At 47.6% G+C, this 41,399-nt stretch carries 39 protein-coding genes, 1 tRNA gene and 1 pseudogene (1 of these 41 cut by a window edge); 17 read left to right on the top strand and 24 right to left on the bottom strand.

What is annotated here, in order from left to right:
- Nucleotides 1–177, bottom strand: a pseudogene (locus ACLH1U_RS19960) (carbohydrate porin); the annotation flags it as partial.
- A gap of 330 nt (nt 178–507) precedes the next feature.
- The gene (xylA, locus tag ACLH1U_RS19955; protein ID WP_032454715.1) at nt 508–1,827 is read right to left on the bottom strand and encodes a xylose isomerase; all 1,320 of its coding nucleotides are present in this window, start codon (nt 1,825–1,827) and stop codon (nt 508–510) included.
- Nucleotides 1,828–2,253: 426 nt separating this feature from the next.
- Here xylA and ACLH1U_RS19950 point away from each other — a divergent pair, with 426 nt between their 5' ends.
- Nucleotides 2,254–3,693, top strand: a complete 1,440-nt coding sequence (locus ACLH1U_RS19950; protein WP_072199169.1) for an MFS transporter — start codon at nt 2,254–2,256, stop codon at nt 3,691–3,693.
- A gap of 58 nt (nt 3,694–3,751) precedes the next feature.
- Nucleotides 3,752–5,431, top strand: a complete 1,680-nt coding sequence (locus ACLH1U_RS19945) for a glycoside hydrolase family 43 protein (protein WP_237902279.1) — start codon at nt 3,752–3,754, stop codon at nt 5,429–5,431.
- Nucleotides 5,432–5,513: 82 nt separating this feature from the next.
- On the opposite strand, the gene ACLH1U_RS19940 is transcribed toward ACLH1U_RS19945, so the two are convergent.
- Complete coding sequence (locus ACLH1U_RS19940) at nt 5,514–6,152, bottom strand: HNH endonuclease (RefSeq protein ID WP_087847733.1); 639 nt, start codon at nt 6,150–6,152, stop codon at nt 5,514–5,516.
- A gap of 179 nt (nt 6,153–6,331) precedes the next feature.
- Between ACLH1U_RS19940 and ACLH1U_RS19935 the strand changes: the two genes are divergently transcribed.
- Nucleotides 6,332–7,201 (top strand): phosphorothioated DNA-binding restriction endonuclease, encoded by an 870-nt coding sequence (locus ACLH1U_RS19935; RefSeq protein ID WP_411299419.1) that lies wholly within the window; start codon nt 6,332–6,334, stop codon nt 7,199–7,201.
- A 317-nt stretch (nt 7,202–7,518) separates the two neighbouring features.
- Here ACLH1U_RS19935 and ACLH1U_RS19930 read toward each other — a convergent pair whose 3' ends face one another.
- From ACLH1U_RS19930 to ACLH1U_RS19875, 12 genes are all read right to left on the bottom strand, one after another.
- Entirely contained in the window at nt 7,519–8,526 is a 1,008-nt protein-coding gene (locus tag ACLH1U_RS19930; RefSeq protein ID WP_001757896.1) for a restriction endonuclease, read from the bottom strand.
- 263 nt (nt 8,527–8,789) lie between these two features.
- Complete coding sequence (locus ACLH1U_RS19925) at nt 8,790–9,131, bottom strand: TA system toxin CbtA family protein (RefSeq protein WP_411299418.1); 342 nt, start codon at nt 9,129–9,131, stop codon at nt 8,790–8,792.
- A 59-nt stretch (nt 9,132–9,190) separates the two neighbouring features.
- On the bottom strand, nt 9,191–9,421 hold the full coding sequence (locus tag ACLH1U_RS19920) for a hypothetical protein (RefSeq protein WP_069324141.1): 231 nt from the start codon (nt 9,419–9,421) through the stop codon (nt 9,191–9,193).
- 5 nt (nt 9,422–9,426) lie between these two features.
- Entirely contained in the window at nt 9,427–9,795 is a 369-nt protein-coding gene (locus ACLH1U_RS19915) for a type IV toxin-antitoxin system YeeU family antitoxin (RefSeq protein WP_069324142.1), read from the bottom strand.
- A 23-nt stretch (nt 9,796–9,818) separates the two neighbouring features.
- Entirely contained in the window at nt 9,819–10,040 is a 222-nt protein-coding gene (locus ACLH1U_RS19910; protein ID WP_332594124.1) for a DUF987 domain-containing protein, read from the bottom strand.
- Nucleotides 10,041–10,054: 14 nt separating this feature from the next.
- On the bottom strand, nt 10,055–10,540 hold the full coding sequence (gene radC, locus ACLH1U_RS19905) for a RadC family protein (RefSeq protein ID WP_069324144.1): 486 nt from the start codon (nt 10,538–10,540) through the stop codon (nt 10,055–10,057).
- Nucleotides 10,541–10,595: 55 nt separating this feature from the next.
- The gene (locus tag ACLH1U_RS19900) at nt 10,596–11,066 is read right to left on the bottom strand and encodes an antirestriction protein (RefSeq protein WP_183516802.1); all 471 of its coding nucleotides are present in this window, start codon (nt 11,064–11,066) and stop codon (nt 10,596–10,598) included.
- Between the two features lie 81 nt (nt 11,067–11,147).
- Nucleotides 11,148–11,969 carry a DUF932 domain-containing protein gene (locus tag ACLH1U_RS19895; protein WP_069324145.1) on the bottom strand — a complete coding sequence of 274 codons (822 nt, stop codon included), beginning with the start codon at nt 11,967–11,969 and terminating at the stop codon, nt 11,148–11,150.
- A gap of 111 nt (nt 11,970–12,080) precedes the next feature.
- Nucleotides 12,081–12,314, bottom strand: a complete 234-nt coding sequence (locus tag ACLH1U_RS19890) for a DUF905 domain-containing protein (RefSeq protein WP_332594122.1) — start codon at nt 12,312–12,314, stop codon at nt 12,081–12,083.
- 132 nt (nt 12,315–12,446) lie between these two features.
- Nucleotides 12,447–12,911 carry a hypothetical protein gene (locus tag ACLH1U_RS19885; protein WP_411299417.1) on the bottom strand — a complete coding sequence of 155 codons (465 nt, stop codon included), beginning with the start codon at nt 12,909–12,911 and terminating at the stop codon, nt 12,447–12,449.
- 64 nt (nt 12,912–12,975) lie between these two features.
- Entirely contained in the window at nt 12,976–13,380 is a 405-nt protein-coding gene (locus ACLH1U_RS19880; RefSeq protein WP_069324148.1) for a hypothetical protein, read from the bottom strand.
- Nucleotides 13,381–13,578: 198 nt separating this feature from the next.
- On the bottom strand, nt 13,579–14,466 hold the full coding sequence (locus ACLH1U_RS19875) for a GTPase family protein (RefSeq protein ID WP_069324149.1): 888 nt from the start codon (nt 14,464–14,466) through the stop codon (nt 13,579–13,581).
- Nucleotides 14,467–14,681: 215 nt separating this feature from the next.
- Between ACLH1U_RS19875 and ACLH1U_RS19870 the strand changes: the two genes are divergently transcribed.
- Complete coding sequence (locus ACLH1U_RS19870; protein WP_227628895.1) at nt 14,682–15,500, top strand: HAD family hydrolase; 819 nt, start codon at nt 14,682–14,684, stop codon at nt 15,498–15,500.
- On the opposite strand, the gene ACLH1U_RS19865 is transcribed toward ACLH1U_RS19870, so the two are convergent.
- From ACLH1U_RS19865 to ACLH1U_RS19850, 4 genes are all read right to left on the bottom strand, one after another.
- Complete coding sequence (locus ACLH1U_RS19865; RefSeq protein WP_332594118.1) at nt 15,462–16,292, bottom strand: dCTP deaminase domain-containing protein; 831 nt, start codon at nt 16,290–16,292, stop codon at nt 15,462–15,464. The two genes, ACLH1U_RS19870 and ACLH1U_RS19865, sit on opposite strands and share 39 nt — an antisense overlap.
- A gap of 288 nt (nt 16,293–16,580) precedes the next feature.
- A complete protein-coding gene (locus ACLH1U_RS19860) occupies nt 16,581–17,912 on the bottom strand; it encodes a hypothetical protein (RefSeq protein WP_283945483.1) in 1,332 nt (443 codons plus the stop codon).
- A gap of 229 nt (nt 17,913–18,141) precedes the next feature.
- Nucleotides 18,142–18,861, bottom strand: a complete 720-nt coding sequence (locus ACLH1U_RS19855) for an HNH endonuclease signature motif containing protein (RefSeq protein ID WP_183516805.1) — start codon at nt 18,859–18,861, stop codon at nt 18,142–18,144.
- Nucleotides 18,862–18,972: 111 nt separating this feature from the next.
- Complete coding sequence (locus ACLH1U_RS19850) at nt 18,973–20,181, bottom strand: hypothetical protein (protein WP_159191541.1); 1,209 nt, start codon at nt 20,179–20,181, stop codon at nt 18,973–18,975.
- A gap of 643 nt (nt 20,182–20,824) precedes the next feature.
- Between ACLH1U_RS19850 and ACLH1U_RS19845 the strand changes: the two genes are divergently transcribed.
- The 11 genes from ACLH1U_RS19845 to ACLH1U_RS19795 all read left to right on the top strand — a co-directional run bounded on the left by ACLH1U_RS19845 (nt 20,825) and on the right by ACLH1U_RS19795 (nt 35,419).
- Nucleotides 20,825–21,412, top strand: coding sequence for an inovirus-type Gp2 protein (locus ACLH1U_RS19845; protein ID WP_069324155.1), 588 nt, complete (start codon nt 20,825–20,827; stop codon nt 21,410–21,412).
- Between the two features lie 84 nt (nt 21,413–21,496).
- Complete coding sequence (locus ACLH1U_RS19840; protein WP_069324156.1) at nt 21,497–21,703, top strand: helix-turn-helix transcriptional regulator; 207 nt, start codon at nt 21,497–21,499, stop codon at nt 21,701–21,703.
- Nucleotides 21,704–21,821: 118 nt separating this feature from the next.
- Nucleotides 21,822–22,208 carry a putative zinc ribbon protein gene (locus tag ACLH1U_RS19835; RefSeq protein ID WP_069324157.1) on the top strand — a complete coding sequence of 129 codons (387 nt, stop codon included), beginning with the start codon at nt 21,822–21,824 and terminating at the stop codon, nt 22,206–22,208.
- A 51-nt stretch (nt 22,209–22,259) separates the two neighbouring features.
- Nucleotides 22,260–22,694, top strand: a complete 435-nt coding sequence (locus tag ACLH1U_RS19830; protein WP_069324158.1) for a putative zinc ribbon protein — start codon at nt 22,260–22,262, stop codon at nt 22,692–22,694.
- Nucleotides 22,695–23,202: 508 nt separating this feature from the next.
- The gene (locus ACLH1U_RS19825) at nt 23,203–24,141 is read left to right on the top strand and encodes a glycosyltransferase (RefSeq protein WP_333939334.1); all 939 of its coding nucleotides are present in this window, start codon (nt 23,203–23,205) and stop codon (nt 24,139–24,141) included.
- A gap of 199 nt (nt 24,142–24,340) precedes the next feature.
- Nucleotides 24,341–26,806 (top strand): type I restriction-modification system subunit M, encoded by a 2,466-nt coding sequence (locus ACLH1U_RS19820; protein ID WP_411299416.1) that lies wholly within the window; start codon nt 24,341–24,343, stop codon nt 26,804–26,806.
- Nucleotides 26,803–28,161 carry a restriction endonuclease subunit S gene (locus ACLH1U_RS19815; RefSeq protein WP_411299415.1) on the top strand — a complete coding sequence of 453 codons (1,359 nt, stop codon included), beginning with the start codon at nt 26,803–26,805 and terminating at the stop codon, nt 28,159–28,161. Before ACLH1U_RS19820 ends, ACLH1U_RS19815 begins: the two co-directional genes overlap by 4 nt.
- Nucleotides 28,158–29,591: a DUF262 domain-containing protein gene (locus ACLH1U_RS19810; RefSeq protein WP_411299414.1), complete on the top strand. Its 1,434-nt coding sequence runs from the start codon at nt 28,158–28,160 to the stop codon at nt 29,589–29,591. Before ACLH1U_RS19815 ends, ACLH1U_RS19810 begins: the two co-directional genes overlap by 4 nt.
- A complete protein-coding gene (locus ACLH1U_RS19805) occupies nt 29,584–31,614 on the top strand; it encodes a DUF262 domain-containing protein (RefSeq protein WP_411299413.1) in 2,031 nt (676 codons plus the stop codon). The genes ACLH1U_RS19810 and ACLH1U_RS19805 overlap by 8 nt, the downstream gene beginning before the upstream one ends.
- A complete protein-coding gene (locus tag ACLH1U_RS19800; RefSeq protein WP_159191534.1) occupies nt 31,611–34,706 on the top strand; it encodes a type I restriction endonuclease subunit R in 3,096 nt (1,031 codons plus the stop codon). Before ACLH1U_RS19805 ends, ACLH1U_RS19800 begins: the two co-directional genes overlap by 4 nt.
- Nucleotides 34,706–35,419, top strand: coding sequence for a M48 family metallopeptidase (locus ACLH1U_RS19795; protein ID WP_411299412.1), 714 nt, complete (start codon nt 34,706–34,708; stop codon nt 35,417–35,419). Before ACLH1U_RS19800 ends, ACLH1U_RS19795 begins: the two co-directional genes overlap by 1 nt.
- A gap of 62 nt (nt 35,420–35,481) precedes the next feature.
- Here ACLH1U_RS19795 and ACLH1U_RS19790 read toward each other — a convergent pair whose 3' ends face one another.
- The 5 genes from ACLH1U_RS19790 to ACLH1U_RS19770 form a co-directional block, all read right to left on the bottom strand.
- Nucleotides 35,482–36,963, bottom strand: a complete 1,482-nt coding sequence (locus tag ACLH1U_RS19790; RefSeq protein ID WP_069324785.1) for a type I restriction-modification system subunit M — start codon at nt 36,961–36,963, stop codon at nt 35,482–35,484.
- 2 nt (nt 36,964–36,965) lie between these two features.
- A complete protein-coding gene (locus tag ACLH1U_RS19785; RefSeq protein WP_069324784.1) occupies nt 36,966–37,556 on the bottom strand; it encodes a restriction endonuclease subunit S in 591 nt (196 codons plus the stop codon).
- Nucleotides 37,557–37,589: 33 nt separating this feature from the next.
- Nucleotides 37,590–37,763: a hypothetical protein gene (locus tag ACLH1U_RS19780; protein WP_158698693.1), complete on the bottom strand. Its 174-nt coding sequence runs from the start codon at nt 37,761–37,763 to the stop codon at nt 37,590–37,592.
- A gap of 232 nt (nt 37,764–37,995) precedes the next feature.
- The gene (locus tag ACLH1U_RS19775; RefSeq protein ID WP_183516809.1) at nt 37,996–39,246 is read right to left on the bottom strand and encodes a tyrosine-type recombinase/integrase; all 1,251 of its coding nucleotides are present in this window, start codon (nt 39,244–39,246) and stop codon (nt 37,996–37,998) included.
- Nucleotides 39,247–39,444: 198 nt separating this feature from the next.
- Nucleotides 39,445–39,529, bottom strand: a tRNA-Leu gene (locus tag ACLH1U_RS19770).
- 591 nt (nt 39,530–40,120) lie between these two features.
- Between ACLH1U_RS19770 and ACLH1U_RS19765 the strand changes: the two genes are divergently transcribed.
- Nucleotides 40,121–40,795 (top strand): carbonic anhydrase, encoded by a 675-nt coding sequence (locus tag ACLH1U_RS19765; protein ID WP_117132984.1) that lies wholly within the window; start codon nt 40,121–40,123, stop codon nt 40,793–40,795.
- Nucleotides 40,792–41,399 carry the 5' portion of a SulP family inorganic anion transporter gene (locus ACLH1U_RS19760; protein WP_411299411.1) on the top strand. Its footprint extends 862 nt past the window's final position, so the window shows 608 of its 1,470 coding nt (coding positions 1–608); the start codon lies at nt 40,792–40,794; the stop codon falls past the right edge of the window. The genes ACLH1U_RS19765 and ACLH1U_RS19760 overlap by 4 nt, the downstream gene beginning before the upstream one ends.

Below are 41,399 nucleotides of genomic sequence, written 5' to 3'. Positions count from 1 at the left end.
CTTTTTGTCGGCCGCGGCGTCAATTTTCGCCTGGCGGTCGGCCAGCGCTTTATCAACGGCTTTGGCGACGATGGCGTCGATCTGTTCCTGAGTAAATTCTTGCGCCATTACAGAGGTAAGCGGAAAAAACGCGGCGATAACCGCCATGGTTAATGGAAGTTTTTTTATCATTGTCATGAGTTTCTCAATATAGGTTAATTTTATTCAGACAATAACCAGCCTATTCTGAGCTGACAGAATATGTCGCTATCATCAGAACAAGTTATTTTTTATTTTGTACGGTCACAGAGGTATTACACAATTATCGCTACTCGCCCTCCCTCACTGATATTAAACAGGTGGCACAATGGCAGAACCATCCGCGCGGCGGATTGTTCCTCTATAGACAGTCAAACAGATAGCCTTTCGGCACAGACAGCATAAATACAACACGAACAAATAAACGCTATTTCCCGGCAGCGGGCACACGGCGGAATACATGCCCCCGCAGGGGCATGTCAGCAAAAATTAACCAAAGATATAGGTATTGACGAGATTTTCGAGTAATTCCTGACGCCCGCTCTGATGCTGCGGATTCAGATTATGCTGCTCAGCGTACCGGGCAATATTATCCAGCGACATACGGCCGGCCATAATTTGCTGCCCCAGCTCGCCCTGCCAGCCGGCATAGCGTTTTGCCAGACCCCGATCGAGCTTGCCATCCTCAATCATCCGCGCGGCCAGCTTGAGGGACAGCGCCATCACGTCCATGGCGCCAATATGGCCATAGAACATGTCGTATTTGTCGGTGCTCTGCCGGCGAACTTTGGCGTCAAAGTTCAGGCCGCCGGTGGTGAATCCCCCGGCTTTGAGGATCTCGTACATCACCAGGGTATTTTCTTCCACGCTGTTCGGGAACTGATCGGTATCCCAGCCGAGCTGCGCATCGCCGCGGTTGGCATCAACGGAGCCGAAGATCCCCAGCGCGATGGCGCTGGCGATTTCATGGTGGAAAGAGTGCCCCGCCAGGGTGGCGTGGTTGGCTTCAATGTTCACCTTGATCTCATTTTCCAGACCAAACTGCTTCAGGAAGCCATACACCGTCGCGACATCGTAATCGTACTGATGCTTGGTGGGCTCCTGCGGTTTCGGCTCGATAAGCAGCGTGCCGCCAAAGCCAATCTTATGCTTGTGCTCCACCACCATCTGCAGGAAGCGGCCAATCTGCTCGCGCTCCTGACGCAGGTCGGTATTCAGCAGGGACTCGTAACCTTCGCGGCCACCCCACAGAACATAGTTTTCGCCGCCGAGCTGGTGGGTGGCGTTCATGGCGGTCACCACCTGCGTGGCCGCCCAGGCAAACACCTCCGGATCGGGGTTGGTCGCCGCCCCGGCGCCGTAGCGCGGGTGGGTAAAGCAGTTGGCGGTGCCCCACAGCAGTTTCACGCCGGTTTGCTGCTGTTTCTCCGCCAGCACCTCGGTCATCACGGCAAAATTATGCAAATACTCTTTCAGCGACGCGCCTTCTGGCGAGACGTCGACATCGTGGAAGCAGTAATACGGCACGTTGAGCTTGTAGAAAAATTCAAACGCCACGTCCGCTTTGCGTTTGGCCATTTCCAGCGCATCGCCCGCGGCCTGCCAGGGACGCTCAAACGAGCCGGCGCCAAACATATCCGCGCCATTCCAGCAGAAGTTATGCCAATAACAGGCGGCAAAACGCAGATGATCTGCCATACGTTTTCCCAGCACGATTTCATCCGGATTATAGTGGCGAAACGCCAGAGGATTATCGGTTTTAGGTCCGGCAAAAAGAACGCGTTCGAGCTGGTCAAAATAAGTTTGCATGATGAACTCCGAAATTGAGGAAGCCGAAAATTAACAACTGTGACACATCGTGTATTCTCATCGTCGGTTGCTCAATTACGTTATTTCACTCGGCGATTGAGAAAATGCTCAAATGTGAGCCATCTCGCAAATAAAACTATTTTAAATATCTCGCTTCGCGCGCGTATAGAGTACACTTCCTGGGGAATTCAGGTGGACATAGCGAATTAAAATGCCGGTTTTGTCACATTGCCTGTCTGCCAAAAAATTAGCGGCGGATGGCGGCTCAACGCAGGTGATACAGGCCTTTGCTTCGAGGATCACAGAAGTAAAAAAACATAATTACTTAATTTAAAAACGTAATAGATTCTTCCATGTCAACTGTGTCAGAAAGTGTTTCACCTACACAAAACAAACCGGAGTCTGCTTAGAATGAGTAAAAACATAATGCACAGTCGGCATGATGAATATCATAAATTAACCCGCGGAGAACGAATTGGTTATGGCATGGGCGACTTTGCGCAAAACCTGGTTTTCGGCACAATTGGGGGTTTTCTGGCTTTGCATATGCTGACGGTAAATACCATCAGCACGGCAACGGCAGGCTTTATTTTTCTTTTTGTCCGCATAATTAACGTGTTTTGGGATCCGATGGTCGGCACCTACGTGGATAAACGAACCTCGAAAGCAGGGAAATATCGTCCGTGGCTGTTACGAGCCGGCGTGCCGCTGGTGATCCTGTCGGCATTACTGTTCGCGCCCATCCCCGGAGTGAAAGGTTCGGTGGCTTTCGCCTTTATTATTTATCTGGCGCTGGACCTGGTTTATTCCTTAGTCAATATTCCCTATGGCTCGCTGAATGCGTCGCTGACCCGCGACCCGGAATCGATCGATAAGCTCACCAGTACCCGCATGATGCTGGCCAACAGCGCCAACCTGCTGGTCTATACCCTGTTCCCGATGTTTGTGCAGATGGCGGCGCCGAAAGATCGCAGCCTGAAAGACACCGGCTTTTTTGGCCTTGAGCTGAATCTGGGGAATTATGCCGATCCGTCGGCAAATTACGCCTGGTTTGGCGTGTACGCCATCTATATGATCATCGGCGCGGTGGCTCTGTTTATCTGTTATAAATTCACCAAAGAACGCGTTGTCGCGACCGCCGAGCAGACCGCCAACGTCAAAACCACCGACCTTTTCCACGAGCTCCGACATAACCGCCCGCTGGTTATTCTGGGCATGTTCTTTATGCTGGCCTTTACCTTCATGTTCTTCATGAACACCGTTAACGGCTTCTTCAACCAGTACGTCGTCGGCCACTCCGAATGGATGGGCGCGGTGGGTCTCGTCGCGTCTATTCCCGGCATCGCCTTCCCGATTTTCTGGCCGAAACTGAAAAAAATCTTTGGTAAAAAAGGGTTCTTCCATCTGTTCCTCGCCATGTTCATCGTCGGCGAACTGCTGACCTACGTCTGGTCCCGCGAAGGGATGCACGACGCGCTGTGGCTGGCCTACATCGCCACCTTTATTAAACAGTGGGGCTTAACCTCCGCCACCGGCTTTATGTGGGCGCTGGTACCGGAAGTCATCGCGTACGGCGAATTAAAATCTGGCAAACGCAATGCCGCCATTATCAATGCCATTATGGGACTCTTCTTCAAGATCGGCTTCACCATCGGCGGCGCGATCCCGCTGTGGCTGCTGGCGGTGTATGGCTTTAATGAAAGCGGCGCCGTGCAGAGCGCCAGCGCCATCGACGGGATCATTATGACCGCGGTGTGGATCCCGATCGCGCTGGCCGCTATTTCGATGGTGATTATCCAGGTTTATCCGATCTCCGATAAACATGTTACCGACATCAACCGTCAGCTGGATGAGATCCGCGTGTAGTTAAAAAAATTATAAATCAGACCGATTCGTCACTTTCCATTTTAAAAGGTGTAATGAAATGTCACTTATTCAAAACCCGATATTACGCGGCTTTAATGCCGACCCCAGTATTATTCGCGTCGAGGATACGTACTATATTGCCAACTCGACGTTTGAGTGGTTCCCGGGCGTGCGTTTACATGAGTCGAAAGACCTGAAAAACTGGAACCTGCTGCCTTCGCCGCTCTCCACCACCACCCTGCTGGACATGAAGGGCAACCCCTCCTCCGGCGGCATTTGGGCGCCGGCGCTCTCCTGGGCCGACGGGCAATTCTGGTTGGTGTATACCGATGTGAAGGTCACCGAAGGCGCCTTCAAAGACATGACCAACTACCTGACCACCGCGAAGGATATTCGGGGGCCGTGGAGCGACCCGATCAAGCTGAACGGCGTCGGGTTTGACGCCTCGCTGTTCCATGACGACGATGGCCGGAAATATATCGTCCAGCAAACCTGGGATCACCGGGAGTACCATCACCCCTTCGATGGCATTACCTTAACGGAGCTGGATACCAACACGCTGAAGTTAATGCCGGAAACCGCGCGCACCATCTACCGCGGCACCGCCGTGGCGCTGGTCGAGGGGCCGCACCTCTATAAACTGAACGGTTATTACTATCTGTTTGCCGCCCAGGGCGGCACCGTATTTACCCACCAGGAGGTGGTGGCGCGGTCGACAACCCTCGAGGCCGACAGCTTTGAAACCGAGCCGGGCGACGTGTTCTTAACCAACGTCGACACCCCGGACAGCTACATCCAGAAACAGGGCCATGGCGCGCTGGTCTCCACCCCGGAAGGCGAATGGTATTACGCCTCGCTCTGCGCCCGGCCGTGGAATCGCCCGGGAGAATCCATCTACGACCCGCGCGGCTGGTCAACCCTCGGCCGGGAAACCGCGATCCAGAAAGTGTACTGGGATGACGAGGGCTGGCCGCGTATTGAAGGCGGTCACGGCGGGAAAACCTTCGTCGAAGGGCCGAAAGACGCCATCTTCACCGAAAGCGCCAGCGATAACAGCCAGCAGGATGACTTTACGTCGCCAGCCCTCGACCCGAACTGGAATACCCTGCGGGTGCCGTTTACGGCCAAAATGGGCACCACCGGCGACGGCAAATTAACCTTAATCGGCCAGGGTTCGTTAGCCAATACCCATGACCTGTCGCTGATTGCCCGCCGCTGGCAGGCCTTCTATTTTGACGCCGCGGTGAAGGTGAAATTCGAGCCCTTCAGCTATCAGCAGATGGCCGGGTTAACGAATTACTATAACGACCGCCACTGGAGCTTCGTCTTCCTGACCTGGAATGAAATTAACGGCAAGGTCATCGAAGTCGGCGAAAATAACCGCGGGAAATACACGTCGTACCTGAAAGATAACGCCATCAAGGTGCCGGACGGCGTGGAATACGTCTGGTTCAGGACCAAAGTCCGCAAGCAGACCTACAGCTATGAATACAGCTTCGATGGCGTGACGTTCACCGAGATCCCGGTCCAGCTGGATGCCGCGGTGCTGTCCGATGACTATGTGTTGCAGAGCTACGGCGGGTTCTTTACCGGGGCGTTCGTCGGCCTGGCGGCGGTAGACTACGCCGGGTACGGCACCCAGGCTGAGTTTTATCAGTTCGAGTATCAGGAGCTGGGCGATAAGTTAGCTGCCGATGGCAGCTACAGCTGGGAGGCTGGCGAGACGCGGGATAAGTAAAAGAGAGCGGGCCCACGCTACCGGTAAGGTAGCGTGGGGTTTGTGGTGTGTTTGATGTAATTAATGCGAGTGCTGTCGGATGTCAGTCTGCGGGGCGCAGCCGGGCCTTCAGCTCTTCGGGAGTAAACGGCGGATCTCGCCGGTGCAGCATCGCATGGCAATTAGGACATACCGGGATCAGATCGGTTTCAGGGTTCAGACGGTAGTCCTGCTTTATCCCGGCCAGCGGAATGAGATGGTGGATATGGATAAAACCCTGGCCGATTTCGCCATAGCGGCTGGCCATATCCAGACCGCATACCTGACACCGGCAGCCGTGTAGGCGAAGCGCCGCCTGACGAGCCTGACGGTCGCGCTCATAGCGATTGACCACCACCTGCATCGCCGCCCCTTCCACGAACTCCATGGTCGTCTGCCCCTCATCGGGGAAAAGCGCAGCCTCGTCATCGCCAGCGCCCTGCGACGCGATCGTAAATCCTTGCTCCAGTAACAGGCGCACGCATTTGGATTTAATCCCCCCGCTGAAATCCGCCGGGGTAAATTCCGTTCCCGTGGCAAGCGTGGCCGCTAACCCGACGATGGCTTTTGAAGGATACCGACGCCCCTCAAACTCGATCTCATACAGACGCGCGCTTTTAAACTGATGCGCAACGCCTGCATCGTAAGCGCGAATGGCAGCGATGATGCATTCCCTGGATAAATGGTCCGGTAGTTTTTTCATAAGACATAGCTATCTGATGGCGCGAAGCTTGAGTATAAATAGAAAGCTATGGGCTTTTCGAACAAATAACTGGCAGTGATAATTAAATCGCGATCCACGTAGAATCGCCGCATCTGGTAGGTTGATCGGCAAGGATTTTGCGAGCATCATCGCATTTATTTAGCTGCCAATGTAACGCTATGCCCTCCAGCACGACCCTGCAACACGCGATCGAGAACATCACCATCTGGCGCAAAGGCGAACAGCGTGCGCCGCATAAGCCACTATTGCTGCTGTACGTCCTCTCACAGTACCAGCGCGGCCATGCGCGGATGTTCGATTACGCCTCGGAGATACGCGATGAGCTGCATAGCCTGCTGGAACGCTTTGGCCCGCAGCGCCGCCAGTACCGGCCGGACATGCCCTTCTGGCGCCTGAAAGGCGACGGCTTCTGGGAGCTGCACAACAGCGAACAGTGTTCATCCCAGGGCAGCCGACAGCCGCCCGCCAAAGAGCTGGAGCTCTGTCACGTCGCCGGCGGCTTCGATGAGCCGCATTTTGCGCTACTCAACAGAAATAAGAAGCTGATCAATACCCTCGCCCATCAGATCCTCGAGGCGCATTTCCCGGAGAGTATTCAGGAAGAACTGGCTGAAGAGATGGGGTTTGATCTGCAGCAGATCCGTAAAGAGCGCGACCCGCATTTTCGCCAGCAGGTGCTGCGCGCCTATAACTTTGAGTGCGCGATCTGCGGCTTCAATATGCGCCATGATAATACCTCTGTCGCCCTGGAAGCGGCCCATATCAAATGGAAGCAGCACGGCGGCCCCTGCGAAATCCCTAACGGCCTGGCGCTCTGCGCGATTCACCATAAGGCTTTTGATAAAGGATCCATTGGTCTGGATGAGGATATGCGCATCCAGGTTTCGCCGGCGGTGAACGGCGGGGGCATCGTTGGCAGGCTGTTCTGGGATTTTGATGGTAAGCCGATTACCTTGCCGCAGGGGAAAGAATGTTATCCGCAGGAAGGGTTTGTGGCGTGGCACCGGCGGGAGGTGTTCAGGGGATGAGGGGTGTGGTGAGTGGGAGATTAATGGGAAGCGTGGGGTTTAGGGATTTTGAATGTGTTTCGGAGAGGATTTCGTGGTTGATCAATGATTGGTCGTGGCTAGATTAAAGGACTTATTTATTGGTTGTTTTGATATTGATGCGAAGGCCGGACTCGAATTATACACCTAATAGACTGATATCAATGTTGTTTATAAACAGGAGTAAATAGTTATACCCGCACTTGTACCCACAAGTGAAAATCCGTACAAAAAATAGACATTTCGAGTGGGTATAAAGCCATATCAGTAGAACACCGATATGGCTATCAAAGCAAGATTCAGGCAGGTAGGAAAGTTTTCTTCAGAGGAACCAAAAGTTTGGTTTCGATATCGACTTGCTCGTAGTTCTCAATAAGAGCACGGACGAGATCATCAAGCGTCCAGAGCGTCAGTGGTATCGTCGAACGGTCGGCTTCATATCGAGCATCTTTCGTAAAACCCCCTGTACTGACATAAAGCCCGCGATCGTCTTTATGGCGACCGCCGATAAAGCTGCGTATCTGTTGGCTTCCCATCTGTTCCCTGCGGTGCTTTACTTCAACGATGATACGCGGATTTTCAAAACCGAACCCATCAGGTGAAGCAATGATGTCTTTACCCCGATCAGCTCCCGCAGGTGAGACCTGCGTTTTATAGCCCATACTGCGTAAAACTCCGGCAACAAGATTTTGCATCTCATCCCAGTCAAGAGAGTTGATACGATCTTTGATACCCTCAAACGCCAGCATTTCCATATCGCGAAGCGGATCAGAAACAACCTCATCTTCATCCATCGCAACTGGATTCTGAGTAATCACATCTATAGTGGGTTTCTTATCCTGTAAAAGCTCTTCGAGCGCATATTCTGGAAGCTGGAAAACCGTCAGCGTAGACCCCAGTGTGTTCTTGGTAGCTACAGACAGTCGATCGCGATCAATTTCTTGAGTATTCCATTTAACCTGTCGAGCGATTCCCATCCCCTCTTCCACCCATTCAGGATGATATTGGAAATCTGAAGTAACTTTGCCTAGCAAATAAGTACGGTTGGCTGGCGAATAGGTAATAACCCAATCACCCTTTTGGATTTCGTTCACAAAACGCCAGACCTGCGATGCACCAGAACGCGCAGTTCCCAGCTTTGTTAATGGATCTGCCTCTTGGTATAAGGCGAGTAACTGAGCTCGAGACAGGCCGGGTTTGACTAATGGAGCCAGCTGAGACCAACCGATGCCTACAATTTGCTTATCGCGAAAATCGTCATAGAGCTTGCCGCCGTCACCGCGGATCATCCACATTCTGTTGCCCATACCAGTCCCTTCATGAGGAAAAGAAATTAAGCTGGATCATAAGCTTGTTCGCCGCATGCGTCAAAACCATCAACAACGATGGCCCAGCATTCTCGGATTGTACTTGCGATAATGTGCCCAGTTAAAATTACAGCTTCAATTTGCATGATATTTCGTCCATATAAGTAAAAGCACCAACCAGCATCGGCAGGTGCTTTTTGGAATGAGTCAATTAAATAAGTAAGGAAAGCTGCAGTGTGAATCAGGAAGGCTATTCCCAATGTTCACCGTGCCGCGCTAATACGATTTCTTTTCAATAAACCTGTTGCCTGTCGCGCCCGCAGAATATCGACTGCCCGCAGATATGGGGACTGTTCTTGCCAGTCGAATCCCCTACGATCAATACGAACCAGCCCGTACTTTTCCACCAGAAAATTAACGGCATCGGCCAAAGATATACCGGCATCGATATGTTCCTGAATTACCGTTTCATCACTGAATGGCGTGTCGTTCAGCGCCAGGCCGTAGTGCTGTTCCAACAGACGAGTAAGCAGCATCTGCCAGACTGCCACAGGCGACGGGCAGGACTGCGCCTCCCGTTCTCGGGATACAGGTAAAATTCTCATCGTTAGTTCTCTATGAATAAAAGAAAGGAATTAATGGCGGACGGATTTAACGCGGTACGTTACTGCCGTATGACATCCAGCGCGGTTTTTAGGGAGTCCCAGTTTATACCCTGATCCGCATCGTGGTGTCGGGCGGCATGGCGTAATGCAGCCCTGGCTTCTTCATCTGTGGCGGACGCATCCACATTGCGTACATCGTCCTCGTACCAGACCGAACACAGGACGAAGTCGTCGTGTTGATGCTGTTGCAGCAGTTCAATGACTTCGCTGACTTTACAGGCGTGTGGCATGGCTATTAGTCTCCGGGTTGTGCTTCAGGTGGGGTCGGGTAAATCGCTATATAGATGTACCCGTGCGAACCGAGAGGGTCGGCTTCACAGGTCAACCCTTTTGCGAAAAGCATAACTCTGTGCGAGTGGCGAGGATTAAGTTCACCGGTGGAGAGCATCAGCTCAAGTTGTTTCATCAGTACCGGAAATGCTTGGTCAAGATGACGTAAATCCGCCTCGCGGAACTGACCGGTGATGCTGGCGCGGTCGGCCAGGTAATGCAGGTAGTTGCCCTCCTGGACCAGTCGTGCGCCAAAACAGGGCGTGATATTGCACTGAAGACCCCACCACGGTTCGGCAATATCATGGTTTACTGGTGGAGTGTTATTCGACAATTGAAGTGCTCCTTAATCATGAGTTAATTCAGGGTAACGCTGCGCAGGACAACATAGGGGCCGTTACGGTCCTGGCGGCATTCAGCAAAGACGGCCAGCACACCTCTGATATCTGGTACTTCACGCCCGGCGTAGTGGCAGATGCTGCCGCTCCATTTGTACTTTCCGGTACAGAATCGAAACAACCGGGACTGAGGATGCTGGCGGTAAATCGTCATCGCCTGGCGTTTGCTGATAATCTTCATTGCACTGTTTTTCCTTAAAGCCAGCCACGTTCGGCAAACGAGATGACATCCATCCCGCCAACTACCAGATGGTCCAGTAACCGGATATCAACGAGTTCAAGTGCATTTTTGAGGCGTTCAGTCATCTGCCGGTCAGCATGGCTGGGTTCCGCAAGCCCTGACGGGTGATTATGTGCAAGTACGGCCGCCGCCGCATTGTGCTTCAGGCCCGCCTTAACGATTTCACGCGGATGCACTGTGATAGTGTTGATGGTGCCCAGAAACAGCGTGTCGTAAGCAATAAGCCGGTGCTGGTTGTCGAGCCACAGCACGGAGAATTCCTCACGTTGCTCCTGCGTCAGTTGCAGACGAAGCCAGTCGCGTACCGAACTGCTGGTGGTGAAGGCCGCACCGGGTTCGTGTAACTGGCGTTCCAGAATGTTCAGCGCCCGCCGGATGGTACGCTGCGCATACGGCGTCATGGCGGGGCGCGGGTGAGGATGTACTGAGAGGGGGAACATATCGGGTTGTAATGGTGCGGGTAATGTTGTCGTGTCCTGCATGGCCTGAAAGCTCCTAATCGATGATGTGCATGATGGCGTTACATTCAGCATGGCTGAGCGCGTAATCCCGCAGACGATAGTAATGTTCCGTCATGGCATCGGACTCAGTGCGACAGGCATGGTGGCTGTAAGTAATCAGACAGACCGCAATCCCGGCAGCTTCGGCGCTCATGGCCGCACTGTTGCCATTCATGTCGTTAAACAGTGACCATGTTTCATCGCCTTCAGATTCCGGTGCCATAAATGCGCCACCGTTGCTCAGCGTGTAAAAGTTCCAGACGCCGCCGCTGTAGTCCGCACAGAGGCGGTCCATCCAGGCGAAGATGTGCGGCTCCAGGGTTATCCACTGCGGTATGCTGCCGAAGTGCTGCGGCCAGAAGCCGATGCGGTTCTCGTCGGTTACCTGTGTTTTGGCAATCTGATGTGGAGCCGCAACAGGAACGGTTTCTGCGGGAGTGAACAGTGGCAGAGTGTTGTCAGTCATTTGTGTTTTTCCTCAGGCATGAATACGTTGAATGGGAATAAATCCCCGGAGATGGATTTTGGTGATGGGAGCCGGGGAGGGTTATTTACTGAGCAGGTTCATCATGTTCTCGGCCATCACCCAGAGCGCCCGGTTGAGTCTGACATCACTGTCTATCCCGTTAATGGCGCGAGTGTGACTGCGCTTGCCCTTCGCAGTGCGTCCGGGCAGACCGCCTTTCAGCAGGTTCTCCTGAAGCCTCTGGTATGTCGTCCACAGGTCATCCTTGCGGTCTTCATAGCGTCGAGGTGTCAGTATCTGCGTTGCGGTGACCGGCTGATACTCTTCGCCATAACGGTACGTCAGCGCAGCATTTGCCAGCGCCTCCTGTGCTGGTGGCGGTAACAAAAGCGATTCCATCGCATCGCGCTTGTCTTCCACCCGGTCAAAGACGCTGAGCACGTCGTAGGCTCCTTCAATGACCTTGCTAACGACATCGCCCCGGTGCGGAACTCTGATTTCGCCAAACGACTGACCACAGACCATGCCGTTGGTGCAAATGGCGCGGAAGTATCCCGGCAGCATCTGGTAACTGGACGAACCGTCGTGCGAATTGAGTAGGATAATTTCCGGTACTTGCGGGCGGTTGATTTGCCCGGTACGACGCAGGCGCAGCATATGTTTTGTATGTTCACGTCGGTTCTGATCGCGGACGCGACTCTGGCAGGCAAAGAACGGTTCAAAACCTTCGCGATGCAGGTTTTCAAGTACGGTGATGGTCGGTATCCAGATATAGCGGTCTGAACGGGACTCATGCCTGTCGCTCCCGAAAACGCTGGGGACAACCTGCATTAGTTCTTCACGGGTCAGGGGACGGTCGCGGCGGATCTGGTTCACCCGACCAAAACGGCTGGCTAATCTCATACTTAATTTCCTCATGGTCAATGTCACGGTATAAACAAAAAGACCATGCGCTCTGACGGGTACATGGTCTGTCGGTGTACTAGCTGGTGTGCGGGTGATGCCCGTGGTGCGTCAGTCCTGGGGGAGCCCATGGCTTACCAGATAACGGTTAAACCACTCCCCGGCATCCGATTCAAAATTCCATGCCCGCCAGATTAACTGACTGTCGCGGTCACGGATCACCAGCCGAAAATGGCTCCCCTCGTCGTCTTCAATGGTGATGTTGCAGTAAAGTGCCGCCACGGCTTCAGCCTGTGGGCGGGTGAAAGGGCCGGGTGGTAACGGCGTATCGTCAGTGTTTTGCACAGTGCGCTCCTGATAATTGGCACAAAAACAAACGCCCTGCCCGAATGAGCAGAGCGTGGAGTAGTGTTGGCTAAAAGATTGTTTACGGCAGAAGTGTTATTACGGAGGCTGGTTCAGCGAGTATTGCAGACCTTACTGGATATCAAACTTCGCCACGCAGCCGTTATCGCCAAATGCCGGTATCACTCCGGCAGCACCTTTCAGCGTGAAGACCGCCGGTTTTGCACCAGTGCCGGAAACGATCACACGTTTACCGGTACGCAGCTTGTTCCACACCCACATAAGGTTGTCTTCTCCCACGTGAGAGTCGCTTTCGCTGATATTTGCCTCTTCTTCGTTATCAATTTTCATCGTCAGGGTCTGACCGCTGTCCATACTGACCTGATGGCCGTTTGCGTCGGTGAAGATGATGGTGGCGGCCTGTGAGCCGGAACTGTCGCACGCGAGGTACAGCTGTGACTTCCCCTTGCCGAGGATAGTGTATTCTGCTGTGCCCTGCGCAAAGCCACTGGTCCAGGTATCGTGGCTACCGAACGCCAGCGCCTGATCTGAGAAACAGAGTGCGAGGGTAAGAGGGAGTATCGATTTGAATGACATCAGGCTTTTCCTTTAATAAACAATGAGAAACTTGGGGAGATTAGACGTCGATTTTAAAAGCGGTTTATTCGGTCACCGTGAAGGTGCCATGGTCGGTGAATACCCTAGCTTCAAGAAAGCTGCAGACTACACCTGCGGGTGGCTGAAGGTAGGTATGGCCGAAATGCCAGGTCAGTCTGTCAGCAAAATGCATCGTGGTGGGCGTGAAATTCGCCCCCTGCGCCACCCAGCCCTCAAGCCTTTTCCCCTGATAGGTGATAGTTCCCTTTGTCAGCAGCGGGCATTTTCCCCGGTTGACGTCAATATTCTTAATCACAACGGTGTCAGTTTTAGCCGTAACGGTGACATTGATACCCTGTATGTTTTTCTGAATACCGACCTTAATGATGTCATTTTCAGTCGCTCCGGCCGTTGAGGACAGGGTTGCCAGCAGAATAATGGCTGCAGCAGCAGTATAATATTTAGTCATAAAAGTTCCTTAAGACGTGACAATCCCTGCGAATCATCGCATTGATTTTTAATGAAGAAATAACGTAATGACATGAATCCCAATGGATTATGTAACTGAGGGGCTTATCAGGTACAACGATGAATATCGATCTGTTCGATCGACGAATTCGATCGTGACGAAGCAAAAACGTTTATCAACAAAAATGAAGATGTTTATCTAACCGAAGAAAAATCCCCACAGGGAGCGTGCCGCACGGGCGACGGTGTGGGTCACCGCATGCAGTGCTGTGCGGGCCACCTGCGGCAGAGGGGCCAGGTCAATGACCTTATCAATCACCTCCACCACGGCATCGCCAAAGCTGCTGCTGGCGCTATTGATAACGGTATCAGTGCGATACCGGTTCTGAAGATGAGGCACAAGTGGACTGCGGGCCTGCTTTGGGAGGCGGGTAATCATGGCCTCCACCAGGCGCGACAGCCGGTAACGCCCGCGGACAGAGACTGGCAGAATATCTATTTCTGCTATCTGCAACTGACGTGCCACAGCCTGCTGTTTCTGCGCAATACGCTCCGCCTGTAACGCCGAGGGCTGAGCCGACAACCAGCGCCACTGCTCGGCGGGTTCGGTTTTGTCCACTTGGTTGAGTATCCACAGCACTGGCGGCAGCGGTCCACTGAACTGCGCGAAGACGTCACAATAAAACTGCTCTTCCACCGCAAATGCGCGGTCATCGGCCTTGAGCACCCACAGCACCATATCGAGCTGTGGCATGAGGTCACGATACAGCTCACGGTATTCACCGTCGCGGGAAACAGACTCGCCCACGCCGGGCAAGTCGACCAGCGTCAGATAATGGCTGCCGAAGCGCAGCCGGACCCGTTGTGGCTGGCGCGTGCAGGCTTCCACTGCGTTCACGGCGCAGACTTCGCTACGGAACAGTGCATTGCATAGTGAGGATTTGCCGACACCTGTTTTCCCCATTATGCCAATCACGGGTTCATACGTGACCAGCCGGTTGAGTTCCTGCAACAGATGCTGGCGCAGCGCGTATGGGTAACGCCGCAGATGGCGACGAATAAGGGCATAGCCCGAGGAATGTTTCATGCTTGCCTCTGTATGAAAAAAACCATCCAGGGGGACGGCCTGTTGGAGTAAAACGGGAGGGAATTCATGAAGGTGATATATAACTAAAAAAAATTAAGAAGAAAGCCACAGCGGCCGGTTAAACTACCACTGGATGAGGACTAATGGATTAAGTATGCGGGTCTGCTTTGTGCCTGAAACGGACGTTGCAAACTCTACTCCTGCAGCTGCCAATCATGATTCCAGAAAATTTTTATCACTGTTTTGCTCTTAAAAAGACAACTTTAAGCAGATTTCTTGATAACATATGTAGTGTAGACCGTGCATGGTTAAGTCAATTTTGTAGCTTACTTAAAGGGTTAAACATGATAATTTGCTTCATTGACATGGAAGGAACCATTCTAGAGAAAAATATTTCGCTTGATAATGGAAAGGTTGCACCCAGTGCATGGACGGCTTTAGCAAAGGAAATCAGCGAGGACTGTTATCAAGAAGAAGAACTGTCTAAAGATCGTTGGCTGCAGAATAAGTACGGTAGTTATACTGAATGGATGAAAGACACCGTTAGGATTCATATTAAACATGGTATGAGAAAAGATCATCTTATCAAAGTTATAGATGCATCAAAATTTCATGATGGTGCAGATGAACTTTTTGAATTTCTTAGAAAAGAAAATATTATTACTGCTCTTATATCTGGAGGCTTCAAGCATTTAGCAGATTTAGCTCAAGTGAAATTATATATTGATCATGCCTATAGTGCTTGCGAATACTTCTTCGATAAGGATGATAAAGTAAAGCATTTCAATCTACTCCCTACAGATGAAGTTGGGAAACTTGTTTTTATGAAGCACTTAGCTGAAGAGTATGCTGTGAGTTTGCGTGATTGTATCTTTATTGGCGATGGAAAAAATGATGTTCATTTGGCAAGAGAGGTTGGTACATCTATTGCTTTCAATGCACAACAAGAGCTTGTTGATGTATCAACCTTTTCTGTAAAACAAATAAAACCAGACCTATCTGCCCTTATTCCTATTATCAGGCTTAAGCTCTAAGGTTCGTATCTGTTCTTTTAGTTTTTCGACATCACTTTCAAGACTTTCAATTTTATACTCATTTTTTTTCTGTGTAATCAGGCCATCTTTGAAATCATATTGCCAAGCAAATATCCAATCTTTTACCATGGGTAAGAAAGTAAAAAACAAACCAAGTAGCGCAATTGTAAAGCCTACTTTAACCATAGAAAATTCTGAAACCTTACTATATATCTCATCTTGAATCTGTTGTTTTAAAACCTTTGGTTCTAAAAATGTTTTAGGGAAATTCTTTAAATCATTTAATTTATTATTTTTATAATCATTATAATCCTGATCGCTATAATTACCTACGGCTTGCAGAACCTGAGAACCAGGCAGTGCTGAATCTAATTTATGAAAAACAACTCTGAAAAACTCTTTTTGTTCTTTTGTTCTTCCTGAAGGAATAACTGCATCTACGTTCGAAAAATTTATTACCACTGTTGATATAGGCCCTACATAGTTCGCATCTATAATACCAGTATTTAAAGCTAAAAGTCCTTTTTGACTTAACCTGTTTTTTAAGAAAACATATGCAACATGATCGGGTGGAACATGGATTATCTCATCGGAAATAATCACTAATGACTCTTGAGGTTTAAGTTTTGCACCTACTCCCTGAACAATATTTTCATTATTGTCCTTTTTAAGAATCTCTCCAATAGTAAGATCAACACTTGAAGCCTTACTATAATCCGCAGGATTTAATAAATTTCCTCTATTATCCCTAACGTAACCTAAGCGAATTGCTACTGTTGAATCTAGCTGCATTTATCCCCCTTGCAATACAGAATGAACTTTATGTGATGTAAAAATCATCACCTTCAACCATAATTTTTTTCAAACTAAATTACAAGGAGATTTGAATGTCTATTTTAAAATAGCGAATTTGGAAAACCTCAGTATATTTAGCATATTGCAGTAACTCTTTATGTGGCCACACTGGAACACTGGAACACTGGAACACTGGAACACAATACTACGCCAACACAACACCTCGCTCATAGCAGGCAGACAACACTAGGTACCTGTCCATTTTTTGTCAGAAACGGAACTAGATCAAACAAGATAATTTCTCATTAAAGATGCCATCTCATCATTAGAAAGCTCACGGCAATAATCGATCATTTTATTATATAAACCCCTTGCATAAATTGCTATTTCAGATAGTGGTCTATTCTCATCTTTAAAAATACGATGGAAATATTCAAGCCGAGTATATGCATCCGGATGAGCACCTTTAATCGATGCAATATTTATAACCCCTCCAAATCTAGAACGAATGTTCTCCTCCATTTGTTCAATAAAGTTCATATGTTCAAAAAGAAGTTCGACCGCTTCAATTGCATCCGCATAAACAATGACAGAATTTTTATTTCGTGGTTCGTCATCCCTCTCAGTCATAACCGCCGAAGCCATAAGTGCATTTGCTAATGTATCTGCCTCATACTCAAATTTCGTAATTTTGTTCTGACGTTCAACATAATCCTTTATCAAACTGGCTCGTTCTGGATGTTCAAGAATATGGTGAGCGATTTCGTGTAGGACAATGAAATCAAGTTGGTAATCAGTTAGTGTTTTTACTTTCCAGCCTGATTGTCCAAAAAGAAATTGTGGGAAGAAATACCTAGGACTACATGATGTTAAAAAATATAAAACCACTGGAACTATCTCAGGTAATGCACGTTTTTCTCTGTTCCCTAGACTATAAACCTCAGTTGACTGGAAGTGATAAATAAATCGATTAAGCTCATGAAGAATCCCATTGAGCCCGAAATTGGCGGTAACATATTTTTGTCCGTTAATTGAACAGCTTGTTGCATTAAGACCTCTTCTGTGTATAGGGAAGAAAAATATCTTGTCAAGCTGTGCATTGTTTATCAAATTGTTTGGTATATGGCTCATAATTCTTAGTTGACTGAGCCGCAGCCAATAAGGCATTTTGTATCTATTGCTTCCGAAACTTGATGCTAAAAAATCAGCTTTTCTGTAGATAAGGTTATTGAAAGTGCTGTTGTGATAACTAATTGCCCTTATATCATCATTAGATTCAGGAACCTTCCAGCCAAGCGAAAATGTACATCTAAGCTCAAGGAAAAACATGTCTACAACTGAGTCTGTCTCACCTGACAACCTTTTTTCCATCAAATCCACCTGGATGTGTGTTAACTCTGGCAATTGACGATAGTCAAGTGTGCATAAACTTTCTAAATCTAAAATAGTTGATTCCATAAAAAGGGGGGATTCACCTCCCTGAATTGTTAATGCAGCAGCGCTAGCTACTATATCGTCGATTTCGTCTTTACTTATAACAAAACTAATAAGATCCCAGTCAGTACTTATCTTGTTAAGGCTTATGGTGTTAAAATCTACGGCCGAACACTCATTCATCTACCTTTTCCTCAATCAATTTTGAATAATAAGTTTTCTTTCAGAGAGTCGTGACTAATAGTTGTTCGTTCAATATAAAACAATATCGCCTTCGTTTAAATACACACATATCTTCTTTTATTATTCCTTGATTAAGGTTAGCGTTGCATCGACTCGTTGAACTCCCCTAGATCATGACTGGAATGATTCTCATATGCTCAAAAAACCCACAAATAGCATCCACAAGTGGCTACAACCTCCGATGAAACGCCTCCCATCTTGGCTCAAGATAGACTATGTTGATCGGCTTCTTAGTCGCCAGTAATTTCTTCCCTTCAAGCTCACTCAGGTCTTCATCCTCCTTAAGGACCTCAGGAGAAAAATGAATACGTAACGTTTCAGGATCAACCGCACACATGCCAGCATCAAAAAGCCGGTGGATATCAGCACGAAGCCACAAACCATTGCTCCAGTGGTCAAAACCAGCCTTGCAGTGCTCAATGAGGTGGGCTGCTTCTCCCCTACATTTGGTGCTTACGCCGGTAACAACACATCTGTTCAGACAGTTTTGACGAACAGTATTGCTAAACTTCATCTGATCTGGCCGGGATGCTGAGCCATAGTAGCGATTCCCATAACGTTTGGCTGATACGGTCTCATCCAGAACGTCACTGAGGGAAGAAAAGTGTTCAGCCCGTAGCACCTTCAGACGTACCTCCCAACGAATGCCATCTCTTGCATGTGGGGTTGTAACGCGAGGGTCATCATCGGGCCATATTGCAATACCCTTTCGCTTCACTGCGAGCCTAAACTGCCGGGCATCTGCATTGGTCCCCGTACCTTTTATCTGCATAAATTGATGTACACTATTAAATTCCTCATAGGCTTCTGATCCATCCACAGGCCGAACCAGAACTTTGTCCTTAATATCACGTGGCAATTTATCCATCATGTTTTTATCTATCGCCATAATGAGATACCTGGTGGTTTGTAGAGTTTGCAACTATGTACCGCATTTTCCTGCGAAACCATAGCCACTGGTTCATTTTCTGAGGTCGCTCAGCTACCTCACAAAGGATTGTTACGGCTTCTCCTCTTTTAAAATCCCGTAGACATGCTCCTCAAAGTTTGAAGGCAGAACATCATTAAATTCGTCGAACGGGTAAGGCAACTCGGGAGAGCCCTCTTGATCATAGAGATCATTTCCGGGTGTAGCTGAAGTTTCATTGATAGGTAATGCTGTTTTGGATTTCTTCTTCAGGTCTTCTTTTTTGGCTTTTCTGCGTTTCTTCTCGGCTGCGTTGATGTAGGTAAAATCGTCAGAACATGTCAGGGTTCGTGCACCAGGAATAACATTGTAGATTTGAGCCTGAAGGCGAAAGAAAGCCAGATAACCTTTACGGTTGTTTTCGAATTTGCTTTCTTCTGATAAAACCAACGAGATCGGGTCTGAAAATTGGCCAACATCGATTAATCGGTCTGGCCTGCGGATAAATAGACCACTGTCTTCTGGAACATATGGCCGGGATGCATCCTTAAAGCAATAGTACCCAGCCTGCTCACCAGATCTGTTTTCTTTCTTACCCGATTGCACCCATTTCCTGTAAATGTCTAATGAGACTAAGCTGTCGACCCGACTGTCTGGATGCTTTTTGAAAAAGAAATTCACCAGATAAAAAGGCTCAAATCTCGCACTTATCAGTATCACTCGCGAGTAACCACAGGAGGCTTTATAAAGCGGATCCGCAATTATCCTTTTCCTCATCAAGGTAAAGCGTCGTTCAAGTTCAGCGAGTTGTAGTCTGAAACGAGAGTCATCTTTTTTAATCCGTATGTTCTGCATCTTCTCCCCTTTATCAAGAGGTAAATAAAAACACAGAGTTAACATTTCAATCTGACGATGCTTTCTTACAACCTTTCGAAAGTTCTCGCTGAGATAAGATAATGCCTTCTCTTTATCAGAGATCGCTTTTACAAGCGTATCTTTCCACTTTTTCTCTAACTGTTCGCTGTGGATTAGCTGAGAATCACGAAACTTCGTCTTCGGTCTTCTAAACTCTTGCCCATCGCTGGTCGCCTGGTTCAGATAAAGTTTGTCCAGCATATCGAACATCCTGAAGCTAGCTTTGGACTTTTCATCCTTATCTGGCCTTTCATCCTCCTCCAGGCGCTCGAACCCAACAAAGAAATATTGATGGCTGATTTCCCCCCACCTTTGGTTAGGACTCTCATAGGCCAGGTCTTCCCGGCGTAAGTCAAACACTCTAAAGTCATCCTTCAGGCCTGCCATCCCTCGCTCCTCCCAACTCGCTGCGACATCGAAATTGTCACTCGTCCGATCACACAATTCACATAATTCAACTGTACGAATTTTGACGTTTATCATGGCTGTTTTTTAGTATTAAACGACTCGATTTTAATACAATAGATCGCCGTTTTTTATGATGTATATCGTCGTTTTTTAATTATTTAACTCACTTGCAGATGCCGTTTACACTGGGTTTATTGCCAAAAATGCTTTGCAAACAGCCTGCTCTGTCTCTTTCTGGCCTATTTGTTATGGCAATATAGCGGAACGTGGCTTAGATACGGCTCCTTTATGCCGCTGAGTTAGGTCCTGGGGGAGAGCCTTTAGATGGTAAGATTTTTAAAAATCATCTGGTCAAGGGGCGAAGGTACCAACAAGGTTAATGCCATGAGATGAGCAAATGCTCCTGCCTTGAAGTACATGAATCTCGAGGCCGAAATCATTTAATTAAGGAATAAAATGATATTTTATAGAGAAGCACTTTCGTAACCCTCCACACCCAGGAGCGATGCCCGAGCACGGCAATCTGCAGGGTACCGCGATATTTACCGCTCTCCTGCACCCATTTCAAAACTGATGCCAATGTCCATTCCCATGACGATTACACTCACATGGAGAACAAGACATGAGCTACCACGACACGACCGATATCAATCTCAGCTACGTTCAGCACACAGCCCTGAACCGAAAACTACGACGACATCAGGACCAGTTATTCGAACGCTATTCCAAGCTACTGATGCTACGGGTGGACTTCTCGTACCTCCAGGACAGTGATTCTCATGGGCAGGGAGATATTCATTCAACAGTATCGGATATCACGTTACTGATTCAACGCAGTGGGGATATCAACGGGCTGGTAGGTTACGCATGGGTACTGGAACAAACCGAACAGCATGGTTATCACATCCACGCCGCGTTTTACCTCAACGGTCAAAAGCATCGCCAGGTCTGGACTGTCTTTGAAGCACTCAGGGAAACCTGGAAGTATGTGACATGGGGAGAAGGACACACACACCGCTGTGAGCCTAAAGAGCATTATCGCGTGCGAGGAGAATGGGTGACCTCTTATAACGATGCCAGAGGACGCAGAGGTATGCAGTATATCCTCAGCTACCTCAGTAAGCAGGCACAGAAAAGCCTTGGGGTTATCTGCCAGTTGAGTGACATTCCTGCACCACGGACAGCAGGCAGGCGGCGAAAAGCCAGTTAAAAATTACGCCGATGCCACATCGTTTGAAGGAGTCTGCGTTCACCTTACCTGGCTCCTTCTCCCATTCACTTAAGGAGAAAAACGATGACCACACCTGCCAGCCTTCTTAACGATAAGTTCGTCGATATGGCCTTCATTACACAACTCACTGGCTTAACCGATAAATGGTTCTACAAACTGATTTCATTGGGTGAATTCCCAAAGCCAATTAAGCTGGGCAGAAGCTCCCGCTGGCTTGAAAGCGAAGTGGAAGCCTGGCTACAGCAACGCATAGCACAGTCCCGTCAGTAATCTATCGAACGCAATAAAATTCCCCACCTGATTTAAACTCCACCAGTCGTATGGTCTCCGCTGCTGCCCTTCCCGGGACGGCTTAGCCCTGAGCGTCATCCGGCAAAGGACCAATACTATGTACGCAAAATCTTTTATCGCCACTGATGGTAATCAGCGCCTCACGGGCGCGGTCACTGCACAGCTTAACCCTTACAACCGCTACTCCTGCCACCTTTGCGGCAGCGCTCTGATATTCCACCCGGAATGGGGTAATAACCGTCCGTGGTTTGAACACACATGGGAAGACCTGACCGAGAACGGACGTCACCACTGCCCGTATGTGAACCCGGAGCCGAAAGAAGCGCGGCGGATACGCATGCTGCGTCGCTATGTGCCGGATGTCTTACCGCTTGTGCGCAAGGCCGAATGGCACTGTTCTGGCTGCGACTGCGATTATCACGGTGAGCGCTATTGTCTGACCTGCCGTACCGGTGACCACAGTACCGAACGTTACGCAGAATGAGCCTGCGTTATCTGCCACTTGCTATCAGGATCCCATGACAGGATTTACACCATGCAATTTAGAACCATTCGTACCGCCCTTGACCACGAGGGCGAAGTCACTTACATCCGGGACCTGACTCCGCGTTCAAGGGGGCTCTGGTTCTGCCGTTCCTGCAACAATCCCCTGCATCTGCACTGGACGCATGACAACGGCGGTTATTTCGAACATGACCTGGAAGACGCTGACGAACGCCGGTTAAGGCATTGTGCGTACCGGATCATAGCCCGGGATAAACCGGTATCCGCTTTTGACCAGGCCGTGAATGCACTGATGGAACGTGATGATGTGTCCGTAACAGCACCTTCAGACAGAGAATACTTCTGCGTACTCTGCCAGCGTGAATATTATGGTATCCGCTGCTGCCCAGCGTGTGGGCAGCATATCTACAGCACGGAAATGAAAGACCTAGATACCCTGACGATACCGGTTAAATTTGCAAAATAAGGGGGGGTCTCGCCGTTGGTTATGCAGAGAGAAAGCCTGACATACGGGCATTCCTACAACAGGCGATGGCGCATTATCTAAGACTGGCAGAACTCAGCTTTACAGTACTGTAAACGCACAGTGTCGCATAACCACGCCTCTTATCGATCGGCACCAACGATCAATATCTGAAAACTGATCTATCAAAACGATTATCTTTCATGCGCCCAGCCTGGCTATTATTGTCTTACCTTACTCGCAGAAAAGCCTTTTATTACGGTTAGTTATCTAGCTGAGGCTTGCTACGTCCTTTTTCTATGTACCCAAAATCACGAGGTTACTAAGGCGCGGAAAGATGAAGAGATGTGCACGTTGCAACAAAAAAAGAAGCGTCCTTGAGCGGTGGCTCTCCCTCGATAAAGAATTCTGCGACGAGTGCTTATTTGATATCGACCAGGAAATCAGGGAAAGACGAATTATCCCGATCGGGCGTCAGAACGACAATAACGAAAGGAAGTCGTAATTCAGCATGAAAAATAAAATCGACGTTAGCATCATTATCCCTGCTTACAACGCCGCTGCGACCATTGGTTGTCTGGTCAATAAAATCCTCAGCGAACCCCACGTAGCGATTGAACTTATCGTTGTCGACGACGGTTCTACCGATGGTACCGGCAACATTATCCGCCAAATCCACGATGACCGGCTCACCCTCATTGAGCGGGCCAATCAAGGTGTCTATGCTGCCCGAAATGCTGCTCTAGCCTTGCACCAAGGAGAATGGGTTATATTCCTTGATGCGGACGACGATATAGCAGATGGGTTCATAGAAAAACGATGGCAAGCAGCTACTACGTCGCAAGCCGACGTCATGATCTTTAATGGCTGGCATTCTGGTGCTGACCACCATCAAAGAGCTGTTCACCGACAGCAGCGCTATGGGACGACTCTGTCAGGTCATGAATGGATTAGACACTGTGTCACACACCGCGAATGGCCGCATTATCTGTGGCTGCAGATGGTCAGATCATCTTATATCAGACAACACTCACTGCGCTTCCAGCCCGGCAGGAGCCATAAAGACATTCTGTGGACAGTTCATCTTGCGGCGAGCAACGGTCGGTTCTGCGTATTGGATGTTAAGGACTATATCTATATCAGCAATAAGACCTCTATCACGCATCGGCCGGATTACTACGATGTTCGTGCGTTGAGCTATATCGAGGTGATTGCGGAAGTCATCCGACTGGCGAGCCTTGAGCAAAACAAAAAAATAAAGTTTTTTTTGTACCGGCATGCACTGGTGGAAGCTCGTCATTTTTTGGGGTTGTATCGCAATCGCGTCCGGGATAAATCGAGTGTGAAGTATAGCTTTGAGGCAAAGATCACACTCGGCAGTTTATTCCGAGGCATCAACAGTTTTAGCGATGTTTTTTTCTTTATCAAACTGGTAAGCAAGCTGTTCTAAAATTACTATCAAGCATAAGCTTCCACTCGTAATTCCCTGCTTCAGGGTTGTTACTTTACCTATCAAACCACCGGCATGGTCTCAACGCTTCCAACTTGGTAAACTCTTACCCAATTTCTCACGCGACAGGCAGCATTTCAGCACTGGTGCTTGTTACTCACCCTGTCGCGTTCTCAGTATTGTTTTCACCGGACACCATATGGCTATCAAGAAGAACGAACTTTACTCCTCCCTTTGGGCGAGCTGCGACGAGTTACGTGGCGGAATGGATGCTTCACAGTACAAAGACTATGTGTTGACCCTACTGTTTATGAAGTACGTCTCTGACAAAGCTAAGGGCAACCCTTACGCGATGATTGAAGTGCCGGAAGGTGCAAGTTTCGACGATATGGTTGCTCTCAAAGGCAACAAAGAAATTGGCGAAAAAATTAACAAAACCATCAGATTACTGGCTGAAGCTAATGACCTGAAAGGTGTTATTGACATCGCCGACTTCAATGATGAGGACAAGCTGGGTAAAGGCAAAGAGATGATCGACCGCCTTTCCAAGCTGGTGGCAATCTTCGAAGGGTTGGATCTCTCAGCCAACCGCGTTGATGGAGATGATCTGCTGGGTGATGCCTACGAATATTTAATGCGTCACTTTGCTACAGAGTCAGGTAAATCAAAGGGGCAGTTTTACACCCCGGCAGAGGTGTCACGCATTCTGGCGAAAGTGATTGGCATCAGCAAGCAGACACCACAGGATGCTACCGTTTATGACCCTACCTGTGGTTCAGGGTCACTATTGTTGAAAGCCAGTGACGAAGCCGGTCCGAAAGGACTGACCATTTATGGCCAAGAGATGGATTATGCGACCAGCGCACTGGCACGCATGAACATGATCCTGCATGACAACGCCACCGCTAAAATCTGGAAAGGTAACACCTTAGCCGATCCACATTGGAAGGATGACAACGATAATCTGAAAACCTTCGACTTTGCTGTAGCCAACCCCCCTTTTTCCAACAAAAACTGGACCAGCGGACTGGATGCTGCGAATGATACTTTTGACCGTTTTGTCTGGGGGACCCCACCCGAAAAGAACGGCGACTATGCTTTCCTGTTGCACATCATCAAAAGCCTGAAAAGTACTGGCAAAGGTGCGGTGATCTTACCTCACGGCGTTTTATTCCGTGGTAATGCTGAAGCACGTATTCGTGAAAATCTGCTAAAACAGGGTTACATCAAAGGCATCATTGGCCTGCCCGCTAACTTGTTCTACGGCACGGGTATCCCGGCATGCATTATTGTCATCGATAAAGAAGATGCTCGACTCAGAGCGTTCAATGCTAATGGTGAGAGTCAACAAGGTATCTTTATGATCGATGCCAGTAATGGCTTTATTAAGGATGGCAATAAAAATCGCCTACGCGCCCAGGACATCCATAAAATTGTTGATGTATTTAATCGTGAGCAGGAAATCCCTCGTTTCAGCCGCAAGGTACCGCTGTCAGAAATTGCAGCCAACGACTTCAACCTCAATATCCCTCGCTATATCGACAGCAGCGATCCGGAAGATCTGCACGACCTTTCTAGCCATTTGGCGGGAGGTATTCCCGATCGCGATATTGATGCTCTCAGTGCTTACTGGAAAATTTTCCCGACTTTACGTCAGGATCTGTTCGAACCTGCCCGACCTGGTTACAGCAATGCTCGAGTCGAAGCAAGCGAAGTTAAGAACACCATACTGGCACACCCAGAATTTGCCGCTTTCAGAGCTGGAGCACTGATACCCTTTGAAAAGTGGTTTGCAGGTTGTCAGCTTGAAGAAATTGCTCGTGGAGACTCACCGAAACAGCTGATTGAAGAAATTGGCGAGCGACTCCTCGCTGCTTATACTTCAGAAGCTACTGATGACACTCCGTTGCTCGAGAACTATGCTATCTATCAGTTACTAATGGACTACTGGATGGATGTAATGCAGGACGACGTTTATGTCTTGAGCCAAGATGGCTGGCTTGCTGGCAAAGTAGTACGTGAGCTGGTTGTGGAAAAAGGCGAAAAACTCAAAGAAACGCCAGACTTGGTTATTGGTAAGAAGAAGTATAAGACTGAACTGTTGCCGCCAGCCCTTTTAGTGGCTCGATATTTTGCCACTGAGCAACAAAAGCTAGGCCAACTACAAATTGCTTATGATGAAGCAGTGCAAGAACTGGAAAACTTCATTGAAGAAAACAGCGGCGAAGATGGTTTACTTGCTGATGCAATGAACGACAAAGAGAAAGTGACTGCTGCCAGCATTAAGACGCGACTAAAAATTGCCACTGATAGAGAAGAAAAATCTGTGTTGAAAGCTGTTGAGGCGCTGTTCGATGCTGAAACAAAAACCAAAAAAGCACTTAAAGAAGCACAGGAAAAGCTGGACTTTGCCGTGTTTGCTCATTATCCAAAGCTCACTGATAACGACATAAAAAATCTTCTCGTACATGATAAATGGAAGGTTAGCTTGGTTGAAGCCTTAGAAGCGGAGATTGAACGTGTCACACAGCGACTGACAAATCGTGTAAAAGAGCTGGAAGAGCGCTATAGCGCGGCTCTACCTGACCTTACTAAAAGAGTAACAGAGTTAGAGTCAAAAGTTGTAGCTCATCTCCAAGCTATGGGGCTGGAGTGGATTCAATGATTAATGTAGAAATGACACAGAACGAGAAAAAGATGTCAATTAAACAGGAAACCATTCCGGTTGGTTATAAAAAAACAGATGTGGGGATAATTCCTGAAGATTGGATGGTAATGAATATTGCCAAAACCATGAGATTAGTTAATGGTTATGGGTTCAAACCATCACAATGGAAAAAAGAAGGGTTACCAATAATTAGAATTCAAAACCTTAATGACCCACATGCATCTTGCAATTATTTTCCCGGCAATGTGGATGCAAAATTCCACATAAAAAAGGGTGATTTATTGTTTGCTTGGTCCGGTTCTAAAGGCGTTTCTTTTGGAGCTAGAGTATGGCAAGGTCAAAAAGCAATACTAAATCAGCACATTTTCAAAGTCATCCCTGATGAAAATATTGTTACAGCAGAATTTTCGTATTTAGTACTTTGTAAGGTCCAAGAGCAAGTTGAAAAAATGGCTCATGGATTTAAATCATCTTTTGTTCATGTAAAAAAAGGGGATTTAGAAAATACGCCACTTCCAATTCCGCCAAAGGAAGAACAACAATCTATTGCTAATGTTTTAACTAATACTGATGAGCTGATTACTGCACTTGAGCAGTTAATTTCCAAAAAAAAGGCCATCAAAACCGCCACCATGCAACAATTATTGACCGGACGTACCCGTCTTCCTCAGTTTGCTAAACGACCAAATGGGGCCTTAAAAGGCTGTAAGTCCAGTGAAATTGGAATGATTCCTGAGGATTGGGAAACTGTGGCGATGGGGGACATGGGGACAACATATGGAGGACTGTCAGGGAAAAGTAAGAATGACTTTGGATCAGGGAACAGCTTATACATTCCATTTACTAACATCATGGCAAACGTGATCATAAATGTTAATCTTCTAGATAGGGTTAAAGTTCACGAAATTCAAAACTCAGTTTTGCCCGGAGATCTTTTATTTAACGGCTCTTCAGAAACACCTGAAGAAGTATGTTTTTGTTCTTTGTTATCAGATGAGATTGATAAGTTATATCTTAATAGTTTTTGTTTTGGTTTTAGAGCCAACTCACAACCAAAGTATTTACCGTTATATTTAGCTTATTGGTTTCGTTCTAATGCAGGAAGAACCGCAGTGTCAATGATGGCGCAAGGTTCTACTCGCTATAACATATCAAAAAGCCAATTTTTGACACTAAAGATTGTTATTCCCTCCATACAAGAGCAAACCGCAATTGCTACCATCCTCTCAGATATGGATATTGAACTCGAAGCTCTAGAAAAAAAACTAGCCAAGCTCCGCGATATAAAGCAGGGGATGATGGAGCAACTCCTGACCGGACGTATCCGTTTATCATTGGATCAGCAACCATGAAATATCCCCTTGATAAGACAGTACTGTCGGTCAAGGGTCTATTAAGCCTGACGGATGTAACAATTCCGGCCTATCAGCGCCCTTATAAATGGACGGTAAAAAATATCAGCGAACTGTTTGCGGACATAAACAGTCATCTCGATAAATCGGCCTACCGCTTGGGCTCAGTAGTGTTTCATCAGCCTGAGAGTAATGAAGAACATAGACTGGATATCGTCGATGGTCAGCAACGAACTTTAACATTAATGCTGGCAGTATGGGCCATTATCGAAACCCGACTTGCTGAATTGGAACGTCAGGATTTGCAGGAAGCGCTAACCCAGCTAAAGCCCTCCGTTGAAGGTTTTATGGGACGGCAACGCTTTGCCAGTCAGGTATCGGAATACAATCTGTACCAGAATTATCAGGAGCTAAAACGTAGGGTTAGCCATCGAGAATTCAGCGAGCAACATATTGATTTTCTCCTCAACCGCTGCCAGTTGGTGGTCTTTGTGCTGACTGACCTGTCTGAAGCCTTTCAGTTCTTCGACTCGCAAAATGCCCGAGGGCGAGATCTGGATCCACACGATCTGCTTAAAGCCTTCCATCTACGTGAATTCGCCAGCCATGAGGTAGAACTGAAAGCTACATCCGTTGCTCATTGGGAAGGATTGCCCTGTGATGACCTGGCTAATCTTTTCGCATCTTATCTCTATAGGGTACGTCAATGGTCCCTGGGAAATTCCGCTCGTTTCTTTGGTAAGGATGAAGTCGGCCTATTTAAAGGGATCAATCTTGACGAGATTGGTCAATTCCCTTATGTGGAATCTTTGCGCATGGCTCATCATTTTGTGGATGACTATAACAATCAGTACCAGCGCAAGATTGATGGCCAGAAAATGCGTTTCCCTTTCCATCTCGATCAGATAATTATCAATGGAAGACGCTTTTTCGAAATGGCGGAACACTACCAGCAACAGGTATCGGCAATTATCGCCAGTGAGCATTCCAGCACTCATACTCAAAAGCCGCTAGTGATCCAGGGCGTAGTCCTTGGTGAAATGGCAACTCAGATACTAAGAACGTTAAATAGCTATCGAAATCGCTATCGAACAGGGGATCAATATATACGCACTATGTTTGATTGTGCTCTGATCTTTTATATCGACAAATTTGGTGGGCAGTCGTTATCTGCAGCGATTGAAAAAAGCTTTATCTGGGCCTACAGATGCCGAATCCGACAGCAGGTGGTACAGCTAGCAACTATGGATAAGTACGTGCTGGAAAATAATCTGTTCCGGGTAATCAAAGAAGCCAGAGTACCTGGTGATGTGCTATCTATACCATTACTCACAATTCGGGCTTCAGAAAATAATAATAACCGCCGTACCGGTAACCATGAGCAAGACGAGCTGGTGAGGCTGTTCAAGGAGATGAACTACTATGAGTGATGCAAAGGTAACATCCTTTACGGTCAGATCATTACTGGGTGATGCATCTCGTTACCTTATCCCCATGTACCAGCGTAATTATGCCTGGGGAGAGGGGGAGATCACTCAACTTGTGCAGGACATACTCGACTACCAACAAAAAAGCCTGCATAGCCTATACCCTCAAACTTACTACATCGGTACGTTAGTCGTGTTCACTCGTCCTGATGGGGACGCAGAGATAATCGACGGGCAGCAACGTTTCACTACCCTATCCCTTCTTGCTAACTGGTTAAAAAAACATGCGGGATCCACGCTGGATATGCGCTGGTACCAAGGGATTAACTTAGGGTTTGAGAGCAGACCTAAGTCTGGCGAAACCTTTGCTCGGCTCTGGCAAGGCGTCGAACCACATAAACTGCGGAGCAAGGAATTTAATGAAGGGCTGATCAAAGGCTACGAACTTATTGGCAAGGTTCTACGCGACTTGAAATTAGTTGGTGAGTCATTAACTCATTTTTGTGCCTATCTGTTCGACCATGTACAAATTGCCCGAATAGAAGTGCCTGCTGATACCGACCTCAATCATTTTTTTGAGGTGATGAACAACCGAGGCGAGCAACTTGAAAAACATGAAGTGGTGAAAGCGCGACTGATGGCTGTGCTCAACGAGATAACGGACCAGCAAGCTCGGCAGAGCAGCCTGAACACCCTCTCACGAGTTTGGGATGCTTGCTCCAACATGGAACGTTATGTCCAGTACGGTTTTACACCAGCCGAACGTCATCAATTATTTGGCCAGGAAAATTGGGGGGAATTTGTGCCTGCTGATTTTAATTCTCTAGCTGGCATGCTTATCCCATCGACTTCGGAGCTTGGCACAAGAGAGAACCAAACAAACCGCACACTGGCTGACATTATCAAGTCATCTTCAACCATAAGTGGTGATAGAGGTGAAGAAGATGCAGGTAGCTCAGAGCGTTTTAATAGTGTTATCAACTTCTCCAATTTCCTGCTCCATGTATTGCGTGTCTGTAGCCAAACTGGAAAGGTCAGAGTAGATGTACCGCTTGATGACAAACAATTAATCGAACAGTTCGAACTTCGGTTATTAAAGCAGAATGATCCGGTTAAAACGGTACAGGATTTCGTCTTTGCACTTCTCAAATGCAAATATCTTTTTGATCAGTTCGTGATAAAACGAGAATTCGCAAAGGGTAGCGATGGGTGGAGCCTTAAGCGCCTGCGTTGGTATTCGGAAAAGAGCACCAGCTATACCAATACGTTCAATGAAGATGATGGTAGCTATGTAGACATCAACCGACAGATCTTGATGCTGCTTTCCGCATTTCACGTTTCAACCCCTACTCTGGTTTACAAACACTGGTTGAATGGGGCTTTGTTCTATCTGTTTAATGCCCATTCCGCTGTAAGCCAGATCGAAGCAAGGGAGTATCTCGAATATCTGGAGCATCTTGCCTCCGCATTTGTCTTTCAGAACTTCCTGTCAGAAGAAACGCCAAAATCATATTTTGAGATTATCTACGGTAATGAGCCGCATATCCAACCTGTTGTACTGTCAGATCAGATTCATAAGAAGATGCGCTTTGGTACGATAGCAAACAACTTGGTATTCAATTACCTGGACTACTTACTCTGGTGTCGTGACAGACATAAAGCTGAGGTAGTCAAACGTTTTGAATTTACCTTCCGAAGCTCGGTAGAGCATTTCTATCCTCAGCACCCCATGGATGGCTATAGGACATTACCAGATACATCGTTGCATACCTTCGGTAATCTCAGCCTGATTAGCCACAGCAAGAATTCGCGACTTAGTAATTTCCAGCCAAAACAAAAGCAAGAGCACTTCGAAGCGAGTCTTGAACGGAATGAAATTGATAGTCTGAAACTGCTCGCCATGATCGAGCTGATGAAGAAGAACAATCAGTGGGGGGAAGAAGAAATCGCCACTCACGAAGCGGAAATGCTGGCTGTGTTAACCGGTGCAGGTGGTAGTGATAGCGTATTTAGGGAGGTGTTATGAACAGTGTTGGTCAACGTGAACGCATAACACAAAAACGTGTTATCCAGTTATTCACCGATCATCTCGGTTATCACTATCTTGGTAACTGGCACAAAAGAGAAGACAACCGCAACATCGAGCCTAGCTTAGTTTCAGCCTGGCTATCAAAACGCGGTGTTTCAGAAGTCCTAATCGCCCGAGCATTACGGCAGCTGGATCGAGCCGCAAGCCTCGGTGAAGGTCGTATCCTCTATGATGCAAACAAAGAGGTGTATCGCCTGCTACGCTACGGCGTAAAGGATAAAGAAGGTGCTGGTGAGCAGAATCAAACCGTGTGGTTGGTAGATTGGAAAAATCCAGAAGCCAATGATTTTGCTATAGCTGAAGAAGTAACCTACAACGGCGAAAATAAAAAGCGCCCGGATTTGGTGCTGTATGTTAACGGTATTGCGCTTGGTGTCATTGAGCTAAAACGTTCTACAGTGTCAGTCTCAGAGGGCATCCGCCAAAACCTCGATAATCAGCAAAAAGCCTTTATCCGCAACTTCTTCACTACCATCCAACTGGTGATGGCCGGTAATGATTTAGAAGGGCTTCGCTATGGTGTAATTGAAACGCCGGAGAAATATTACCTTCAATGGAAAGAAGCCGCTGAATCCCCCCACGCCAACATGCTTGATCGTCACCTGGCTCAGATATGTAATAAACAGCGCCTGCTGGAATTGATCCACGACTTTATCGTTTTCGATGCTGGAGTGAAAAAAACCTGCCGTCATAACCAATATTTTGGCGTCACTGCAACGAAACCGTTTATTCAACGCAATGAAGGCGGGATTATCTGGCATACCCAGGGCAGTGGTAAAAGTCTGACTATGGTTTGGCTAGCAAAATGGATCAGAGAAAATATTACCGACAGCCGAGTTTTGATCATTACCGACCGTACAGAACTTGATGAACAGATCGAGAAAGTGTTTAACGGTGTGGAAGAAGAGATCCTTCGCACCAGAAGCGGCGCAGATCTGGTGACTCGCCTGAATCAAACCAAGCCCTGGCTTATATGCTCGTTAGTGCATAAGTTTGGTCGTCAGGAGGAGGAAGACAGAGATGCTGACACGGACGATTTTATCGAACAAATGAAACGAAATATCCCTGCCGATTTTAGCCCGAAGGGAAAATTATTCGTGTTTGTGGATGAGTGCCACCGAACCCAATCCGGCAAATTGCATTCGGCAATGACAAGCATTTTGCCAGATGCACAATTTATCGGTTTCACCGGTACCCCTCTGATGAAGAAAGATAAGAAGAAGTCAGTGGAGGTCTTCGGGCCTTATATCCACACTTATAAATTTGATGAAGCAGTCAATGATGGGGTTGTACTGGACCTGCGCTACGAAGCTCGTGACATCGATCAGCGGGTCAAATCTCAGAAAAAAGTCGACCAGTGGTTTGATGCTAAGACATCTAAACTTTCTCGCCTTGGCCAACAGCAACTCAAGCAGAAATGGGCTTCGATGCAGAAGCTGTTGTCGAGCCGCTCGCGACTGGAACAGATTGTGGCTGACATCCTTCTCGATTTTGAACAAAAGCCACGACTCGCCGACGGCCGCGGTAACGCTATGCTGGTTTGTTCCAGCGTCTATCAGGCCTGCAAATGCTATGAGATGTTTAGTGAAGCTGGTTTTGCCGGTAAATGTGCGATTGTGACGAGCTACCAGCCAAATGCCAGTGAGATTAAAGGCGAGGAGAGCGGTGAAGGACTGACTGAGAAACTGGCCAAGTACAACATCTATCGCAAAATGCTTGCGGAGTATTTTGAACAGCCTGAGGCTGAAGCAGCCAAACGTGTAAGTGATTTTGAAAAAGAGGTCAAACAACGCTTCATTAAAGAACCGGGCCAGATGCGCCTACTGATAGTCGTTGATAAGTTATTAACTGGCTTTGATGCTCCTTCAGCAACTTACCTCTATATCGACAAGAAAATGGCTGATCACAACCTTTTCCAGGCGATATGTCGCGTTAACCGGTTGGATGGTGAAGATAAAGAATACGGCTATATTGTCGACTATAAAGACCTTTTCCGCTCATTGGAAAAAACAGTTCAGGACTACACCGCAGAAGCCTTTGACGGTTACGACAAAGAAGATGTAGCCGGTTTACTGAAAGATCGATTGCAACAGGCAAAAATCGATCTGGATGGTGCTCTGGATGCCGTTCGTACCCTTTGCGAACCAGTAAAAATGCCACGCAATCAACTTGATTATCAGCATTATTTCTGTGGGGAATCAGGGGCGTCGATAGAGCAGTTATCTGAGAAAGAAGCTTTACGTCTGACATTGTATCAATCCGTGGCGAAGCTTATCCGTGCTTTTACCAATCTGGCAGGTGAGCTAACAGATGCTGGTTATAGCGAGCAGGAGGCAAATCAAATCCGCATTGATGTTGAGTTTTATACAAAAGTCCGCAATGAAATCAAAATAGCCAGTGGCGATTTCGTGGACATGAAACAATTCGAGCCAGGTATGCGGCAGATGCTGGATCTTTGGGTGGATGCCGATCCTAGTGAAACCCTTATGGATTTTGAGGAACTAGGACTGCTTGAGTTGATTATTGAACGCGGGGAAGAAGCACTGGATGGACTTCCAGCTGACATGCGTGGCAACCAAGAGGCTATGGCTGAAGCGATTGAAAATAACGTTCGCAGAACCATTGTTGATGAAAACCCAGTCAACCCGAAATACTACGAAAAAATGTCGGTATTGCTTGATGAACTGATCGCACTTCGTCGTCAACAGGCGATCTCCTATCAAGATTATCTGGAGCACGTACGTGAACTAGCGAAGCAGGTTAAACATCCGCAGTCAGGTAGTAAAAGTACTTATCCAGTAAGTATTGATACCCTCGCCAAGAAAGCGTTGTATGACAACCTCGGGCAGGATGAAGTGTTAGTTTTAAAGATAGATACTGCAGTACGTCACACTAAAAAGGCCGACTGGTATGGGGATCGTTTTAAAGAGCGCGAGATCAGCTTTGCTATCGCAGAAGAAATTAAAGGTTATTCAGTGACGGTCGCGGATGTTATGGCTCTGGTGAAGGTACAGAAGGAGTACCGCTGATGCCATTGGTTACCTTTGGTGAGCTCACTCTCGATTTGCAGCGCAAGCCAATCAAAAACTTGCATATCAGCGTACTGCCTCCGGATGGCCGAGTAAGAGTATCAGCTCCCGTCACTCTGTCAGACACAGCTATCAGGATGGCTGTTGTCAGAAGGCTGGTTTGGATTCGACAGCAGCAAGCACAATTTCAGGCTCAGCCGCGCCAGAGTGAACGAGAAATGTGTAGTGGCGAAACACATTACCTTTGGGGAAGAGGATATCGGCTGGATGTAGTTTTAGTAGATAAGCCCGCTGAAGTGAAACTTCAGGGTGGTTGGATACACATGAAAGTACCTCCACATTATGATACGTCCCAGCGGGAAGCTGTTCTCAACCAGTGGTATCGCGGTATTTTAAAACAAAGACTGCCTAAGTTAATGGCAAAATGGCAGCAGGAAATTAAAGTTGAAGCCAGTTATGTTGGCATCAAGCGAATGAAGACTAAATGGGGTAGCTGTAACCCCCAAACCGCACGTATCTGGATCAATCTCGAACTGGTGAAAAAACCTCCTGAATGCCTTGAATTCATTGTGGTTCACGAGCTAGTTCATCTACACGAACGCAAGCACAATGAGCGTTTTATCGGCCTGATGAACAAGTACCTACCGAACTGGCGCGAACACAGAGCTAAGTTGAATAAAATGCCCTTGGCTTATAATCACTGGTCATATTAAAGCCAATATATTCAATTAATAATATTAAAAAAAGCTAGTACCGATAGGTACTAGCCGAACACTTAAAAATGGATATACAATTTCATTTCTTTTTCTAAAGAACGAAGTTCTTCTTGTAATTTCTCTTGTTCATAGATTAAAGAGTATAGATCAATATCTTGAGTTTCCTCTTCACGCTTTACATATCTGGTAATATTAAGATTATAGTCATTACCCTTAATTTCACTAAAGCTGACAACGCGTGAAAGATTTTCCACATCATGTCTTTTATGATAAATATCAGATATTTGTTCAATATTTTCGACGGTTAAATAATTCCGTCCCTTTGATTTTAAGAAAAACATAGTTGAGTCAATAAACAATACATTTGAATCATTTCTATTTTTTTTGAAAATCAAAATCACCGTTGGTATATTAGTTGATAAAAATAAACGTTCAGGAAGACCAATAACAGCATCCAACAGATTCTCTTTAATTAAATTCTCTCTAATCAAAGCTTCACTTGCACCTCGAAATAAAACCCCATGCGGGGCAACAAGTGCCATCCGCCCTGTCTTATCTTTCATAGATGCAATCATATGCAAAATAAATGCATAATCCGCTTTGGATTGTGGTGGAATTCCTAGACCAAACCGACCAAATCTGTCTTTTAATGCCTCTTCATATCCCCAATTGGATACTGAAAATGGTGGGTTTGAAAGTACAACGTCAAACTTTTCTAGTTCGCCTTTAGAGTCATGAAATTTAGGATCCAGCAGGACGTCGCCCCATTTTATGCTACAGGAGTACACACCATGTAAAAACATATTAATACAAGCAACATTCCATGATGACTTCAATATCTCTTGGCCATATAATTTATAATCCTGAAACTGATTACGATATGCTATTTCTTGCATAGCTCTTAATAAAAGTGAGCCAGTGCCGCATGCTGGATCATAAATCGAATCACCTGGAACGGGTGTAACCAACTTAGATAACAATACCGAGACGCCATATGGCGTATAAAAACCACCACCTCTTAGACCTGCATCAGATGCAACTTTCTCAAATAAAAAACCACATATTGCCTTTATTCTATCATGGCCATTATTGTAACTATTAAATTGAAAGACTTTAGAATTGAGGGCATGCATTAACTCACTTAAAAAAGCCTCTCTCTCTTTACGAGGTCCAAGCTTGTCAGATGTAAAGTCTATATCTCTAAAGACATCTCTTTCACATTTGTAAAATTTCTGAAAAATAACTTCATCATAATAGCTGAGTGCCGTATTAATCCTTTCACCTATCCCTCTATCATTAACACCTGAATATATATAATTGAAACTCATATCCTCAGGGGTATTAGACAACAGCACCTTTAATTTCAAGTCATCATCAACCACTTTATCTTCATGGATATCACATATTAAATCAGATACATACTTTAGAAATAACAAAGAAAGCATGTAATCAAGAAACTGTATAGAATCCAAACTTCCTTTGTAAACACTGAATATGTCCCAAACTACATTTTTAATTTCTTTATCATCAACTGTTGACATAGTTAATTACCTTCTTTAAGCAGTTTGAAGCAAATATTGAGGTAGAGTAAGTTACCATTATTGATAATCTTCCTATGAATATCCCTTTGCTTTTCCCAGTTATTTTTTATTCTAACGACATTATTTTGAACCTCTATAGGAGGCAATTTAATCTCCATATCAGAAAGGGTTTTCAAGCTAACTTTAGTGATGTTAGTCCCCTCACTCATCCTGTTAAAATAATCCTGACCTAAAGGTGAATTAATGTACCATTGTAAATAATCTGGTAAAACATCATTCTCTTTGCATTTAATTATTGCGTTTTGATTACTTGTAACACTAGGTAGTTTTTTTGAACCCGTAAACATTCCAGCTGCAAAAACTGGCCCCCTCAAGCGTAAAAGAATGTCCCCGGCCTGGAGATAGTGTTTTTTAGGGTCAACCGGAGGAGATACTCTGGCAAGTTCATCCATACGCAAAAGCCCTTCTGTATCAATATCTTTCGTCTGTATTAAATAACACTTACCATCATCGCCAAGGTCTTTTATAGCCGTTTTAAACGGCATCCCTAAACGGATGTCTGCAATTTCTTCCAATCTAACGATAACGCTCATAGGCTTTTAGGGGAGAAGCCTCTCCCCTCTCCATTAGTTAGTTTTTAAAGTGATTGATTGCTTGATGTTCGTATCACCCGAGTGAACTTCCAAGTCCATTTGAAATGATAAGGCAGGCACAACGTATAAAAGTATTGCTAAAGGCGCCATACGGAGTCTTTTTGCAGTTGCATTTAACAGAGTAGGCTGGTATTTTTTAGTATTCATATTTTTCATTCCTCTTCGATTAGCGATTTCTATCAGAGTAATGAGAGTGAACTGTAGCCCCACTACATGGACACTCCCCTATCGTCGTAGGTAGCGTACTACCTAGCGATAGGGTAAATATACGTATGTGCACTCAATATTGCAAGAAGTACATAGCCTACTACGTGAGTAATTGTTCCAGTTACATACCGAAATACGAGTAAAGTCACTGTTTTAATTGAACAATTTTTTTTTAGTTTTTTCGAAAATTAAACGGTTCTTCTCTGCTTTCTCGATTGGCATCCAAAAAATCAGCCCACCACTGCAACATCAACCTTCTTTCTCCCAGATGTTCAGCCTTATGGATATAAGCCGCCCGCACAGAGTTACGTTCCTGGTGGCTCATTTGCCGCTCCACTGCATCCCTCGACCACAATCCTGATTCAATCAGAGAACTGCAAGCCATCGTCCTGAAACCATGCCCACACACTTCCATTTTCGTGTCATAGCCCATCACTCGCAAAGCCTTGTTCACCGTATTCTCACTCATGGGTTTACGCGGATCGTGATCACCTACAAAAATAAGCTCTCGGTTCCCATTCATTCTTTTGATCTTTTCCAGAATAGCTAAGGCCTGACTCGATAAGGGAACAAGATGGGGCGTCCGCATCTTTGAACCACGTTGAGAATGTTTAACACCTTCCAGTGGTTCACGCTCACCAGGAATCGTCCACATGGCCGTTTCAAAGTCTACTTCTGACCAACGGGCAAAACGCAGCTCACTTGAACGGATGAAGACCAACAAAGTCAGTTCAACAGCCAATCGAGTTAAGGGTCTGCCAGAATAGTGATCTATGCGATGAAGTAATTCTGGAATACGGTTCAGTTCAAGAGCAGCACGATGCTGTCTTTTCGCCGTAGCAACCGCACCGGCAATCTCTTGAGCGGGGTTGTAGTCGATTAACCCACTCTGCACAGCAAAGCGCATAATCGCGGTAGTACGCTGTTGTAAACGGGCGGCGACTTCAAGGCGTCCGGATGACTCGACTGCTTTGATGGGTACAAGTAGGTCTCGCGTTTTCAGTTCTGCAATGTTCCGCTTACCAATGGCAGCAAAGAGATTATCTTCGAGACTTTTTAATACACGAGCGCTATGCGATGCAGACCACTTTTGATTGCTGGCGTGCCAGTCTCTGGCTACCACTTCAAACGTTATTGCCTCTTGCTCCTGCTCTACCTTAACGACTTTCTTATTCTCACTGGGATCGACACTATTAGCTAACAGCTTACGGGCTTCATCCCTGCGTGCTCTGGCATCCGCCAACGAAACCTCAGGGTATTTCCCCAGCGCCAGCATCTTCTCTTTACCACCGAAGCGATAACGCAGTCGCCAATATTTGGAACCGTTAGGGTGAACCAGCAATACCATGCCGTCGCCATCAGTAAGTTTATAGGCTTTTGCTTCAGGCTTAGCCGAACGAACCTTCACATCACTCAGAGCCATGATGAGTATCCTTTCAAGGGTTCTGCGTGGGTACAAACATTATCGAACCGGGATATACCCGCAGTTGTACCCACATCAGTAAGTTGATGTAGATTGAATCAGGTTGACTTAGGTTGAGTGAAAAAGCGAGGAAAGCCTTGCGAATGCTGGATTTCAGGCACAAAAAAAGACGTCCGTTGACGTCTATTGATGTTCCGATGGTGCCGAAGGCCGGACTCGAACCGGCACGTATTTCTACGGTTGATTTTGAATCAACTGCGTCTACCGATTTCGCCACTTCGGCACTGAAGGGGATGCGGAAACGTTCTGGATTATACCTGTCGGCGGCGGCCATGCAAGCGACAGCGTGTCGCCATTGCGCTAAGTGTTGAAAAAAACAGCGCTATCCTGCGCGGCGTCACCTTTTGCCGCCGTTCCATAGCGCGACGGCCACCAGCCCCCCTCCTCTCACAACCCCGCGACCCAACCCCACCTGCCAGCCATCATCCTTCTCCCCCAGCACTCCCAAACCCCACTCAAACTTATCTCAAATTTTTCTCACCACGCTCTCACCTGCATCCTCATCACAATCCCTCTCTCCCCAAACAAATCCCCACTATCCACTCCCCAACTATTCTCCCAACCCCTCCTACCATCATTCCCATATATTCCAGAAAGTTTTAGCCAATGCCTTTTTGTTATTCACTCGCTCCGCAGTCAAATATTAATTTCATCAATATTTTTATAACTTTACATTAATGAAAAGTTTTCTTTTTGCCGTTTATTCCAGGATTTTCCTCAGGCGTGAAGGGTTCCGGTAAACACTATTTTTACTAGTCGCTGTACGAGTCTTGATGGACATATTCACTCGATGAATTAACTCAGGAGAATACTTGTGACGACGTTAAAACCTTTGCTGGCCCGCAACCGCAGCTGGGCGCTGCAGAAGTGTCAGCATGACCCGGACTATTTCGAAAAATGGGTCGACGGGCAGCGGCCCCACTCGCTGTGGATCGGCTGCTCAGACAGCCGCGTTCCCGCCGAGGTGCTCACCGGCAGCCAGCCCGGCGAGCTCTTTGTCCACCGCAATATCGCCAACATGCTCGATCCCGCCGACGACAACGTCATGAGCGTCCTGCAGTATGCCCTCCACTACCTTGAGGTGGAGCGGGTGGTGCTCTGCGGCCACTACGGCTGCGGCGGCGTGCAGGCGGCGCTCTCTCTGCCCACCCTGCCGCTGGCGCAGGAATCCTCGGCGCTGGCTCGCCGCATCGGCCAGCTGCGCCACACCCTGCATCGCGAAATTGCGCAGATCGCCGATGGATGTTGTGTTGCAGCCTCCTCCGGCGCCAGCGCCAGCACCGACGCGGAGCACTCTCGCCATGCGCTGGACGCCCTGGTGGAAGCCAACGTTCGCGCCCAGTTCGCCCGTCTGCTGGAGAGTGAGCCGGTGCAGACGGTGCTCGCCAGCGGGCGGCCGCTCAGCCTGCACGGCTGCGTCTACGATCTGGCTTCCGGCCATTTAACCACCCTCGTCGAACACCTCTCACCGCAGGAGCACGCCCCATGAACACACTTCGTCAGGACTCTCTCGCCGGCATCGTCGTCTTCCTTGTCGCCCTGCCGCTGTGCCTTGGCATCGCCCAGGCCAGCGGCTTACCGCCCTTCGTCGGCCTGCTGACCGGCATCATCGGCGGCCTGGTCGTCACCGCCCTCAGCCCCTCCCGCTTCGCCGTCAGCGGCCCCGCCGCCGGACTGGTCACCATCGTCGTCGCCGCCATCGAATCCCTGGGTTCCTTCTCCGTCTTCCTGATGGCGCTGGTGCTGGCCGGCGTGCTGCAGCTGCTGTTCGGCATTCTGCGGGCTGGGCGTTTTATCTCGCTGGTTCCCGCCAGCGTCATCAAAGGCATGCTGGCGGCGATCGGCATCCTGCTGATTATGCAGCAGATCCCCGTCGCGCTCGGTACGGCGGAAGAGACCGGGCTTGCCGATGTGTTTCAGGGCAATGCCGCTTTCTCCGTCACTGCGATTGCCGTCGCCGCGGGCGGCCTGCTGGTGCTCTGGCTCTGGGGCTCGCCGCTTATCCGCCGGGTGAAGAGCCTGCGCTGGATCCCCGGGCCGCTGATCGCCGTCCTGCTCGGCTGCGTGACCACCCTGCTGCTGACCCATTTTGC

The organism is Klebsiella sp. 1SOBk5mer (assembly GCF_046603115.1).
Lineage (GTDB): Bacteria > Pseudomonadota > Gammaproteobacteria > Enterobacterales > Enterobacteriaceae > Klebsiella > Klebsiella quasipneumoniae.
The sequence above is the reverse complement of the archived record's forward strand: the minus strand, read 5'-3'. Positions and strand labels throughout refer to the sequence as shown.

Bases quoted from the DNA above. Each gene is read 5' to 3' on its own strand.
- ACLH1U_RS19815 (WP_411299415.1), top strand. From the start codon at position 26,803: ATGATTAATGTAGAAATGACACAGAACGAGAAAAAGATGTCAATTAAA.
- radC (WP_069324144.1), bottom strand. From the start codon at position 10,540: ATGTTCCCCCTCTCAGTACATCCTCACCCGCGCCCCGCCATGACGCCG.
- ACLH1U_RS19785 (WP_069324784.1), bottom strand. From the start codon at position 37,556: ATGAGCGTTATCGTTAGATTGGAAGAAATTGCAGACATCCGTTTAGGG.
- ACLH1U_RS19860 (WP_283945483.1), bottom strand. From the start codon at position 17,912: ATGAATGAGTGTTCGGCCGTAGATTTTAACACCATAAGCCTTAACAAG.
- ACLH1U_RS19865 (WP_332594118.1), bottom strand. From the start codon at position 16,292: ATGCAGCTAGATTCAACAGTAGCAATTCGCTTAGGTTACGTTAGGGAT.
- ACLH1U_RS19920 (WP_069324141.1), bottom strand. From the start codon at position 9,421: ATGCCACACGCCTGTAAAGTCAGCGAAGTCATTGAACTGCTGCAACAG.
- ACLH1U_RS19870 (WP_227628895.1), top strand. From the start codon at position 14,682: ATGATTCCAGAAAATTTTTATCACTGTTTTGCTCTTAAAAAGACAACT.
- ACLH1U_RS19810 (WP_411299414.1), top strand. From the start codon at position 28,158: ATGAAATATCCCCTTGATAAGACAGTACTGTCGGTCAAGGGTCTATTA.
- xylA (WP_032454715.1), bottom strand. From the start codon at position 1,827: ATGCAAACTTATTTTGACCAGCTCGAACGCGTTCTTTTTGCCGGACCT.
- ACLH1U_RS19840 (WP_069324156.1), top strand. From the start codon at position 21,497: ATGACCACACCTGCCAGCCTTCTTAACGATAAGTTCGTCGATATGGCC.
- ACLH1U_RS19830 (WP_069324158.1), top strand. From the start codon at position 22,260: ATGCAATTTAGAACCATTCGTACCGCCCTTGACCACGAGGGCGAAGTC.
- ACLH1U_RS19805 (WP_411299413.1), top strand. From the start codon at position 29,584: ATGAGTGATGCAAAGGTAACATCCTTTACGGTCAGATCATTACTGGGT.
- ACLH1U_RS19895 (WP_069324145.1), bottom strand. From the start codon at position 11,969: ATGAGATTAGCCAGCCGTTTTGGTCGGGTGAACCAGATCCGCCGCGAC.
- ACLH1U_RS19940 (WP_087847733.1), bottom strand. From the start codon at position 6,152: ATGAAAAAACTACCGGACCATTTATCCAGGGAATGCATCATCGCTGCC.
- ACLH1U_RS19780 (WP_158698693.1), bottom strand. From the start codon at position 37,763: ATGAATACTAAAAAATACCAGCCTACTCTGTTAAATGCAACTGCAAAA.
- ACLH1U_RS19885 (WP_411299417.1), bottom strand. From the start codon at position 12,911: ATGTCATTCAAATCGATACTCCCTCTTACCCTCGCACTCTGTTTCTCA.
- ACLH1U_RS19835 (WP_069324157.1), top strand. From the start codon at position 21,822: ATGTACGCAAAATCTTTTATCGCCACTGATGGTAATCAGCGCCTCACG.
- ACLH1U_RS19910 (WP_332594124.1), bottom strand. From the start codon at position 10,040: ATGAAGATTATCAGCAAACGCCAGGCGATGACGATTTACCGCCAGCAT.
- ACLH1U_RS19845 (WP_069324155.1), top strand. From the start codon at position 20,825: ATGAGCTACCACGACACGACCGATATCAATCTCAGCTACGTTCAGCAC.
- ACLH1U_RS19800 (WP_159191534.1), top strand. From the start codon at position 31,611: ATGAACAGTGTTGGTCAACGTGAACGCATAACACAAAAACGTGTTATC.
- ACLH1U_RS19875 (WP_069324149.1), bottom strand. From the start codon at position 14,466: ATGAAACATTCCTCGGGCTATGCCCTTATTCGTCGCCATCTGCGGCGT.
- ACLH1U_RS19925 (WP_411299418.1), bottom strand. From the start codon at position 9,131: ATGAGAATTTTACCTGTATCCCGAGAACGGGAGGCGCAGTCCTGCCCG.
- ACLH1U_RS19945 (WP_237902279.1), top strand. From the start codon at position 3,752: ATGTCACTTATTCAAAACCCGATATTACGCGGCTTTAATGCCGACCCC.
- ACLH1U_RS19850 (WP_159191541.1), bottom strand. From the start codon at position 20,181: ATGGCAGGCCTGAAGGATGACTTTAGAGTGTTTGACTTACGCCGGGAA.
- ACLH1U_RS19935 (WP_411299419.1), top strand. From the start codon at position 6,332: ATGCCCTCCAGCACGACCCTGCAACACGCGATCGAGAACATCACCATC.
- ACLH1U_RS19900 (WP_183516802.1), bottom strand. From the start codon at position 11,066: ATGACTGACAACACTCTGCCACTGTTCACTCCCGCAGAAACCGTTCCT.
- ACLH1U_RS19790 (WP_069324785.1), bottom strand. From the start codon at position 36,963: ATGTCAACAGTTGATGATAAAGAAATTAAAAATGTAGTTTGGGACATA.
- ACLH1U_RS19820 (WP_411299416.1), top strand. From the start codon at position 24,341: ATGGCTATCAAGAAGAACGAACTTTACTCCTCCCTTTGGGCGAGCTGC.
- ACLH1U_RS19930 (WP_001757896.1), bottom strand. From the start codon at position 8,526: ATGGGCAACAGAATGTGGATGATCCGCGGTGACGGCGGCAAGCTCTAT.
- ACLH1U_RS19950 (WP_072199169.1), top strand. From the start codon at position 2,254: ATGCACAGTCGGCATGATGAATATCATAAATTAACCCGCGGAGAACGA.
- ACLH1U_RS19825 (WP_333939334.1), top strand. From the start codon at position 23,203: ATGAAAAATAAAATCGACGTTAGCATCATTATCCCTGCTTACAACGCC.
- ACLH1U_RS19775 (WP_183516809.1), bottom strand. From the start codon at position 39,246: ATGGCTCTGAGTGATGTGAAGGTTCGTTCGGCTAAGCCTGAAGCAAAA.
- ACLH1U_RS19795 (WP_411299412.1), top strand. From the start codon at position 34,706: ATGCCATTGGTTACCTTTGGTGAGCTCACTCTCGATTTGCAGCGCAAG.
- ACLH1U_RS19880 (WP_069324148.1), bottom strand. From the start codon at position 13,380: ATGACTAAATATTATACTGCTGCTGCAGCCATTATTCTGCTGGCAACC.
- ACLH1U_RS19855 (WP_183516805.1), bottom strand. From the start codon at position 18,861: ATGGCGATAGATAAAAACATGATGGATAAATTGCCACGTGATATTAAG.